The 53,160-nt window shown below is 62.0% G+C and carries 60 protein-coding genes and 1 pseudogene (1 of these 61 only partly in view); 19 read left to right on the forward strand and 42 right to left on the reverse strand.

What is annotated here, in order from left to right; genetic code table 11:
* Positions 1 to 145: 145 nt before the first annotated feature.
* Positions 146 to 541 (reverse strand): helix-turn-helix domain-containing protein, encoded by a 396-nt coding sequence (locus C5J26_RS11465; protein WP_105401888.1) that lies wholly within the window; start codon positions 539 to 541, stop codon positions 146 to 148.
* Positions 542 to 667: 126 nt separating this feature from the next.
* Between C5J26_RS11465 and C5J26_RS11470 the strand changes: the two genes are divergently transcribed.
* Complete coding sequence (locus C5J26_RS11470; RefSeq protein ID WP_105401889.1) at positions 668 to 1,426, forward strand: SDR family oxidoreductase; 759 nt, start codon at positions 668 to 670, stop codon at positions 1,424 to 1,426.
* A gap of 38 nt (positions 1,427 to 1,464) precedes the next feature.
* On the opposite strand, the gene C5J26_RS11475 is transcribed toward C5J26_RS11470, so the two are convergent.
* The 5 genes from C5J26_RS11475 to C5J26_RS11495 all read right to left on the reverse strand — a co-directional run bounded on the left by C5J26_RS11475 (position 1,465) and on the right by C5J26_RS11495 (position 5,060).
* Complete coding sequence (locus C5J26_RS11475) at positions 1,465 to 1,995, reverse strand: dihydrofolate reductase family protein (RefSeq protein WP_105401890.1); 531 nt, start codon at positions 1,993 to 1,995, stop codon at positions 1,465 to 1,467.
* A 26-nt stretch (positions 1,996 to 2,021) separates the two neighbouring features.
* On the reverse strand, positions 2,022 to 2,705 hold the full coding sequence (locus tag C5J26_RS11480; RefSeq protein ID WP_172745830.1) for an alpha/beta fold hydrolase: 684 nt from the start codon (positions 2,703 to 2,705) through the stop codon (positions 2,022 to 2,024).
* Positions 2,706 to 2,898: 193 nt separating this feature from the next.
* A complete protein-coding gene (locus tag C5J26_RS11485) occupies positions 2,899 to 3,711 on the reverse strand; it encodes a VOC family protein (RefSeq protein WP_105401892.1) in 813 nt (270 codons plus the stop codon).
* A gap of 75 nt (positions 3,712 to 3,786) precedes the next feature.
* A complete protein-coding gene (locus C5J26_RS11490; protein ID WP_371681912.1) occupies positions 3,787 to 4,266 on the reverse strand; it encodes a DUF1579 domain-containing protein in 480 nt (159 codons plus the stop codon).
* A 41-nt stretch (positions 4,267 to 4,307) separates the two neighbouring features.
* A complete protein-coding gene (locus C5J26_RS11495) occupies positions 4,308 to 5,060 on the reverse strand; it encodes a thioredoxin family protein (protein ID WP_206051174.1) in 753 nt (250 codons plus the stop codon).
* Positions 5,061 to 5,117: 57 nt separating this feature from the next.
* On the opposite strand from C5J26_RS11495, the gene C5J26_RS11500 reads away from it, so the two are divergent.
* Together C5J26_RS11500 and C5J26_RS11505 are read left to right on the forward strand one after the other, a co-directional pair.
* The gene (locus tag C5J26_RS11500; RefSeq protein WP_046664868.1) at positions 5,118 to 5,573 is read left to right on the forward strand and encodes a MarR family winged helix-turn-helix transcriptional regulator; all 456 of its coding nucleotides are present in this window, start codon (positions 5,118 to 5,120) and stop codon (positions 5,571 to 5,573) included.
* 71 nt (positions 5,574 to 5,644) lie between these two features.
* Complete coding sequence (locus C5J26_RS11505; RefSeq protein WP_046664447.1) at positions 5,645 to 6,019, forward strand: TfoX/Sxy family protein; 375 nt, start codon at positions 5,645 to 5,647, stop codon at positions 6,017 to 6,019.
* 12 nt (positions 6,020 to 6,031) lie between these two features.
* Here C5J26_RS11505 and C5J26_RS11510 read toward each other — a convergent pair whose 3' ends face one another.
* Positions 6,032 to 6,454, reverse strand: a complete 423-nt coding sequence (locus C5J26_RS11510) for an organic hydroperoxide resistance protein (RefSeq protein WP_046631314.1) — start codon at positions 6,452 to 6,454, stop codon at positions 6,032 to 6,034.
* 157 nt (positions 6,455 to 6,611) lie between these two features.
* Here C5J26_RS11510 and C5J26_RS11515 point away from each other — a divergent pair, with 157 nt between their 5' ends.
* Positions 6,612 to 7,097 carry a MarR family winged helix-turn-helix transcriptional regulator gene (locus C5J26_RS11515; RefSeq protein ID WP_206051175.1) on the forward strand — a complete coding sequence of 162 codons (486 nt, stop codon included), beginning with the start codon at positions 6,612 to 6,614 and terminating at the stop codon, positions 7,095 to 7,097.
* 59 nt (positions 7,098 to 7,156) lie between these two features.
* Here C5J26_RS11515 and C5J26_RS11520 read toward each other — a convergent pair whose 3' ends face one another.
* From C5J26_RS11520 to C5J26_RS11540, 5 genes are all read right to left on the reverse strand, one after another.
* The gene (locus C5J26_RS11520) at positions 7,157 to 7,564 is read right to left on the reverse strand and encodes a DUF6766 family protein (protein ID WP_105401895.1); all 408 of its coding nucleotides are present in this window, start codon (positions 7,562 to 7,564) and stop codon (positions 7,157 to 7,159) included.
* A gap of 62 nt (positions 7,565 to 7,626) precedes the next feature.
* Positions 7,627 to 8,511, reverse strand: a complete 885-nt coding sequence (locus tag C5J26_RS11525; protein ID WP_105401896.1) for an aminoglycoside phosphotransferase family protein — start codon at positions 8,509 to 8,511, stop codon at positions 7,627 to 7,629.
* Positions 8,512 to 8,572: 61 nt separating this feature from the next.
* The gene (locus C5J26_RS11530) at positions 8,573 to 9,274 is read right to left on the reverse strand and encodes a L,D-transpeptidase (RefSeq protein WP_105402179.1); all 702 of its coding nucleotides are present in this window, start codon (positions 9,272 to 9,274) and stop codon (positions 8,573 to 8,575) included.
* A gap of 224 nt (positions 9,275 to 9,498) precedes the next feature.
* Complete coding sequence (locus tag C5J26_RS11535) at positions 9,499 to 10,275, reverse strand: L,D-transpeptidase (protein ID WP_245437345.1); 777 nt, start codon at positions 10,273 to 10,275, stop codon at positions 9,499 to 9,501.
* A gap of 121 nt (positions 10,276 to 10,396) precedes the next feature.
* Positions 10,397 to 10,864: an Rrf2 family transcriptional regulator gene (locus tag C5J26_RS11540; RefSeq protein WP_105401898.1), complete on the reverse strand. Its 468-nt coding sequence runs from the start codon at positions 10,862 to 10,864 to the stop codon at positions 10,397 to 10,399.
* 151 nt (positions 10,865 to 11,015) lie between these two features.
* On the opposite strand from C5J26_RS11540, the gene C5J26_RS11545 reads away from it, so the two are divergent.
* On the forward strand, positions 11,016 to 11,897 hold the full coding sequence (locus C5J26_RS11545) for an NAD(P)/FAD-dependent oxidoreductase (RefSeq protein ID WP_105401899.1): 882 nt from the start codon (positions 11,016 to 11,018) through the stop codon (positions 11,895 to 11,897).
* Between the two features lie 32 nt (positions 11,898 to 11,929).
* Here the strand turns inward: C5J26_RS11545 and C5J26_RS11550 are convergent.
* The 6 genes and pseudogenes from C5J26_RS11550 to C5J26_RS11580 all read right to left on the reverse strand — a co-directional run bounded on the left by C5J26_RS11550 (position 11,930) and on the right by C5J26_RS11580 (position 18,141).
* Positions 11,930 to 12,348 (reverse strand): annotated as a pseudogene (locus C5J26_RS11550) (thiol-disulfide oxidoreductase DCC family protein).
* A 26-nt stretch (positions 12,349 to 12,374) separates the two neighbouring features.
* Positions 12,375 to 13,328, reverse strand: a complete 954-nt coding sequence (locus tag C5J26_RS11555; protein WP_371681913.1) for an alpha/beta hydrolase family protein — start codon at positions 13,326 to 13,328, stop codon at positions 12,375 to 12,377.
* 109 nt (positions 13,329 to 13,437) lie between these two features.
* Entirely contained in the window at positions 13,438 to 13,644 is a 207-nt protein-coding gene (locus C5J26_RS11560; protein WP_105401901.1) for a hypothetical protein, read from the reverse strand.
* A gap of 64 nt (positions 13,645 to 13,708) precedes the next feature.
* On the reverse strand, positions 13,709 to 15,334 hold the full coding sequence (locus C5J26_RS11565) for a cisplatin damage response ATP-dependent DNA ligase (RefSeq protein ID WP_105401902.1): 1,626 nt from the start codon (positions 15,332 to 15,334) through the stop codon (positions 13,709 to 13,711).
* A 226-nt stretch (positions 15,335 to 15,560) separates the two neighbouring features.
* Positions 15,561 to 16,571, reverse strand: coding sequence for a ligase-associated DNA damage response exonuclease (locus C5J26_RS11575; protein WP_105401903.1), 1,011 nt, complete (start codon positions 16,569 to 16,571; stop codon positions 15,561 to 15,563).
* Between the two features lie 37 nt (positions 16,572 to 16,608).
* On the reverse strand, positions 16,609 to 18,141 hold the full coding sequence (locus C5J26_RS11580; RefSeq protein ID WP_172745831.1) for an MDR family MFS transporter: 1,533 nt from the start codon (positions 18,139 to 18,141) through the stop codon (positions 16,609 to 16,611).
* A gap of 118 nt (positions 18,142 to 18,259) precedes the next feature.
* On the opposite strand from C5J26_RS11580, the gene C5J26_RS11585 reads away from it, so the two are divergent.
* From C5J26_RS11585 to C5J26_RS11595, 3 genes are read left to right on the forward strand one after another with little or no spacing between them, the layout of a single operon-like run.
* Positions 18,260 to 18,811 carry a MarR family winged helix-turn-helix transcriptional regulator gene (locus tag C5J26_RS11585; RefSeq protein ID WP_105402181.1) on the forward strand — a complete coding sequence of 184 codons (552 nt, stop codon included), beginning with the start codon at positions 18,260 to 18,262 and terminating at the stop codon, positions 18,809 to 18,811.
* A 56-nt stretch (positions 18,812 to 18,867) separates the two neighbouring features.
* Positions 18,868 to 19,113: a type II toxin-antitoxin system ParD family antitoxin gene (locus tag C5J26_RS11590; RefSeq protein WP_105401904.1), complete on the forward strand. Its 246-nt coding sequence runs from the start codon at positions 18,868 to 18,870 to the stop codon at positions 19,111 to 19,113.
* Positions 19,114 to 19,123: 10 nt separating this feature from the next.
* Positions 19,124 to 19,441: a type II toxin-antitoxin system RelE/ParE family toxin gene (locus C5J26_RS11595; RefSeq protein WP_105401905.1), complete on the forward strand. Its 318-nt coding sequence runs from the start codon at positions 19,124 to 19,126 to the stop codon at positions 19,439 to 19,441.
* On the opposite strand, the gene C5J26_RS11600 is transcribed toward C5J26_RS11595, so the two are convergent.
* Positions 19,438 to 20,952, reverse strand: coding sequence for a diguanylate cyclase domain-containing protein (locus C5J26_RS11600; RefSeq protein WP_105401906.1), 1,515 nt, complete (start codon positions 20,950 to 20,952; stop codon positions 19,438 to 19,440). The genes C5J26_RS11595 and C5J26_RS11600 overlap by 4 nt on opposite strands.
* A 227-nt stretch (positions 20,953 to 21,179) precedes the next feature.
* Between C5J26_RS11600 and C5J26_RS11605 the strand changes: the two genes are divergently transcribed.
* Positions 21,180 to 22,556, forward strand: a complete 1,377-nt coding sequence (locus tag C5J26_RS11605; RefSeq protein ID WP_105401907.1) for a TIGR03808 family TAT-translocated repetitive protein — start codon at positions 21,180 to 21,182, stop codon at positions 22,554 to 22,556.
* On the opposite strand, the gene C5J26_RS11610 is transcribed toward C5J26_RS11605, so the two are convergent.
* Both C5J26_RS11610 and C5J26_RS11615 read right to left on the reverse strand, forming a co-directional pair.
* Positions 22,553 to 22,864: a type II toxin-antitoxin system RelE/ParE family toxin gene (locus C5J26_RS11610; RefSeq protein WP_105401908.1), complete on the reverse strand. Its 312-nt coding sequence runs from the start codon at positions 22,862 to 22,864 to the stop codon at positions 22,553 to 22,555. The genes C5J26_RS11605 and C5J26_RS11610 overlap by 4 nt on opposite strands.
* On the reverse strand, positions 22,861 to 23,142 hold the full coding sequence (locus C5J26_RS11615; RefSeq protein ID WP_105401909.1) for a type II toxin-antitoxin system ParD family antitoxin: 282 nt from the start codon (positions 23,140 to 23,142) through the stop codon (positions 22,861 to 22,863). The genes C5J26_RS11610 and C5J26_RS11615 overlap by 4 nt, the downstream gene beginning before the upstream one ends.
* Positions 23,143 to 23,275: 133 nt before the next feature.
* Here C5J26_RS11615 and C5J26_RS11620 point away from each other — a divergent pair, with 133 nt between their 5' ends.
* Entirely contained in the window at positions 23,276 to 23,935 is a 660-nt protein-coding gene (locus C5J26_RS11620; protein ID WP_105401910.1) for a glutathione S-transferase family protein, read from the forward strand.
* Between the two features lie 4 nt (positions 23,936 to 23,939).
* Here C5J26_RS11620 and C5J26_RS11625 read toward each other — a convergent pair whose 3' ends face one another.
* Positions 23,940 to 24,836 (reverse strand): LysR substrate-binding domain-containing protein, encoded by an 897-nt coding sequence (locus C5J26_RS11625; protein ID WP_105401911.1) that lies wholly within the window; start codon positions 24,834 to 24,836, stop codon positions 23,940 to 23,942.
* Between the two features lie 103 nt (positions 24,837 to 24,939).
* Between C5J26_RS11625 and C5J26_RS11630 the strand changes: the two genes are divergently transcribed.
* Positions 24,940 to 25,140, forward strand: coding sequence for a hypothetical protein (locus C5J26_RS11630; RefSeq protein ID WP_105401912.1), 201 nt, complete (start codon positions 24,940 to 24,942; stop codon positions 25,138 to 25,140).
* A gap of 93 nt (positions 25,141 to 25,233) precedes the next feature.
* Here the strand turns inward: C5J26_RS11630 and C5J26_RS11635 are convergent, their stop codons facing one another.
* Both C5J26_RS11635 and C5J26_RS11640 read right to left on the reverse strand, forming a co-directional pair.
* A complete protein-coding gene (locus C5J26_RS11635) occupies positions 25,234 to 25,866 on the reverse strand; it encodes a glutathione S-transferase family protein (RefSeq protein WP_105401913.1) in 633 nt (210 codons plus the stop codon).
* A gap of 68 nt (positions 25,867 to 25,934) precedes the next feature.
* Entirely contained in the window at positions 25,935 to 26,291 is a 357-nt protein-coding gene (locus C5J26_RS11640; protein WP_038584622.1) for a hypothetical protein, read from the reverse strand.
* 127 nt (positions 26,292 to 26,418) lie between these two features.
* Between C5J26_RS11640 and C5J26_RS11645 the strand changes: the two genes are divergently transcribed.
* The gene (locus tag C5J26_RS11645) at positions 26,419 to 27,174 is read left to right on the forward strand and encodes a DeoR/GlpR family DNA-binding transcription regulator (protein WP_105401914.1); all 756 of its coding nucleotides are present in this window, start codon (positions 26,419 to 26,421) and stop codon (positions 27,172 to 27,174) included.
* 408 nt (positions 27,175 to 27,582) lie between these two features.
* On the opposite strand, the gene C5J26_RS11650 is transcribed toward C5J26_RS11645, so the two are convergent.
* Both C5J26_RS11650 and C5J26_RS11655 read right to left on the reverse strand, forming a co-directional pair.
* Positions 27,583 to 28,506: a LysR family transcriptional regulator gene (locus C5J26_RS11650; RefSeq protein WP_105401915.1), complete on the reverse strand. Its 924-nt coding sequence runs from the start codon at positions 28,504 to 28,506 to the stop codon at positions 27,583 to 27,585.
* Between the two features lie 117 nt (positions 28,507 to 28,623).
* Positions 28,624 to 29,631, reverse strand: a complete 1,008-nt coding sequence (locus C5J26_RS11655; protein ID WP_105401916.1) for an asparaginase — start codon at positions 29,629 to 29,631, stop codon at positions 28,624 to 28,626.
* Positions 29,632 to 29,725: 94 nt separating this feature from the next.
* Here C5J26_RS11655 and C5J26_RS11660 point away from each other — a divergent pair, with 94 nt between their 5' ends.
* Complete coding sequence (locus C5J26_RS11660; protein ID WP_105401917.1) at positions 29,726 to 30,463, forward strand: DUF3750 domain-containing protein; 738 nt, start codon at positions 29,726 to 29,728, stop codon at positions 30,461 to 30,463.
* A gap of 73 nt (positions 30,464 to 30,536) precedes the next feature.
* Here the strand turns inward: C5J26_RS11660 and C5J26_RS11665 are convergent, their stop codons facing one another.
* The 5 genes from C5J26_RS11665 to C5J26_RS11685 form a co-directional block, all read right to left on the reverse strand.
* Positions 30,537 to 30,683, reverse strand: a complete 147-nt coding sequence (locus C5J26_RS11665) for a DUF1127 domain-containing protein (protein ID WP_007751079.1) — start codon at positions 30,681 to 30,683, stop codon at positions 30,537 to 30,539.
* A 606-nt stretch (positions 30,684 to 31,289) separates the two neighbouring features.
* Positions 31,290 to 31,571, reverse strand: coding sequence for an XRE family transcriptional regulator (locus C5J26_RS11670; RefSeq protein ID WP_105401918.1), 282 nt, complete (start codon positions 31,569 to 31,571; stop codon positions 31,290 to 31,292).
* Between the two features lie 13 nt (positions 31,572 to 31,584).
* Positions 31,585 to 31,896 (reverse strand): type II toxin-antitoxin system RelE/ParE family toxin, encoded by a 312-nt coding sequence (locus C5J26_RS11675; RefSeq protein WP_105401919.1) that lies wholly within the window; start codon positions 31,894 to 31,896, stop codon positions 31,585 to 31,587.
* A 46-nt stretch (positions 31,897 to 31,942) separates the two neighbouring features.
* Positions 31,943 to 32,944 (reverse strand): NAD(P)H-quinone oxidoreductase, encoded by a 1,002-nt coding sequence (locus C5J26_RS11680; protein ID WP_105401920.1) that lies wholly within the window; start codon positions 32,942 to 32,944, stop codon positions 31,943 to 31,945.
* 99 nt (positions 32,945 to 33,043) lie between these two features.
* The gene (locus tag C5J26_RS11685) at positions 33,044 to 34,849 is read right to left on the reverse strand and encodes a bifunctional diguanylate cyclase/phosphodiesterase (protein WP_105401921.1); all 1,806 of its coding nucleotides are present in this window, start codon (positions 34,847 to 34,849) and stop codon (positions 33,044 to 33,046) included.
* Positions 34,850 to 35,343: 494 nt separating this feature from the next.
* Here C5J26_RS11685 and betC point away from each other — a divergent pair, with 494 nt between their 5' ends.
* Both betC and betB read left to right on the forward strand, forming a co-directional pair.
* Entirely contained in the window at positions 35,344 to 36,867 is a 1,524-nt protein-coding gene (betC, locus tag C5J26_RS11690) for a choline-sulfatase (protein WP_105401922.1), read from the forward strand.
* Position 36,868: 1 nt separating this feature from the next.
* Positions 36,869 to 38,332, forward strand: a complete 1,464-nt coding sequence (gene betB / locus C5J26_RS11695; RefSeq protein WP_105401923.1) for a betaine-aldehyde dehydrogenase — start codon at positions 36,869 to 36,871, stop codon at positions 38,330 to 38,332.
* 8 nt (positions 38,333 to 38,340) lie between these two features.
* On the opposite strand, the gene C5J26_RS11700 is transcribed toward betB, so the two are convergent.
* Both C5J26_RS11700 and C5J26_RS11705 read right to left on the reverse strand, forming a co-directional pair.
* Positions 38,341 to 38,694 carry a helix-turn-helix domain-containing protein gene (locus C5J26_RS11700; protein ID WP_105401924.1) on the reverse strand — a complete coding sequence of 118 codons (354 nt, stop codon included), beginning with the start codon at positions 38,692 to 38,694 and terminating at the stop codon, positions 38,341 to 38,343.
* Between the two features lie 3 nt (positions 38,695 to 38,697).
* Positions 38,698 to 38,961 carry a type II toxin-antitoxin system RelE/ParE family toxin gene (locus tag C5J26_RS11705; protein WP_245441155.1) on the reverse strand — a complete coding sequence of 88 codons (264 nt, stop codon included), beginning with the start codon at positions 38,959 to 38,961 and terminating at the stop codon, positions 38,698 to 38,700.
* 33 nt (positions 38,962 to 38,994) lie between these two features.
* Between C5J26_RS11705 and betA the strand changes: the two genes are divergently transcribed.
* Positions 38,995 to 40,644, forward strand: a complete 1,650-nt coding sequence (gene betA / locus C5J26_RS11710; RefSeq protein ID WP_105402183.1) for a choline dehydrogenase — start codon at positions 38,995 to 38,997, stop codon at positions 40,642 to 40,644.
* Positions 40,645 to 40,922: 278 nt separating this feature from the next.
* Here betA and C5J26_RS11715 read toward each other — a convergent pair whose 3' ends face one another.
* From C5J26_RS11715 to C5J26_RS11755, 9 genes are all read right to left on the reverse strand, one after another.
* Positions 40,923 to 41,393 (reverse strand): DUF6644 family protein, encoded by a 471-nt coding sequence (locus C5J26_RS11715; protein WP_105401925.1) that lies wholly within the window; start codon positions 41,391 to 41,393, stop codon positions 40,923 to 40,925.
* 7 nt (positions 41,394 to 41,400) lie between these two features.
* Positions 41,401 to 41,784: a DUF6152 family protein gene (locus C5J26_RS11720; RefSeq protein ID WP_105401926.1), complete on the reverse strand. Its 384-nt coding sequence runs from the start codon at positions 41,782 to 41,784 to the stop codon at positions 41,401 to 41,403.
* Positions 41,785 to 41,886: 102 nt separating this feature from the next.
* Entirely contained in the window at positions 41,887 to 43,248 is a 1,362-nt protein-coding gene (locus C5J26_RS11725) for an AcvB/VirJ family lysyl-phosphatidylglycerol hydrolase (RefSeq protein WP_105401927.1), read from the reverse strand.
* A complete protein-coding gene (locus C5J26_RS11730; protein ID WP_105401928.1) occupies positions 43,245 to 44,564 on the reverse strand; it encodes a phosphatidylglycerol lysyltransferase domain-containing protein in 1,320 nt (439 codons plus the stop codon). The genes C5J26_RS11725 and C5J26_RS11730 overlap by 4 nt, the downstream gene beginning before the upstream one ends.
* A 234-nt stretch (positions 44,565 to 44,798) precedes the next feature.
* Positions 44,799 to 45,836, reverse strand: a complete 1,038-nt coding sequence (locus tag C5J26_RS11735) for a sulfate/molybdate ABC transporter ATP-binding protein (protein ID WP_105401929.1) — start codon at positions 45,834 to 45,836, stop codon at positions 44,799 to 44,801.
* Positions 45,837 to 45,851: 15 nt separating this feature from the next.
* The gene (gene cysW / locus C5J26_RS11740) at positions 45,852 to 46,730 is read right to left on the reverse strand and encodes a sulfate ABC transporter permease subunit CysW (protein WP_105401930.1); all 879 of its coding nucleotides are present in this window, start codon (positions 46,728 to 46,730) and stop codon (positions 45,852 to 45,854) included.
* Positions 46,723 to 47,580, reverse strand: a complete 858-nt coding sequence (gene cysT, locus C5J26_RS11745) for a sulfate ABC transporter permease subunit CysT (RefSeq protein ID WP_105401931.1) — start codon at positions 47,578 to 47,580, stop codon at positions 46,723 to 46,725. Before cysT ends, cysW begins: the two co-directional genes overlap by 8 nt.
* Before the next feature lie 13 nt (positions 47,581 to 47,593).
* The gene (locus C5J26_RS11750) at positions 47,594 to 48,652 is read right to left on the reverse strand and encodes a sulfate ABC transporter substrate-binding protein (RefSeq protein WP_046631246.1); all 1,059 of its coding nucleotides are present in this window, start codon (positions 48,650 to 48,652) and stop codon (positions 47,594 to 47,596) included.
* Between the two features lie 462 nt (positions 48,653 to 49,114).
* Positions 49,115 to 49,570 (reverse strand): Rrf2 family transcriptional regulator, encoded by a 456-nt coding sequence (locus tag C5J26_RS11755; RefSeq protein WP_105401932.1) that lies wholly within the window; start codon positions 49,568 to 49,570, stop codon positions 49,115 to 49,117.
* A 359-nt stretch (positions 49,571 to 49,929) separates the two neighbouring features.
* Between C5J26_RS11755 and C5J26_RS11760 the strand changes: the two genes are divergently transcribed.
* The 3 genes in view from C5J26_RS11760 to cysN are tightly spaced (at most 42 nt apart) and all read left to right on the forward strand, a layout consistent with a single transcriptional unit that may run on beyond the window.
* Positions 49,930 to 50,700 carry a phosphoadenylyl-sulfate reductase gene (locus tag C5J26_RS11760; RefSeq protein WP_105401933.1) on the forward strand — a complete coding sequence of 257 codons (771 nt, stop codon included), beginning with the start codon at positions 49,930 to 49,932 and terminating at the stop codon, positions 50,698 to 50,700.
* A 42-nt stretch (positions 50,701 to 50,742) separates the two neighbouring features.
* Positions 50,743 to 51,696: a sulfate adenylyltransferase subunit CysD gene (cysD, locus tag C5J26_RS11765; protein WP_038540771.1), complete on the forward strand. Its 954-nt coding sequence runs from the start codon at positions 50,743 to 50,745 to the stop codon at positions 51,694 to 51,696.
* 1 nt (position 51,697) lies between these two features.
* Positions 51,698 to 53,160, forward strand: partial view of a sulfate adenylyltransferase subunit CysN gene (cysN, locus tag C5J26_RS11770; protein ID WP_105401934.1) — the 5' portion only. Its footprint extends 37 nt past the window's final position; the window shows 1,463 of its 1,500 coding nt (coding positions 1-1,463); it begins with the start codon at positions 51,698 to 51,700; its stop codon lies beyond the right edge, outside the window.

Here is a 53,160-nt window from a genome sequence, read left to right on the forward strand (position 1 = left end):
TCCCTAACCCTCCCCACAAGGGGGAGGGTTAGGGACGCCGCACCGTCTCACGTCCCACATGCGATCGTCCGGCCGTCAAAACGGGGAAGCGGTGGTGGCAGCCGGATAAGGAGATCCCTTCCCTCCCCTCCATAAGGAGAAAAACTCACGCTTTCCCGTTGCGCTCCTCGAAGGCTTTTCGCGCCGCGTCGATATCAGCGTGGTGGGTCGCTGCCCATTCCCAGACCGCGCAGAAGGCGGCGCTGAGGCTTCGGCCGAGTTCGGTGAGGTTGTATTCGACTTTCGGGGGGATGACCGGATAGACCTTGCGCGACACGAAACCGTCGCGTTCCATCTGCCGCAGCGTCTGGGTCAGCATTTTCTGGCTGATGCCGCCGGTCAGCTTGCCGATCTGGGTGAAGCGCAGCGTGCCGTGTTCTTCCAGTACCTCGAGGATCAGCATGGTCCACTTGTCGGCCACCTGGCCGATGATGCCGCGCACCAGTTCTTCCAATACCGGGTCGATCTCGTCGGGGATTTTACGACCTGAGGGAGACCGCATCGACGGGCGAATTCCTTGATCCACAGTCACTCTCCTTTTGGTGCGTATAAATCTTTTGGGTGCCTTCTTCCGATAAGAGATTGATAGCCGTATTTTCCGGCCACGCAAAACGGAAAGGCGACGACCATGAAAATGAACGGCAATACGATCCTCATCACCGGCGGCAATTCGGGCATCGGCCGGGCTCTCGCCGAGGCGTTCCATGCGCTCGGCAACCAGGTGATCATCACCGGCCGGCGCCAGGCAACACTCGACGCGGTGACCGCCGCCAATCCCGGCATGAAAGGCATGGTGCTCGATCTTGCCGATGCCGACGCAATCAAGTCATCCTCGGCCGAGCTCGCGGCCGCCTATCCGTCGCTGAACGCCGTCATCAACAATGCCGGCATCATGGTGCCGGAACATATCGGCGCCGGCTCGGATTACCTCGCGACCGCCGAAGAGACGATCACCGCCAACCTGCTCGGCCCGATCCGGCTGATCGCGGCGCTGCTGCCGCAGTTGAGCACCCGGAAAGATGCTGCGATCCTGACCGTATCCTCGGGCCTTGCCTTCGTGCCGATGGCGCTGACGCCGACCTATTCCGCCACCAAGGCCGCCATGCATTCTTATTCGATGGCAATCCGCGAGCAGCTCAAGGACGCGGGGCCGCAAGTGATCGAAATCGTGCCGCCCTATGTGCAGACATCGCTGATGGGCGAACGCCAGGCGAGCGACCCGAACGCCATGCCGCTTGCCGATTTCATCTCGGAGGTCATGGATATCCTGACGCGGCAGCCGGACGTCAGGGAAGTGGTCGTCGAACGCTGCAAGCCGCTGCGTCATGCGGTCGAGAACGGCAATTTCGACGCGATGTTCAACGGCATCAATTCGATGAGCCACTGATATCGACGCGTCAACGCTCGGTCTGGCGAGGAATGGATTTAAGCAGGCACGTATGTCAGCCTGATCACCTCCTCGCCAACGCGATCGGTGGCAACAAGGCGGAGCGGTGGCCGCGGGCCGGCGAAGAACGGCTTGCCGCGGCCAAGTACGACGGGGTGGAGGTAGAGCCGGTACTCGTCGATAAGACCAAGGTCGGTCAGGCTTCCCGCGAGGTCCGGTCCGGACACCGAAATCTCCCCAGCGAGCCGAGCCTTCAGGTCACGGATCGCCGCCTCGACGTCACCTTCGACGAGGGTGGTGTTGGGGCCGACGGACTTCAACGAGCGCGACACGACCCACTTCGGCAGGCGCCGCCAGGCCGCGGCGAACTCGTGGCGCTCGGCATCCCACTCGGAGCGGTCTTCGTCCCAATAGCGCATGGTCTCGTACATGCGGCGACCATACACACTGCCCGTCAGATCACGTACGTGCTCTATCCAGTGACGAAAGAGCACGGGGCCTGTCTCCATTTTTTCGTGGTCGACATAACCGTCGAGGGACAGGTTCATTCCAAAGATGAGCTTCGCCATGTCGCAAAATCTCCACTGCAGGGTATTCAGGCCGCCTCGATCAGCAGTGCCGTCAGTTCGTCCGGCATGTCGATCGGGATGTCATGGCCGCAGGCAAGCTCCCGCACGGTCCAGCCGGGGGCGCCGCGGTATTTCTCCGACATCTGGCCGAACGGCCCGTCCCAGCCGGTCGCGACGATGAAGGTCTTTTTCGGGACGCGCTCGTAGGCGCCGGTGACTTTCAGCTTCTGCCGCAACGTGCCGGAAGGCTGAGGCGTCGCCTTGGGTGCGGCCCATAGCTCGTCCTCTTCGCGCATATGACCGCCTGGTCCTTCCGGCACAGGGATCATCGGCGCGGAATAGTCTCCCTCCGGATCGTAGTCCGTGAAACTCATGCCGTCCTCGGGAATGAAGGCCTCGACATAAACGATCGAGCGGATGCGCTCGGGTATGCGCTCGACAACGCCGGTGGCAACGATGCCGCCATAGGAATGGCCGACCAGCACGAGATCCGTCAGGTCCTTGTAGACCGCCTCGTTGACGATGTCGTCGATATGGGTATCGAGGTCGACGGACGGGCCTGCCAGGTGCTTGCGTTCGCAAAGCCCGGTCAGCGTCGGCGCATAAGCGCGGTGGCCTCCGGCATGCAGGCGGTTCAGCACCCTCTCCCAGGACCAGCCGCCGGTCCAGGCTCCGTGAACGATCAGGAATGTCAGTTTTCGATCCGCCATGGGTCTTCCTCTCAAACCAGTTGCGATTTGCAATTGGCTGAAGCTTACCAATCCAATTTCATTTTGCAACTGGTTTTTATCGAGACATAAAAAGGGAAGGCCCTCACCCTTTGGCGACATGCGGGCATCTCTTTCAACGCCTCGCATGCCCTTCAGGATGAGGGCCAACACCCGCCAAAACAGACTGTGCCGCTTACTTCTTCGCGGAAGTCAGCGCGAAGAATGCTCCCTGCGGATCGAGCGCCTGGACGATCCAGGAGCCGCCGGGGACTTCCATCGGGCCGTGGACGACCTTGCCGCCGCCTGCCGTCAACCGGGCGATGGCGGCGTCGATCGAGTCGACGATGAAATAGTAGAACCAGCAGGCCATCGGCACTTCCGCCGGCTTGGTCATCATGCCGCCGATCTGACGGCCGTTATGGGAGAAGATGTGGTAGACGCCCATCGGCCCCATGTCGAAGTCCTGGTCGAGCGTCCAGCCGAACATCTTGCCGTAGAAGTCCATGGCTTCCTTGCCGTTGCCGGCATAAAGTTCCCGCCAGCCGACATTGCCGACGGCGTCCGCGGCGAGTTCCTGCGGCGGATTCTCCATCGGCAACGGCGTCATGATGCAGATGACAGCACCATGCGGATCGGCAACCACCGCGAAGCGGCCGATGCCCGGAATGTCCTCCGGCTCGCGCTGCACGCGTCCGCCATTGGCGACATAGTCCTTGGCCATCTGGTCGACGTCGTCGACTGCGACATAACCCGTCCAGTTCGGCGGGATCTTGCCTTCGAGTTCCGGCGGAAAGTTCATCATACCGCCGATGCCGGGGCAATTGTCGCCCTCGCCCATCTCGAACAGGTAATAGGCGGGCATGTCGGGCATGCTCATTTCCTTGACTTTCCAGCCGACCACCGACGAATAGAATTTTCCACCGGCATCGGTATCGGGCGTCATCAGCTCGACCCAGATGAATTTGCCATGGGTCTCCGATCTGGTCCCAGTAACAGTCTGCAACATGGTCGTCTCCTCTCCGAATGACTGCGCCGTTCGACGCGTTGGCCGTTCGACGCGTTGATTGAGCACCCGTAAGGCTCAGCGCTTGCGGGCGTAATGTGCTTCCATGAACTGCTGCCAGGTGCCGTCCGGCTGTTTGGCGCTGGAATTGAATGTCCGGTGATCGTCGTCGGTGAAGATGATCTGCTCGCGGTAATCGCCGGTCTTGCCGGGATTGGCGAAATCCGGGCCGGTCGTGTAGAGATTAAGCGTCGATCCGTCGTCCGACACCTCCCCCTCGTAGACCCAAAGATGGTTCATCATCGTGCCGAGCCAGGTGCCGACATATTTGCCCTTGGCCGGATCGTAGCCGAGGGTGAGCATGGTGGTGGCGGGCCCACCGCCTCCCGGCATCTCGCCGCTGCCTTCGGCAACGAACCAGATGCCGTTCAGCGACCGGCAGACCTCGACCCATTTTTCGTCATGGCCCATGCTGGTGGACGTCACCTCCCAGAGGCCGACCATCCTTTCCAGAAAGCCGTGTTCGGCCTGGGGTTTGGGCATTTCCATCGCGCTCATCTTTTCCTCCTCCTCTTTTCGAAGCTCCAGAATGAACCCGTTCAATGGCAGCAGGATGAAGCCGTCTCTTGTGGTTTCTGTTCGTATTCGTCGTGACGCTTGACGAAGTTCATCGTCGAGTCCTCGTTGCGACCAAGCGGCGCCCGGTCGAGGATCATCAGCGTGCCGATCAGCTCTTCGCCGCCTCGGGCATAGCTGGAATAGGTATGAAAGACCTCGCCCGCCTCGTTCCTGTAGAAGGCTGAAAGGCCCGGCAGTTCATCATGCGCCTCGGACGGCGGCACTTCACGGAAGTTATAATACACCTTCTCCTTGGCAAGGTCTTCCTTGGAAAAGGAGACGTGATAGTCGAAATTGAAATCGCTGCCGAAGGACGAGACCCAGGGAAACTTCCAGCCCATGCGCTTCTTGTAGGCCTCGATCTTGTCGAGCGGCGCGCGGGCGACTGCGATGAAGGTGACGTCGTGGTTGTTGAGATGCGGCAGCGTGCCGTCGATATGGTCCGACAGGAAAGAGCAGCCGGGGCAGCCGGCATCCCATTCCGGACCGAGCATGAAGTGGTAGACGATCAACTGGCTGCGGCCCTCGAAAAGATCGGCGAGAGACTTTCTGCCCTTCGGCGTGTCGAACACATAATCTTTGTCGACCTTGACCCAGGGCATGGCCAGGCGCTCGGCGCGCACCTTGTCGCGCAGCTTCGTCTCTTCCTTCTCGAGCGCCAGAAGTCTGCGGCTGGCTTCCAGCCATTCCTCGCGGCTGACGACAGGATTTTTCGGGGACATGGTGACATCCATGACAGGTCTCCTCCTACACTTGACAGAATAAGTTGATATCAACATACTCTTTGCATGCTGTCAAACACCCCGACCATAGAAGTGATTCCCTTTTCGACGACGCTGCTGGTACGCGACACGTGCCTCTGCCTGCATGTACAGCGGGCGGCGCGGGCGCTGGCCCGACGTTTCGACAATGCGATGAAGCCGATCGGGCTCACCAACGGGCAGTTTTCGCTGATGATGTCGCTGAACCGGCCGCAGCCGGCGCCGATGGGCCAGGTCGCCAGCCTGCTCGCGATGGACCGCACGACGCTGACGGCGGCACTGAAAGTGCTGGAACGGCGCGGTCTGGTCGAAACCACCGTCGATCCGAAGGACCGGCGCGGCCGGCTCCTGCGCCTGACGGACGACGGAATGACGATGCTTTCCGCCGCTCTGCCGATCTGGATAAGGGTGCATGCGGAGGTCGATGCCGAGCTTGGTGAGGGCGGCCCGGAAGAACTGCGGGCGACGCTGGGCGTGATCAGGTAAGGCGGCGGCTTGACCGGAGATGGGTGCCGGAGAGATAACGAAAAACCGCCGACCTCGAATTCCGAGAACCCATGTCCCTTTCGACCTCACGCCAGATGGCTCTAGACATTGCGGATCGGCTGACGTCGGTCGAGCCTGCCACGGTGACCCGCTATTTTGCCGGCGCCGCGATACGCGTCGGCGGCGCACAGATCGGCTTCGTGATGAAGAATTCGCTGTATTTTCGCGTGGACGATGAAAGCAGGCCGCAGTTCGAAGCGCTGGACTCGCGCCCCTTTTCCTACAAGACATCCGCCCGGAATGTCCTTGTCGCGAGCTACTACGAGGTGCCTGCCGATGTGCTCGACGATGACGACCGGCTCAACGATTGGGCAACGGCCGCCTATCGCGCGGCACGGTCGTCGCCGGACAGCAAACAAAAGAAAGCGGCCGGAGCCGCTTCCTGAAAGAGGCCTGCCTCAGGCGACCGTGACCGGCACTTCGGTCGAGGTGCGCATCGCGTGGCTATAGGGGCAGACGATGTGGGCCTTGGCGGCGAGGTCTTCGGCCACCGACCGTTCGACGCCCGGGATGCTGACCAGAAGCGATACTTCGATGCCGAAACCGCCGCCGTCTTCGCGCGGGCCGATGCCGACAGTCGCCGTCACCTTGGCGTCGTCCGGGATCTTTACCTTTTCCTTGCCGGCTACGAATTTCAGCGCACCGAGGAAGCAGGCGGAATAACCGGTGGCAAAGAGCTGTTCCGGATTGGTGCCGCGGGCACCGTCGCCGCCGAGCTCCTTCGGAACCGTCAGCGTGACGTCGAGGACGCCGTCTTCCGAGGCGCCATGGCCGGCGCGGCCGCCGGTGGCGGAAGCCTTGGTGGTGTAGAGAATGGGCATGGGTCTAACTCCCTTGGTTCTAGTCCTGGGTGATAAATATTGTCCGCAATTCAATTGCGCACAATCTAATTACGCGCATTGCATTTTCCCGTCAAGCCTGCGAAAATGCGTTTGCTCGAAAAAGATAGAGCACAGGCACGTGAAGACAGGACCGTCCATGCAGAAAAAACCGCGCGACCCGGATAATTTCGGGATCGAGCTCGACGCGCAGCTGTGCTTTGCGATCTACGGCGCGGCGCATGCCTTCACGCGCACCTACAAGCCGCTGCTCGAGCCGCTCGGCCTCACCTATCCGCAATACCTGGTGATGATCGCGCTGTGGGAGGAGGACGACCAGCCGGTGAAGGCGATCGGCGACCGGCTGGGGCTCGATTCCGGCACGCTCTCCCCTCTCCTCAAGCGGCTGGAGCAATCCGGCCTCGTCGCCCGCAAGCGCGACCGCGATGACGAGCGGCAGGTGAGGATCTCGCTGACGAAAAAGGGAGCGGAGCTGAAAACCCAGGCGGCGGGCGTCGCCGGTGCGATCGGCAAGGCCGTCGGCTGCAGCTTCGAAGAGGCGGTGGCGCTGCGCGACGAACTGATCGCGCTGAAGCAGAGGCTGACCAATACGGGAAGCGAGAAAGACCCACTGCCCTCTGTTTGACAGACCTTCCACGACCGGCCGAGGCCGGTCTTCAGCAGATCGCAACGAAGCCGTCGGGCTCACGGCTTGTGGGCTTCGGGTTCGTCCGTATGGCGGCCCGAATATTGCTCGTCCAGGTCCCGGATCACGCCGTCGCCATCGACCGGATCCACCTTGCGGAGGATGACGTCGATCTTCGCCTCCAGCCGGTCGGACCCTTCCTTCGATTGCGGCGAGCCCAAAAACAGGAAGAAGGCCAGGCCCCCGACCTGCCAGAGCAGCTGCAGGAATTCCGACTGCCAGTTTTCAAAAGTGTCGCGCAACATTTCCGTCAGATAGGGGGAAAATTCGACCGGCTGTCCGTGTTCGGCCTGTTCCTGCACGAAGGCAAACCAGCCGAACAGCCAATGCCCGACAAGACTGAAAACGAAAAATGCCAAGGTTATCCAGGCGTAGCTATACGCCCGCCATAGTGAATGCTGCTGCATGGCTTCCTCCAGAACGCCCCGCGCAAAGTAACGACAAAGTTCCGAGGTGGTTCCCGCAGAGATCAGGTTCGACTTAGGTGATCTGAGACGATCCGGTCGATCCAGCGGCGGTGCTGTTCCTTGACCAGCGGGTTCGTTCCGGGTTCGCCGGCAACCGTGATCAGCGCTTTCCAAAGACACCAGCCGCGCGCCCTTTCCCAGGTCTCCGCGTCGAGCCCCACCCGGTTGCGGAAAGCGCGGGCAGCCGGTTCGTCGAACAGAGTCCAGGCGATGACGAGGTCGCAGGCCGGGTCGCCGGTGCCGGAACTGCCGAAATCGATCACCGCGGCAAGCCGTCCGCCGCGCACCAGGAGATTGCCCTCGGCGACGTCGCCATGCACCCAGACCGGCCTGTTCTTCCAGGTCGAGGCGAGCGCCCGTTCCCATATTTCGGTGATCAGCGGCACATCGATTTCGCCCGAGAGAATGTCGATCGAGCGGCGCGTCTCCGCGTCATAGACTTCCAACGATCCGCCGCGGAAAAAGTTATGGGTGCCGGCCGGCGGGCCGTCGGATGCGTCGATCTTCCAGAGCGCCAAGAGGAAAACCGCGACGTCCTCTGCAAAAACGGTGAGGTCGGCGATCGTCTGGAGGCTGGATCGGTCACCCGCTATCCAGGCATAGACCGACCAGGGCCAGGGATAACCTCCGCCCGGTTTTCCGAGCCCGAGGGGCACGGGAATGGGAAGTGGCAATCGGGGGCCAAGCGCCGGCAGGTAGCGATGCTCCTTCTCCACCTGCGCGACGTAACGCTCGGCGCTGGGCAGGCGCACCAGCATGCTGTCGCCGAGGTGGAAGGTGCGGTTGTCCCAGCCGCCGTTCGCGACCGGCCGCACGTCCAAGCCCGCCCATTCCGGGAATTGTTCGGCGATCAGCCCCCTGACGAGAGGGACATCGATTTCAACCATGTAAATCTCCCGGCACGGCGGATCAGGCCGGGTTGATAGCAGCCCTCTGTGACAGAAAGGCCTACTGCCACACCACGATGCGCGCTTTTTCCGGCACGCGGTCGTAGAGGTCGATGATATCCTGGTTCATCAGCCGCACGCAGCCCGACGACGCGGCGGTGCCGATCGAATTCCATTCCGGCGAACCGTGCAGGCGGTAGAGCGTGTCCTTGCCGTTCTGGAAGATGTAGAGCGCACGGGCGCCGAGGGGGTTCAGAAGGCCGGGCGGCATGCCGCCGTTCTTTGCCGAATACTTGGTCAGTTCCGGCTGGCGCGCGACCATCTCGTCCGGCGGTGTCCATTTCGGCCATCTCTGCCGCCACTGGATGACGCCCTCGCCCTGCCAGGCAAAACCCTCGCGGCCGATGCCGACGCCGTAGCGCATGGCAGTGCCGCCCGGCTCGATGAGGTAGAGGAAGCGGGAGGCCGTGTCGACCACCACCGTGCCCGGGCGTTCGCCGGTCGGATCGACGACCTGCTGGCGATAATAGCGCGGGTTGACCTGGCGATAGGGGATTGCCGGGATGACGAAACCGCCGTCGACCACGGTGCCGTACATGACATCCAGTTCCGACGAGGGGCCTTCAATAGGCTCCGGACGAAAGGCAACCGTCGTCGCCAGCGGGCGCGGCACGGACGAGGCGCAGCCGGCAAGCGTGGAGGCGGCGCCCGCGCCGAGGAGAGACAAAAAACTCCGGCGGGAAAAGGAAGGGTTCAGGATCATCTGAGGCAGGACCGCTCGATAGTAAAACGCAGGGAACAGCAAAATCGCTCTTTAACGGCAGGGCGGTCGAAAGGTTCCGACTCGCTCCTTGAGCTGGAGGATAGGTCTGCGGTCCTTAATCAACTATTCACGAGACCTACACGGCAGTTCAATCCCCTGAGATGACGAATAAAAAAGAGCGGCAACGCCGCTCTTTCCGTTCGTTGAAGAGAATGTTTCCGTGGTCAGATGACCACGATCGCCGTGCCCGAAGGAACGCGGTCGAAGAGGTCGATGACATCCTGGTTGAGCATGCGCACGCAGCCGGACGAGGTCTGCTTGCCGACGGACTGCCAGTCCGGCGTGCCGTGCACGCGGTAGAGCGTGTCCTGGCCATCCTTGAAGATATAGAGCGCGCGGGCCCCGAGCGGATTGTTGAGGCCCGGATTGGCACCTCCCTCGGCGGCCGAAAATTTACGCAGGTCCGGCTGGCGGGCGACCATCTCGTCCGGCGGCGTCCAGCGCGGCCATTCCGCCTTGCGCTGGATCACGCCGCGGCCCTGCCACGAGAAACCGGCCTTGCCGAGGCCGACGCCGTAGCGGATCGCCTTGCCGCCCGGCTGCACGAGATAGAGGTAACGTTCCCTGGTATCGACGACGATCGTGCCCGGCGCTTCGTTGGTGCGGTAATCGACGTCCTGGCGCAGATATCGGGCATCGATGCGCGAATAGGGGATGGCCGGAAGCGTGTGGCCGTCGTCGCGGATGACCCCGTACATGGCCCGGTGGACCGGATTGGAAACCGGCAGTCCATAGGTCTGGTGGAAAGTCGACGGATAGAGCTGGCGCTTGTGCGGAATGGCGCCCGGCATCGGAGGCGGCTGGTTCGACGGCGGATCGGCATAGGGCGCGACGTTGAAGACCGGCGCCGTCTGCTGCACGAAGACGTCCGGGTTCATGCGACTGGTATCGGTGACCAAGGGAATCTGGCAGCCACTGAGCGCCACGGACGCGGCAAGCATGACGGAAAGGCCAAGGGGTCGGAGGAAAGGTCGAAAGGAGAATGGCATGGGAACCCGCTTCCAGCAGATGAAGTCCCGCCGACAATGGCAGATGCGGCTGGCGCGAAGCTGGTGGAACCGTTCACGCGTGCCAGCCAGCACCGGCATGGGCCACCAATGCAGGACGGCGTGCCATGCGGGCATCGAAATCGCGGGCGATATCTGCCAGCGTCACCTTGCCGAAGCGGCTGAGAAGCAGCTTTTCTGCCTCCTCGAAAGCTTCGGAAAGGGCTGCATTGACCGCCTGCTCCACCAGGCATGCCGGCTGGTCGCAGGCAGGGCCGACCGCAAAGACCGCAGGTTCGCCGACCGCTTCGTAGATATCGAGCAACGTCATTTCCGACAGCGGGCGACCCAGTCTCCAGCCGCCGCCGTGGCCCTTCTCCGAGCTCACATAGCCCTTCTCCCGAAGCCCCGCCATGGTGCGGCGGACCACGACCGGATTGGTGTTGAGCATCGCGGCAATGGTTTCCGACGTGGCCGCGCCTTCGTGGCGATCCATATGGATCAGCACATGCAGCATGCGGGACAGGCGGCTGTCATGTCTCATCGCGGCGCTCCCTACGCGTTTTCGGCCGTGCATTCCTAACACGTGCATTCCTAACACGCGCATTCATTCGCAACAACATAAGTTACGAACCTATTGACCGCGCGCCATCATGTAACTTATGTTGTTTCAAGACTCATGAGGAGGATTTCGCATGGATTACGAAGCGATCGTCATCGGCGGCAGCTATGCCGGCCTCTCCGCCGCCCTGCAGCTCGCCCGCGCCCGGCGGCGCGTCCTCGTCATCGACGACGGCCGCCGCAGAAACCGTTTTGCCGAGACTTCTCATGGGTTCCTCACCCGCGACGGGGAACGGCCCGAGATCATCGCCGGCGAGGCCCGCTCCCAGCTGATGGCCTATCCGACCGTCGAATGGCTCGACGCACGGGCCGACGATGCCCGGAAAAGCGACGCCGGTTTCTCGGTGACATCAGGGGGCAGAGAGCTTGCGGCGAAACGGCTGGTGCTCGCCGTGGGCGTCAAGGATCACCTGCCCGAGATCCCCGGGCTGATCGACCGGTGGGGCAAAAGCGTCTTTCATTGCCCCTATTGCCACGGTTACGAATTGAACCGCGGACAGGTCGGCGTGATCGGCGTCTCCGCCATGTCGATGCATCACGCGCTGATGCTGCCCGACTGGGGACCGACCACCCTGTTGCTCAACGATGCGTTCCGGCCTGACGAGGAACAAGCCGGCCAGCTGGCGGCGCGCGGCGTCACCATCGAGGAAACCCCGATCTCATCGATCGGCGGCCATGCCGAAATCCTGCTGCAGGATGGCCGGGCCTTGAGTTTCGCCGGACTTTTCGTGCTGTCGCGAACGGAACTGGCAAGTCCCATCGCCGAACAGCTCGGCTGCGCCCTGGAGGACGGCCCGGTGGGCAAATTCATCCGCACCGACATGACCCAGCAGACCAGCATTCCCGGCGTTTTCGCCTGCGGCGATGCAGCCCGCGCGGCGGGCTCGGTGGCGATCTCCGTCGGTGACGGCGCCATGGCGGGCGCGGGGACACACCGGTCGCTGATGTTCGGGTAATTCCTATGACATCCTCTTCACGGGATGCGGCTTCACAGGATGCGGCGGGCCTGTTCCGGTGACGGAAGCCAGCAGGCCTCTCGCCGTCCGAAGATGCGATAGCGATTTCTGGCGATTAGGCGATAAAGCGGATCGCGAATGAACCGCGGCACCAGCCTGATGACCGACAGCGCCTTCCAAGGCCATCCGAGCCCGTCATAGATTGCCAGGACCGCGTCGCTGTCGCGCAGGACGCTCTGCCCATCCACGACGATCATGGTTTCGGGGTTTTCGGGATCGATCCCGCACCGACGGTACAGCGCTGCGCCGACCTCGCCCTGCATCGACGCCAGGCGGAACCTTGCGGCGCGATCATGCCGAAGCACGAACTGGTGTTGGCCGAACACAGGACGCACATCGCATCGAAGACGATGATCGGCCCGCCCAAATCCATTCCGTTGCTACCGCTCATACATGCGCTCCGGCGAAGGCTCGGCCTTAACCCGTGACCTGGTTGAAGAAGCGGATGCTTTCGGCGACCGCGCCCGGCACAACGCCGTTGTGGTTGCCGGGCAGGAGCTTGGCCTCGATCTCAACGCCGGCTGATTTCGCCCGGTCCACCAGCAGCCGGTGATCGGCGTCGAAGGGCCGCTCCTCGGTGCCGCGCAGCAGGAGCGTCGGGCATTTGAGGCTGTGTCCGAAGCAGACCGAAGAGCGCATGATGAATTCCTTCTGGTCGCTCTCGTCGAAACGCACTTCCCGCTCGAACCGGCCGAAATAACGCCAGGAATTGACGCCCGCCGAGATCGGCGCTGAGGCGCGGAACTTTCGCGTCATCGAGGCGAGCAGCGCCAGCGTGCCGCCATTCGAATGGCCGGCGAGGAAGAAGCGGTTCTTGTCGATTCCCGGCAGTTGCTCCAGATAGGCGGCTGCCGCCAGCGCGTCCGAAGTCTCGTCGTAGAAGCCCGAATAATTGCCGGCCTGGCCGTTTTCGCCGCGGAACGAGGGCAGCATGACGACGTAACCCGCTTCCCAATAGGCCTTCATCAGTTCCCAATGGCCGTCGCCGGTGGCGTTGCCGCCATGCAGGAAAAGGACCGCGGGTTTCAGTTTCGCGGAAGGCTCGTAGGTCGAGATCCAGGCGATCAGCTCGATCGAGCCGTCCGGTCCGCCGCGATACATTACCTTTTTCGAACCGGCGGGCGTGCCGAGCGGGGGCGACTGTTCGGGGGACGGGCCCTTGCGGATGAGGTTGGTGTGGAAATGCCGGCGGGCATCGCCGTAATCCTCCTTTTCGAGCGGAGGGACTTGGGGAACAGGAAACTCCGCGCGGGCCGCGGTCGGCAGCATGGCTGCAACCGAGAGGCCGGCGGCACCGGCCAGCAGGGCACGGCGGGTCAGACCGCCGTCTTCCATGAGATTTCGGGAAGGAAGAATGCGGTGATCTGTCATATGTGATGAGCCTGAAGAGCGTTTCGCCGGGCCGATATCAGCATTTGCAGGAAACGCTGTCCATTCACTCATTCGCGAACTTCATAGGAAAACCCGAGGCTTGGATTGCCTACAGCTTCTTCGCGCGCATCGCATCCTTCTCCTTGCGCCACTGAACGACCGCCTGAAGAAACGGTCCGGCAGTCACGCCAAGAACAGCGCCGCCGACCACCCATCCGAGAGCGGCGCCGCCCAGAAGTCCCTGGCCGACATAAGCGGCCGCGACGCAGCCAATGAGCGCGACAATACCCTTGATGATAAAGCTCGATTTCGTCATGTCGTTATCCCCCAGGAACCAAGATCTGCAATATCGCGGTTTAGATAGGCGAATTTCGCTACATTCAACCCTCGCGTGCCTCCACCATTGCCGTCAGGGTCGCCAGCCGGTCGGCGTCGCGCGGCAGCTTGTCCTGGCGCAGGCGGGCGATCCGCGGAAAGCGCATGGCGACGCCCGACTTGTGGCGGGTCGAGCGGTTGATGCCCTCGAAGGCGACTTCCAGCACGAAACCGAAATCCGGTTCCGCACGCACCGCCCGGACCGGCCCGAAACGGTCGACCGTGTTGTCGCGCACGAACTTGTCGAGCACTTCGAGCTCCGCATCGGTAAAGCCGAAATAGGCTTTTCCGACTGGCACCAGTTCCTCGCCATCAGGCGTTTCGGCCCAGACGCCGAAGGTGAAGTCGGAATAATAGCTCGACCGCTTGCCGTGGCCGCGCTGGGCATAAAGCATCACCGCGTCGATATTGTAGGGGTCCCGTTTCCACTTGAACCACGGCCCCTTGAGGCGGCCGGCCTGGTATGGGCTGTCCTTGCGCTTGATCATCACCCCTTCGATGACCGGATCGGGTGGTGCGACGCGGATGCGGTCGAGCTCGTCCCAGGTGGTGAAGGGCACGAGATCGGAGAGGTCGAAACGGTCAAGCGGCGCCCGCTGGATGATGTCGCCGAGGCGTTTGCGGCGTTCGCGAAAACTCTCGGCGCGGATATCGAGGTCTCTTTCGAACAGCAGGTCGTAGGCGCGCACGAAGGCGGGGTAGTCGTCGAGCATCTTGGCCGTCACCGTCTTTCGGTTCAGCCGCTGCTGCAGGTCGGAGAAGGTGCGGGTCGGATTGTTGGAGCGGGCGGTGCCGCCGACCAGAAGTTCGCCGTCGATGACGCCTTCGAAATTGATCGATCCGACGACATCCGGAAAGGCGCCGGTGATGTCGTCGCCAGAGCGGGAATAGAGCTTCTTGGTGCCGCCGTAGCTCGACATCTGCACGCGGATGCCATCCCATTTCCACTCGGCGGCGTAATCGGCGGGGTCCAGCTTTTCGAGATCGCCGGTCTCCACCGGATTGGCCAGCATGACCGAGTGGAAGATTGCCGGCGTGGCGAGGACCGGCTTTTCCGCCCTGCCCTCCAGCCAGGCGAAGAGCGGTTCATAGGGCGGCGTCAATCCATGCCAGAGCGTCTCGATTTCGGTGACGTCCTTTCCACTCATGTCCGACAGCGCCTGCTTGGCGAGACGGGCGGAGACGCCGATGCGGAGCGCGCCGGTGACGAGCTTCAGGAAGGCGAAACGGCTCGACGTATCGAGCTTGTCGAGCAGATCGCGCACGGCGGAGCGCACCTCGGTGCGGCCGAGCGAATTCATTCTGGTGACGACCTCGCCGAGCCGTGGCTGGTGCTCGTCATCGATTTCGTCCTTGCGGGTGCCGTCCCACACCAGCGAAATGGTCTCGGCGAGATCGCCGACATAATCGTAGGAATACTGGAACAAGACGGAATCCATGCGTTCCAGCACGAGGTCGCGCAGCATGGCCGGCTTGACGCTTTTCAGATCGAGCCCGCCGGCGAGAGCGGCCAGGCCGTAACCGCGGTCGGGATCGGGCGTATCGCGAAAGTAGTCGGCGAGAAGGGTGAGCTTGCCGTTTCGGGATGGGGTGAGGACGAGGCGGTCCAGGAGGGTGGCGAAGGGTTTCACTTTTGCCACCTCGTCAAGGGCGTGCCGTGTGGCTTACCCCCCTCTGCCTTGCCAGGCATCTCCCCCACAAGGGGAGAGATCGAATCGCGGCAATGTTTAGCCACCAGCAAACGTCGAAGACCAGGCGACGCAGGCGCGTCTTGCCGATCTCCCCCCTTGAGGGGGAGATGGCCGGCAGGCCAGAGGGGGGTGACGCCGATTCGGCGAGCGGAAAAGACCGTCCCCATCAATCCCCCTCATCCTCGTAACCCACCAGATGCAGCGGCCGGGCGGGGATGTTCTTCAGCTCGCACCAGCGCACCAGCGCCTCCTCGCGGCCATGCGTCACCCAGACTTCGGATGGGCCGATCTCCTCGATGGTCGACAGCAGTTCCGGCCAGTCGCAGTGATCGGAGATGACCAGCGGCAGTTCGACGCCCCCTTGTTTGGCGCGCTGGCGCACCATCATCCAGCCCGAAGCAAAGGCGATCAGCGGTTCGTTGAAGCGGCGCGCCCAGCGATCCTGGAAAGCCGAGGGCGGGCCGACGATGACGGCGCCCTTGAAGGCGTCGGGGCTGCTCTTCTCGATGGTCGCGGGTCTTATGTCGCCGAGATCGATGCCCTGGCCGACATAATAATCGCAGAGTTTCGCCAAGGCGCCATGGATGAAGATCGGCTCATGATACCCGCAATCGCGGATCAGCCGGATCACCCGCTGCGCCTTGCCGAGCGCATAGGCGCCGACGAGATGACTGCGTTCGGGGAACTGTTTCAGCGAGGTCAGCAGCTTGTCGATTTCGTCTTTCGGGTCCGGGTGGTGGAAGACCGGCAGGCCAAAAGTCGCCTCGGTGATGAAGACGTCGCAGGCGACCGGCACGAAGGAGGCGCAGGTGGGATCGTCGCCCCGTTTGTAGTCGCCCGAAACCACGATCCGCAGACCGTCCTTTTCGATGGCGATCTGGGCAGAACCGAGCACGTGGCCGGCGGGATGAAAACTCACCCGCACACCATCGACGTCGATCTCCTCGCCGAAGGCGGCTGCCTGTTCCTCGCCACAAAAATCCTCACCGTAGCGCAGCCGCATGATGTCGAGCGTCTGGCGGGTCGCCAGAACCTTGGCATGGCCGGCGCGGGCATGGTCGGAATGGCCGTGGGTGATCAGCGCCCGCTCGACGGGACGGACCGGATCGACATGGAAACGGCCGATGGGGCAGAACAGCCCGGCCGGGGTGGGATGAAGCAGCGCCTCTGGTTTCATGCCCTTGAAGATAGGGCAAAAACGCCGCCGCGCCAGATCACTCCGAGGCGGCGGCCGGCTTGTTTTCAGCCACGAGCGCTGATGGCAAACGGACCGGTTTCAGCATCAGGGCGGCGATGAGGCCGATGAAGGCCATGGCGCTGCCGGCCAGGAACACGGGCGTGAAGGCCTCGGTGTAGAGCGTGTGGACCGCGATCCGCGACGGCTCGGGCAAGGCAAGCATCATCAGCGGCGTCAGCGAGCCGATATCCTCGACGCCCGGAATGCTGGTGCCGACGCCTCGGATGCCGGCGGCGACGATCGCGCCATAGACCGAGATGGCGATCGAGGCGCCGGCCATGCGCATCAGCGTCACAGCACCGGTTGCCGCGCCGACGTCCTCGCGGGGGGCTGAATTCTGTACGCCGATGATCGGCGCCTGCTGGCCGAAGCCGATCGCCAGGCCCTGCATCAGCATGAAGCCGAGGATGACGTAGATCGGGGTTCCGACCGGTAGCTGCGAGAAGATGAACAGGGCAACGATATTCAGCGACAGACCGATCAGCGTGAACGGCTTGTAGCGGCCGGTGATCGAGATCAGCCGGCCGGTCGAGATCGAGCCGATGACGATGCCGAGGGTCGTGGCGACAAAGCAGAAGCTCGCAGTCGTCGGCGACAGGCCGGTGGTCGTCTGCAGGAAGAGCGCAAAATAGTTCGCCATGCCGATCGCCACCGCACCGGTGCAGAAGGAGACGATCAGGAACAACGAAAAGGTCGAATCGCGGAAGAGTTTCAGCGGCACGATCGGCTCGGGCACCTTCCCCTCGACGATGACCCAGAGGATGGCGCAGAGGGTGCCGACCGCCACGACGACCATCGACTGCCAGGCGACCAGTGAACCGAACAGCGTGACGCTGTCAGCCCAGACGACGATGCTCGCAACGGTTCCCGCCAGGAGGACGGCGCCGAGATAATCGATCTTCGGTTTGCGGATCGGGCGGCGATAGGGAAGCAGAAGCGAAATGCCGGTGACCGCGACGATGCCGACTGGGAGGTTGATCAGGAAGATGGACCGCCAGCCGAACAGTTCGCTCATCGTGCCGCCGAGCAGCGGGCCGAGGCTGCCGGAGGCCATGATCACCAGGCTCGAATAGCTCTGGTATTTCGCCCGCTCGCGCGGCTCGAACAGGTCGGCATTGATGGAGAAGATCGATACCATGATGCCGCCGCCGCCAAAGCCCTGCAGCACGCGCGAGGCGATCAGAGAATCCATCGACCAGGCAAGCCCGCAGGTCAGCGAACCGACGGTGAAGATGACGATCGCCGCCAGCATCACGTATTTGCGGCCGAACAGGTCGCCGAGCTTGCCGTAGATCGGCATTGAGGTGCTGCTGGCGAGAAGATAGGCCGAGCCGACCCAGCCGAAGCGCTCCAGTTCGCCGAACTCGCCGATAATCGTCGGCAGCGCCGTCGAGACGATCTGGTTGTCCAGCGTCGCCATGAACAGCGCCGTCAGCAAAAAGCAGAAGATCACCAACCGCTGGCGGTGGTTGGCGACAAGCGGCACATGGGCCGGGCGGGTCATATCCATGGGTCAATCCAAAGTGTCCTAAATTTATGTGCCTTCAGCATATAATTGTCAACGGCACTTTGATGCGCACCGCAAAGAACAGTTGGAAAGCCTCATGGGCTTTGATATGTTTCACGCCATGACGACGAAGAGCCTTTTAAAAGAGAAACCCGCTGCCGCCTCGCCTTCCCCCGAGGATGTGGCCCGCGTGAGCGAGACGCTCGGGCGGATGCGGATCCTGATCGGCCGGCGGATCATCGGCCGCACGGCGATCGCCAATATCGCGCCGGGGCTGGAAATCTCGCATCTCGACGTGCTCGACGTGATGCGCCGGATCGAGGGCGAGGTGACGGTCGGTGCTATCGCCGAGGCGATGCGCATCGACCCTTCGCGCGGTAGCCGGCTGGTCGCCGATCTCGTCACCCGCGGCATCCTGCGCCGCGATGCCTCTCAGGCCGACGGCCGCCGTTCGCTGGTGGTGCGCACCGAGTTCGGCGACAGCCTGCTGGCCGAGATCCGCGCCGTCAAACGCACCCTGCTGGCACGCGTCCTGGAGGACTGGCCGGAAGACGAACTCAACGTCTTTTCGGTGCTGTTCGAAAAGTTCGTGTCGGGTTTTGAGGAGATCTACGTGGCACCGGAAAAGCCGCCGGAGGGCGAGCTTTCAGAGGCGCCTCAGGCGAGGCCGTAGATTGCGCATAAAATTTTACTCCAGTATAATTTTAACTAGAAACTGGAGACAGGCGCGTGAACGTTTCGATCGATCCCCGCTGGGAAAAATTCATCGAGGAAGCCGTACAGGACGGGCGCTACAGCTCGGCCAGCGATGTGGTGCGCGAAGGCCTGCGACTGGTGCAGGAGCGCGAGCCGAAGCTTTCGGCGCTGAGGGAGACGCTGCAGCGGTCTTTCGAAAGAGGAGGAGATGTCAGCGAGGAAGAGCTCGACGCTTCGCTGGAAGCGGCCGCCGAAGAATTGCGCAAAGAGGGCTATTGATTAGGCCCGGTTGCGATATCTCGACAGCGCCCAAGACGACTTAATCAATATCTTCAAACACATCGCCCGCGAGAGCGGCAGCATCTCAACCGCAGAACGCTTTGTGAAGTCATTGCGCCAGAGATGCCGGCATCTGGCAAGTCTTCCGGGAGAGATGGGGCGTACTCGATCGGAACTTGGTCCAAACCTACGTAGCTCCGTCTACCGCGGATACATCATCTATTTCCGCTATCAAACTGGAACGCTTGAGGTTGGCAACATCCTCGAAGGCCATCGGGACGCGGCGCGGCATTTCGGCGCGGACATAGCCTCGGAGGACGAGGACTAGATCCCCTCGCCTCCCGACACACGCAGACGGTCGCGGCCCAGATCCTTGGCTTCGTACATGGCGCGGTCGGCGCGGGCGAGCAGTTCTTCCGGCGTATCGCCGTCCTGCGGGAAGAAGGCGACGCCCATGCTGCAGGTGGCGGTGACGCTCTTGCCGTCGATGACGATCGGTTTCGAGATCGCCGTCCGCAATTCCTGAAGCCGGCGGACCAGGCCGAGCTCGTCCTGACTGACATTGCTGAAGACGATCGCGAACTCGTCGCCGCCCAGACGAACCAGAAGATCGGTGACGCGGACGCAGTTGACCATGCGCCACGACAGCGTTTTCAACACCTCGTCGCCGGCCGCGTGCCCCAGCGTATCGTTGATCTGCTTGAAATTGTCGAGGTCGAGATAGGCGACCGTTACCTTGCGTTTCTCGCGGCGGGCCTCATGCAGGGCACGGCTGAATTGCGCCCAGAACAGCGTGCGGTTCGGAAGGCTGGTCAGCGGATCGTGATGGGCCATGTGCTGGATGCGCTCTTCCGCGCGGGCGCGTTCGATGGCGATGCCGGCGATGTCGGTCGCCATCGCCGTCAGCTCGAGTTCGAGCTCGGTCGGTTCGCGCGGCGCATCCGAATACAGAGCGAACGTGCCCAGCACCAGCCCGTCAGCGCTCATGATCGGCGTCGACCAACAGGAGCGGAAACCGAACCTCAGCGCCAGTTCGCGATAATTGTCCCAGAGCGGATCGGCCAGCACATCCTTGACGAAGACCGGTTCGCGCCGCCAGGCGGCCGTGCCGCAGGAGCCGACCTTCGGGCCGATCTCGATGCCATCGATCAGCTTCACATAATCGGGCGGAAGGCGGGTCGCCGCGCCGTGGCGCAGCCGGTCCGTACCCTCTTCGAGAAGCAGGACCGAGGCGATGACGTCGTCCAGTTCCTCTTCGACCGTTTTGACGATCGCATCCAGAACCGCCGACAAAGGCTGGCCCCGGGCGACCATTTCGAGAAGGCGCGCATGGCCATGCCGGCGGTCGTCCTGGCGTTTGCGCTCGGTAATGTCGCGTGAAATCCCGACCAGGCCGACGATCTGGCCGTGAACATCGCGCAGCGGCATTTTCGAGGTGGTGAGCCAGAGCATGCGGCCGTCGCCGAGCTTGACGCGTTCCTCGCGGCCGTCGATCGCCACGCCGGTCGACATGATCTCCTGTTCGACGAGAAACAGTTCGCGTGCGGTTTCATGATCGAGAATATCGAAATCCGTCTTGCCGATCAGGTCGTTGCCTTTATGCAGCTTGCTGCTGCGCCCGGCTGCAGCATTGGCAAAGACGAAGCGGCCGCGACGGTCCTTTACGTAGATGAAGTCCGGGAGCTGATCGAGAAGGGTGCGGGTTTCAAGTTCGCGGGTGGCCAGTGCGATGTCGAGGTCTATCTCGCTGTCAGCGGAAACGCGCAGGAGGCGGCTGCAGAGTTCGTCCAGCGGATCGACAAAAGTCAAGGGCATGCTATGCGACATGGGTCCCGCCATCCGAGTGCCTCCTTTTCATTTTCCAAAGAAAATACGCGGGAACTCGCGCCAAGTGCCGTATAGCATGGCGGAGAATTCCTTATCGTTGCTTAAGATCATTGTGAAATTGCCATGATTGAAGCTTCAAAAGAAGCCTTTTTACTCAATCGATCGGAACCTTTGAGCATAGTAACAATATAAAGGACCGGCATGGAAAATGCTTTATTGACGCAGGGGAGACGCGCTGGATGATTTCGAGACGCACGGCATTGACGATGATCGCGGGTGCGGCGGCGGGAGCCGTGCCTCGCCCCCTCCTCGCCGCCCCCCGGGGCTTTTCGGCGATCGACCTGCGCGGCTCGATCGATGCCGGCGCACACGGTGTTACCCCGGACGGAGGCGACAAGCAGAACCGCAAACTCGCGGAGATCATCGCCAAGGCGGCGCGTCAGAACATGCCGGTCTTCCTGCCACCCGGAAACTACCCGGTGTCCAATCTCGATCTGCCCGAGGGCACCCGCATGACCGGCGTGGCCGGGGCTTCCCGGCTCGTCTATTCCGGTGGCGGGCGGATGCTGACGGCCGACGGGGGGCGCCGCATCGAGCTTTCCAACATCGCCATCGACGGGGCGAACCACGGGCTCGACGACCAGAGCCCGGCGCTCGTCACCATGCGCGGCATCAGTGAGATCGTCATCGACAACTGCGAAATCATCGGCGCGCGCAGGACCGCAGTGCAACTCGAACGCTGTGGCGGGCGGATCGAGCGGAGCCGCATTTCCGGAGCCGCCGAATACGGTCTCTATGCGGTCGAGAGCACCGGGCTTTCGGTCACCGGCAATACGGTCTCCGATTGCGGCAATGGCGGCATCCTCATCCATCGCTGGACCAAGGGCGCCGACGGCACGATCGTTTCCGGCAACCGCATCTTCCGGATCGGCGCCACAAACGGCGGCACCGGCCAGTACGGAAACGCCATCAACCTGTTCCGGGCCGGCAACGTGATGGTGACCGGCAACCAGATTTCGCATTCGGCCTTTTCGGCGATCCGCGCCAACAGCGCCTCAAACGCGCAGATCGCCAACAATACGTGCCTGGCCTCCGGCGAAACGGCGATCTATGCGGAATTCGCCTTCGAGGGCGCGCTGGTCTCGGGCAATATCGTCGACGGCGCAGCGAACGGCATTTCGGTCGTCAATTTCAACGAGGGTGGCCGGCTTGCGACCGTCGCCAACAATATCGTCCGCAACCTTACCCCCACCGGTCCCTATGTGCTCGACGGAGCGATCTTCGGCGTCGGCATCAGCGTCGAGGCGGATACCGCGGTGACCGGCAATGTCATCGAGAACGTGCCGCTCTGGGGCATGGCGCTCGGTTTCGGACCGTACCTGCGCAACGTGCTCGCCAGCAACAACATCGTCCGGCAGGCAAAGGTCGGCTGCGCGGTGACGGTGGTCGAAGGCGCCGGCGGAGCGCTGATTTCCGGCAACCTGTTCGAGGCGGTGAAGGACGGCGCGGTGATCGGCCACCGGTGGAAGACGCCTTCCACGACCGAACTGGCTCGCGGGGACGGTCAGGCCCAGGGGTTCAAGCATCTGACGATCGCGAACAACCGGATTGTTTAGTCGAGATCGCTGGAAGCGTCGCCGAAGTCGATATTGCGGCCGCGATGGAAGATGCGGGCGATAACGACGACATCGCCTTTAACCTGAAACGCGATGGTCGCTTTGCGCCGGTATCCGACGAGGCGCAGGCCCGGCCTTTTGTCGGAGAAAACGCCGCGTTCGGGAAAGGTTTCAAAGGAGTAACAGTAGTCGATTAACCGATCGACGTATCGCTTGGCAACTTTCTCCCCCGCGGCCGGTACCAGATACTCCAAGAGCTCCGCGACGTCCTCTTCGGCACCATCCGAGAACAAGACCGTATACTTCATGCCTCTGGATCGACCAGTTTGTCGACGCGGGCATGCAGCCTTCTACGTGCTTCCTCAAGCGGCATGACCTTGGAGGGATCCGCTTCGATCTCATCCAGCGTCGGAACCACCTCCTCCACCAGCCACTTCTCGATTGCCGCATCGCGGGCGAGCAGCGTGCGCAAGCCGTCGCGGATGACTTCGCTTTCGGTGGCATATTCGCCGGAAGCGACCTTGGCCTTGACCATCTGCGCCATTTCGAGCGGCAGCGTGATGCTGAGTGACTGAGTGGTGCGCATGATCGGCTCCTTTCCAAGAAATTGGACACGATTAAATCCTATCGAAAACTTTCATGGTCGTCCAACGCGGATTGGTCTTCCGTTTTGGGCGGCCTGCCCGTAGCTTGCGCTCGCATTTCCTGGAGGGACTTTAATGCTGAAAATATATGGTGTTTACCGTTCGCGCGCCACGCGGCCGCTGTGGCTCATCGAGGAACTGGGTATTCCTTTCGAACTCATTCCGATCATCCAGGGCTACCGCCTGCCCGAACCGATGGCACCGGGCGCACCGGTCAACACGCTGTCGCCGGAATTCCTGAGCATCAACCCGATGGGCTCGATCCCGTCGATGGACGATGACGGTTTCGTGCTGCACGAGTCGCTGGCGATCACGCTCTATCTCGCCCGCAAATACGGCGGCGAACTCGGTCCGAAGGATATTGCCGAGGAGGGCCAGATGGTCCAGTGGTCGCTGTTCGGCGCGACCAGCGTCGAGACGCCGGCCCTGAAGATCTCCGCCACGATCGCCGGCGGAAGGGCGGAGACGGAAGAAGGCAAGGCCGATATCGAGGTTGCGGCCCGCACCCTGAAGCGGCCCTTCGACGTGCTCGAAAAGCACCTTTCCAGGAACAGCCACATGGTCGGCGGCCGTTTCACCGTGGCGGATATCAATGTCGGAGAAGTCGTGCGTTATGCGCAAGGATATGCGCCGCTGTTCGACAGCCGCCCGGCCTTGAAGGCCTGGATCGAGGCGGCCCAGGCCCGCCCCGGCTTCAAGGCAATGTGGGACAAGCGGACCGCCGAACCGGCGTAACGCTTTACTTCCGGCTTTCCGTGAGCGGCGGCAGCTCCGTCTTAAGCCAGTTCCGGAAAGCCCTCACCTTCGCCGGCGCTCGAGCGCCGGCGCGGGTCACGAGATAATGCCCCATCCCGGTGCGTGCCCGGATCGAAAACGGTTCGACCAACCGCCCCTGTTCCAGCGCATAGGTCGCCAGCGTATGCCATGCGAGCATCACGCCCTGGCCCGCAATCGTCGCATCGAGGCAGAGCGAGGCGTCGTTGAACACATGCCGCGTCGCCATGCCGGCGCCGGACAGGCCCGCTTCGTTCAGCCAGATCTCCCAGGAAAACATCGAGGGGCCGTCGATGATCGCCGGCAATTTCAGGATATCCTTCGGCTCCTTCAGCTTTTCGGCAAGCGCCGGCGAGCAGACCGGAAACACCGTCTGCTCGATCAGCAGCTCGGCATCGACGCCCGGCCAGATGCCCGGCCCGACGCGGATGCCGAGATCGATATCGTCGACACCAAGATCGGCGAGCCTGGTGGTCGCGTCGATGCGCAGGCGGATTTCCGGGTGCAGGCTCGAGAACCGATCGAGCCGGTGAACGAGGAACCGGGCTGCAAACACGGGCGCGACGGAGATGGTCAGCAGCGCATCGTCCTGCCGCCTGCCGATCGCCACCGCTTCGGAAAGAGCATGGAAACCTTCGCTCAATCGCGCCAGCATGGGCCGCGCCGAATCGACCGGCATCATGCCCTTCGGCAGGCGCTGAAAGACCGGCTGGCCGAGCTGGGCTTCGGCCTTGATGACGTGCTGGCTGACGGCGCCGACCGAGACGCCGAGTTCGTCGGCAGCCGCCTGCAGCGACCCCAGGCGCCCGACTGCCTCCAGCGCCCGCAAGCCGTTGAGATGCACGAGGTTGAGATTGCTCATATAGCTTTTCTATAGCCACGCTCTCAAGAACTCAATTGAAAAACCGAGCGGTAAAGCCGATGTTACGTCTGCAAAATGGTCACATATTTGCGAGGTAACGGTCATGGCACCGCTGAAGATTTTCTTGAACTTGAAAGCCTGGTTGGAAACGACCGAAACATTAACGGACCTGCAGTCGAACGACCCGTTCCGTCATCCCGATATCCGCGCGATGGACCTGCGGCAACTCGCCGACCTGCCCTTCCCGCGCCCACTTCAAGCCGATACGAACTGCAATAAGGCGCCGCTGGCGAAATGCGCCTGACGCTCCGATGATCCGCTTCCCGGGCAAGGGGCGGATCATGAGGCTGAGGTGAACCCGTATTCGAGCGGAAAATCTTGATGCCGTCTTCCGGCGTCAGACCGCGGTCGCGGCAGCCTGTTCGGCCAGGGCGCGCTGAACGGCGGGACGCTGTTTCATCCGCTCGTAGTGCGCGTTGACCTTCGGAAAATCCGCACGATCAAGCTTCATGTTGGCGAGCCAGTCGGCCATCAGGTAGAGATAGGCGTCGGCGACCGAATAGGTTTCGCCGAGCACGTAGGGGCCTTCGAGCAACGAGTCCTCGATCACCTGAAAACAATCGTGAAAGACTTTTGGCGCCTTGGCGGCCATGTCGTCGAAGGAGGACTGGTTGTCCGCCCAGCGGTAACCGCGGCGCCAATGGGCGTAGGCGACATGCACCGTCGAGGCGATATAGGCGTTGAACGCCTGCATCTTGCCGAACAGGAACGGGTCGTCGAGCGGCGCCAGCTTCGCCTCGGGTGCGGTCTGGGCGATGAAGGCGAGGATCGCGACGGACTCGGTGATGATCCCCCGGTCCGTTGCGAGTGCCGGGACGCGGCCCTTCGGATTGATCTTCAGGTAGGTTTCCGACTGCTGTTCCTTGTCGGCGAATTTCACCCATTTGATCTCGTAGGGAAGACCGGATTCGGCAAGCGCGATATGACTGGTCAGCGAACAGGCATTGGGCGAAAAGAACAGCGTATACATGAAAATCCTCCTTTGGACCGCGTGTGTTCTAGCACGGTTTTTTCAGGCCAGAAGTCTCAAACCGCCGGTCAACTGACACCGGGCACATCTTCCAGCCGATGCCAGACCGGAATGCCGCGTTCGTTGGCGATCCGGACGTCGTTATCGGCGCCCTTGGAGGCACCCGGCAGGCGCAGGACGCCTTCGCAGAGCTGCAGCAGACGTCCCGCCACCGGGTGAAAGATCTCTTCGTACAGGTTGTCGCCCACATGTTTTCCGCCGGCCGCATGCCAGACCGGCAGCGCCACCCATTCGCCGATCATCGGCACATGACCGGCCTTGAACAGCGCATGCGACGGCGCTTCGAGCCGTTTCAGGTTCTCGGCCATCTTCTCAGGGTCGTCTCCGGTGCCGGAGCGGTAGGGGCCAGCGATCAAAATCAACATCTTCGTTTCTCCAAACTTGTCCGCATTCATCGCGGAATTGCACGAACACGCCGGAAATGCTTTACAATGTCCGCTATTTCAGGCATATTTGCGCTTATTCATGCAATTTCGTGCAGAGTCAAGAGCCATGCTGACAACCCAACGCAAGAGCCTCATCCTCGACATGCTGCGCCGAGAGGGGCAGGTCGTCGCCAAACGGGCGGCGGAAGAGTTCTCGCTTTCGGAGGACACGATTCGGCGGGACCTTCGGGAGATGGCGGCGGAAGGGCTGCTGCGGCGGGTGCATGGCGGGGCGATGCCGATCTCTCCCGACCTGCCGGATTTGTCCGCCCGGCGGGCGGTATCGTCAGATGTGAAACAGCGGCTCGGCAGGGCGGCGGCCGACATGGTGAAGCCGGGCCAGACGATCTTTCTGGATGGCGGCACATCGACGGCCGAGATCGCCCGCGCCCTGCCCCGCGACTTTGCCTTCACGGTCGTCACTCACAGCCCGACGATCGCGGCGGAACTCGAACACCATCCGATGGTGGAGGTGATACTGATCGGCGGGCGGCTCTACAAACATTCGATGGTCGCGACGGGTGCAGCGGCAATGGCGCAGATCGCGCTGATGCGGCCGGACATCTTTTTCCTCGGCGTCACCGCCGCCCATCCAGTGCGCGGGCTCTCCACCGGCGATTTCGAGGAGGCAGCGATCAAACGCCATATCGCGGCATGCTCGGCGGAGACGATTACGCTCGTTACGGAGGAGAAGCTGGATGCGGTCTCGCCGCATGTGATCATGCCGGTTTCGGCATTGTCGGGCATGATCGTGCAGGAGGGGATCGACGAGGAGCGGCTGGCGTCCTACAGGGCTTTGGGGATCGCCTTGCTGGAAGCCTGAGGCCTGTCGTCGAGAGGCGGCCCAGGCGGATTTCTCAACAAGGGGCGGCAGACCACGCGAAAACAATCGACAAAAACACGGCGGATTGCGGCGTTCCGCAATTGCCGGGCGAGCCGTCCGTGATGCCTTATCACATCGGATGTCACGATAGGCTGGGGGGCCTCCTGCCGCTTCGGAAACAGGCGTGCGTATATCATTTCGCGTCCGCCTTCCTTTGCCGGGCGCCGTCATGAACGAGATATTTGACGCCGGAGAGCAATCGCGAGTGGAAGACAGTGACGATCATAGGGCGGGCTCCTCTAAACACCGGGAACCGACACGCGGGGTCGCGTCGTGGGCTACCCGGTCCGTTCCGGAAGAGGATGAGCGCCGCTCAACTATAAATCAAATGCATTGTTTCTATAATGATTATGCCTCGGACGAGGAGCCCTCGAGCCTCTTGGTCAAGGCGCTCGCCAGTCGATCGACCGCCGGGTCGAAGCGTCTCGGCATAGCGCTGCGGACCAGGGTGACGGTTGCGGGGATGACGAAATCCACCACGGACAGGATCTGCCGGCCTTCGCGATGCGGGCTGTGCTCGAACAGACGGCGCGGGACGAGCGCAAGACCTCCCGCCTTGGACAGAAGCGACAGCTGAAGATCCTCTCCGAAAATCTCGGCAGCGATTCGCATAGAAAGCTGCTGGCGATCGAAAGATCGTTCCAACGCTGCGCGACATCCACATCCCGACGGATTGAGAAACCAGTCTTCTTCGGCCAAATCCCGCAAGCGCCACGGACTGCCGTCCCGTTTTGTGGGGAGCCGCGACGCAGAAACCACGACGACCTGTTCCGCTCCGAGCGCAACACGCTGCAGCCCGGCCGGGACCGTGTGGGCGTCGGTCAACAATCCGACGGCGCAATCGATGGCGCCACTCCGCACTTCCTCGATGAGGCCGATGCTCCAATTCGAACTGATCTGGAGCCGGAGGCGGGGAAAATCCTGCCGAAGCGTTTCCAGCGGCGTGCTGAGAACTATCTCTCCCAAGCCGTGGGCCACCCCGATCTTCAGTTCGCCAGTTGGATCGGCGGCGCTCGTCGTGCAGGCTTCCAGTTCCGTCACGGCAGCAAGCACGCGCCTGCAATGTTCGAGCACATGGCTGCCAAGCGCCGTCAGTATGGCGGGCTTGACCGTGCGATTGAAAAGAAGGCCTTCTCCCACGGCAATTTCGAAGCTTTGGATGCGCCGCGTCATGGCAGGCTGGGTGAGATTGAGGCGTGCTGCCGCGCGACTCACGGAGCCCGTTTCCGCCACTGCCACGAAGGCCTCGATATCCTGAAGGTTCATGCCCATGTTTTATAAACACCGGCGGATCATGCACAAGTGGAAAAGCCCGAGCGCGGCAGAGAAGATCCATCCTTCCGCCCGATGCGAGAGGGCGCTGTAGGTCCTACCCTGCCAGTGTCGATCTCACGCAAACAGCGCGTCCGTCACCCTGACATCACCGACATGGATGCCGTTCCAGTTCTTCATCGGCCTGTTGGCCATCGCCATCAGCTTGGCGTGCACCTCGCCGCCCTTTTCGAAATAACGGGCGATGAGGGCGAAGATCATGGCTTCGGCGGCGCGGGTGGTGCCGTCCTCGCATTTCACCGCCATGGCGATGCCCTGGTCAGGCAGCGCGGCGACGAAGACGCCTTCGGCGCCGGTCTTGGCAAAGATCTTGCCGGGGGCGACTTCCATCAGCCTGGTGCAGGCGCGGTTGGTGCCGGCGACGTAAAAGGGCTCGGCCATGCAGGCATCCATCAGCCGGCGCGAGGCTTTGGCACGTTCGGCCGACAGCGTGTTGCCCGTCGCCATCTTTGCAAACCCGTGGGCGAGGCCCTTCAACGGCACCGCATAGGTGGGGATCGAGCAGCCGTCGGTGCCGCAATTCTGGTGGCCGATGATGGCGCCGGTCAGGGTTTCCATCGTGCCGCGGATTTCGGCCTGCAGCGGATGGTCGTAATCGACATAGCCTTTCAGATTCATCCCCGTGTGGACGCAGGTGCAGACGAAGCCGGAATGTTTGCCGGAGCAGTTGTTGTGAAGTGCCGTCGGCGCCTCGATGGTGCGGGCCTGATGGATCAGCACCGCCTGTTCCGAGGACCAGTGGGCGCCGCATTCAAGCGCACTCTCGTCGCGGCCGGCCTTGCCCAGCATCGAGGCGGCCATCGCCACATGCGCGTCCTCGCCGGAATGGGAGGCGCAGGCAAAGGCGAGTTCTTTGTTACCGAAGCCATAGGCGTCCGCCGCACCGCTTTCGATGAGCGGCAGCGCCTGCATCGCCTTGCTGGCGGAACGGGGGAAAACATGCGCGTCCGCCTCGCCGAACGAGAACAGCACCTTGCCGTCGCCATCCACCACGGCGCCGAGGCCGCGGTGACGGCTTTCGACCAGGTTGCCTCTAGTAACTTCGACGGTAACGGGGTTTTGCATGGTCTGTCCTGAAAATGCCGGTTTCAATGTGCCTATCGTCTGGCGATATCACAGGCTCTTAAACGAGTCCGAGGGGATTTTCATGGGGGACCGTATGAAATCGGTTAAGCGGTTGTTTCTGGTCATCTTCATCGTCTACCTGGTTCCGACCTTCGCATCGGCCGGGTTATGGGCGATGAAGGAGCGACCGCCGGGTTGGCGCGAGGCCCGGTGGTCCTCGGCGGGCATCCTGCCGAAGCCCGAGACAAGCAACGAAGCAGCGATCTACGTCTTCTCGGCGATGACGGGAGGCATGAAGGGTGCTGTGGCCAGCCATGCGTGGATCGTCTTCAAGGAAAAGGGCGCGAAAACCTACACGCGCTTCGACAAGGTGGGCTGGGGTAATCCGATCCGCCGCAACGGCTATTCGCCTGACGCCTACTGGTATTCCAACACGCCGCAGTTGGTGACCTCGGTGACCGGCTCCAGGGCGGAACTGCTGATCCCCAAGATCGAGGGCGCGATCGCCGCCTACCCCTATGCCGAGCCGGGCGGCTACACGATCTGGCCGGGACCGAACTCCAACACCTTCGTCGCCCATGTGCTGCGCAGCGTGCCGGAACTCGACGCCGTGCTGCCGCCCCACGCAGTCGGGCGCGACTATCTGCCGGACGGCGAATTCATTCATGTGGACGATGACTGGCGCGACATACACCTGACCGTGCGCGGCCTCATCGGCCTGTCTGCCGGTCTGCGCAGCGGGTTCGAGATACACTTCCTCGGCCTGGTCGCAGGCCTCGATATCGCCAGCCCCGGCATCAAGGTGCCGGCGCTCGGACGGATCGGGATTTAAGATGGCAGCTATGCATGAAATGCAAAACGCCCGCGGATGCGGGCGTTCGACATAACTTCATGTCAAATGGCGATCAGAAGCCGACGGCCTGACGCGCAACCCGGCGGATGTCGCCCTGGGCGATGCCGAGATCGTTGAGTTCGCGCGGTGTCATACGGCCCAGTTCGGCAACCGTCTGACGATACTTGCGCCAATTGTTGAGAGTGCGTGCGACGTTCATGATGGTTCCCCTTTCCTGGGATTTTCGAAGCTTGAGCGCCAGTCCTTGGCGCTCTCGTTTGCTTCGATGACGCTTATATAAGCTCATCAAACGTGCACTGAAAGCGCCCACTTGGCAGGCCACCTATGCGATGGGCGCATAGGTATTCGCAAATTAGAAATAATGAAAAATGAAGAACCGCCGGCCGTCATTAAAGCGGCTTTGAATGAAGGGCCCTAAAATGGAAAAGGGCCGCTCGAGGCGACCCTTCCATGAGTTTGGTCCGGTTCAACGAACCCGGGGCGCTTCGTGAGCTCCCCGAAGGAAGATGATGTTCAGGCCGAGGGTTGCCCCGTCAAGACCGCCACCTTTCCATTGCCCGTTACACAGACCGAAATCTCACTAGACATTGGACCACCTTCCTTTCACTACGTTGATGATGATTAAAAGGTAGGGGCCAAAGCCTGAGTCTGCAAGCCACGTTATATAAACGATCGCGAATTTAATTGAGTTGCGGAAGCGACCATCCGCCCCTAGAATTCGCCAGCTTCGATCGAGGCAGATTCTCCCCTTCGGCTCAACGTCACCACGATCCTGCCGATTTCCGCCAGCTTGTAGGATCGGAGATCAGGCTGCGTCCGCGATATCCAGCCGCACGGAAAGCCCAACTTTCCCAGCCAATTCAACCAGTGCGTCCAGACTGAAATTTGCGATCCTGCCCCGCAGCAAGTCGTTCAGGCGCGGCTGGGTGATGCCCAGGCGAGCCGCGGCATCCTTCTGGGTCACATTCCAGTTCCGGACCTTCTGCTCGATCGCAATCAGCAGGGTCGAACGCATGGACAAATTGGCCGCTTCCGCCGGGGTGTCTTCCAGCGCGTCCCAGACATTTGAAAAGCTCTGACGTTCCATAGGTCCAATCCAATCAGATCTGCCGCAGACGCGCGGTGGCGATATCCAGATTCCGCTTTGCCGTCTGCTGCGTCTTCTTCTGAAATGCATGCAGGACGTAGACGGCGTCCTCTATTTTGGTCACGTAGATGATGCGAAAAGCGCCCGCCTCGTCGCGGATGCGGATTTCCCGCACACCCGCTCCGATCGTCGTCATGGGCTTCCAGTCGCTCGGCTCAAGGCCGAGTTGAATTTTATGCAACTGGACGCCCGCCTCCTTACGGGCGACCTCCGGAAAGTCCCGCAGGCGATCCAACGCATCTCCAAGAAATTCCAGTCGCTTCATATCGGTCCACGATTTATATCAAAACAAGTATATCTCTGCAAGGCGACTATGCAAGCCTCACCACGATCTTGCCGATATGGCTGCTGGTTTCCATCAGCTTGTGGGCCTCGACGACGTCTGCGAACGGCAGGACGGAGTGGATGACCGGAGCGACCGTTCCGTCCTCCAGGAGCGGCCAGACCTGGGCCAGAAGATCGTCGCGGATGGCGCGTTTTTCGTCCGCGGTGCGCGGGCGCATGGTCGAGCCGGTGACCGTCAGGCGCTTGACCATGATCGGTGACAAGTTGACCTTTTCGGCGATGTTGCCGCCGAGGAAGGCGATGATCGACAGGCAGCCGTCCTTGGCGAGAACCGAGAGGTTCTTTTCGAGATAGGCAGCACCGATCATGTCGAGCACGACGTCGACGCCCTTGCCGCCGGTGATGTCCTTGATGACCCCGGCAAAGTCCTCGGTCTTGTAGTCGATGCCTCTCACGGCACCGAGCTTTTCGCAGGCCTCGCATTTTTCCCTGGAGCCGGCGGTCGCGTAGACCGTCGCGCCGAACGCCTTGGCGAGCTGAATGGCGGTCGTGCCGATGCCGCTGGTGCCGCCGTGGATCAGCACGCTCTCGCCTTCGGTCAGGCCCGCCATCTGGAACAGATTGGCCCAGACCGTGAAGAAGGTCTCCGGCAGCGCCGCGGCCTTCACTGCGTCAAAACCCTTCGGCCATGGCAGAGCCTGTCCGGCCGGCACGGCACAATATTCCGCGTAACCGCCGCCGTTTGCGAGCCCGCAGACCTTGTCGCCGAGCTTGAATTCACTGACGCCCTCGCCCAGCGCTACGACTTCGCCGGATATTTCCAGACCGAGGATCGGGCTTGCGTCCTTCGGCGGCGGATAGGCACCCTTGCGCTGCTGCACGTCCGGACGATTGATGCCGGCCGCCTCCACCTTGACCAGGATTTCGCCCGACCGCACCGCCGGCAGCGGCCCCCTGGCAATGGTCATCACCTCCGGCTCTCCGAAGGACGGCAGATCGACGAAACGCATTTCGGTGGGAAGCGGCATGGCGGGACTCCTCTCAGTGCGGCCACCGACGGGATCGGTGATAGCCTCTGACTTAGGATAGTCGCATTGCGATAGGAAGGCGGCGTTCCGCCGCCTAGGTCATTTTGTCTCGCCGAAACTTGCGAAAACGAGACCACCATCGCTTTCCTTGGCTTCCGCCTTGACGGCGGCGATCTCCGAACCGATGCGGCCGACATCGTCGAGCAGCAGGCCCTGGGGCAGTTCGAGCACGCCGATCGAGCAGCGCAGCAGCGGGAAATCCCGCTCAGTGCCGGAGCGGTCGTGGCCGCGGATCTTGCCGGCGGCGCGTTCTTCCGGGGAATAGAGTTCGACGACATCGTCATGGAAATCGGAGAGCAGGCGTTCGAGGATTTCATTGAGTTCGTCGCGGGTCCAGCCGCGCACGCCAATGAAGAAATCGTCGCCACCGACATGGCCGAGGAAATCGCCGTCGGAGAAGAAATAACGCTTCACCAGGGCGGCGAACAGCGAGATCGCATGGTCGCCCATCTGGAAGCCGTAATGATCGTTGAACGGCTTGAAGTTGTCGAAGTCGCAATAACAGAAGAAGCGGGTCTCGTCGTCGTCGCGGCCGGTTTCCTGCATGAAGTCGCGGATGGCGCGGTTGCCCGGCAGGCCGGTCAGCGGGTTCTGGTCCTGGGCGATCTTGAGCTGCTTTTCGTTAATGACCTTGATCAGCGAGGCGGCCGAGACGACACCCGCATAGCGCATGTTTTCGGTGAGGATGACGCAGGCGCTGTTTTCCATGTTGGCAAACAGGGTCATCAGCTCCTCGGCTTCCGCATCCAGCCCGACGATCGGGGCACGGTCGACGAAATGCGAGATCGAGCGCTCATAGACCTTGTTCTTCAGGAGATCGCGGCCGAAGGGCTGATAGATATATTCCTTGAGATGGTATTCGTTGATGACGCCGCGCGGCTCGCCGTTTGCATTCAGCACCGGGAAGAATGCCTGGCGCGGATTGCGACGAAACAGGTCGAAGACGCTGTCGATGCTCTGGTTCTCATAGACGGTCGGCAGGTGTTCGATCTGCTTGCGGATGAGGATTTCGTCGAGCGACTGGCTGGAGCGACGGGAACGGCCGATATCGGCGAGATAGGGGAAGGAGGGCTGCAGTTCGGACACGAATGTGGTCGGTCGGGCAATGAACCAGCCCTGGACGAGATCGACGCCATATTCGCGGCAGACGAGGAATTCCGCCTCCGTCTCGATGCCCTCGGCGATGACGCGGATGCCGAGCACGTGGGCGATGCTGACGATGTTCTTGACGAGGTGGCGCTTGCGCGGGTTCTTATCGATGCCGGCGACGAAATGGCGGTCGATCTTCAGATAATCGACCGGATAGTCGCAGAGCAGTTTCATTTCGCCATGGCCGACGCCGAAATCGTCGATCGCCAGCTTGAAGCCTTCCTTCCGCATCTGGGTGACCAGATCTGCAAATTCCGGCACACTGGTATTGTCGAAACGCTCGGAGAATTCGAAGCAGACGGAAGACGGAGCAATATTCGCCTTGCGCAGATGCTGCACGACCTTTTCGAGGAAATGTTTGCCGTGACGGATCAGCCGGACATCGAGATTGAGAAACAGGGTCTGGGACGAGAAATCCGGCAGGCTGGCGAATTTCGCCAATGCCCGGGTTGCCATCATCTGTTCGAGCGCCAGAAGCTGGTTGGTCTCCTGGGCCTCATCGAGCAGTTCGAGCGGTGACGAGAACCCTATCCGTTCCTGGCCGCGCAGCAGCGATTCATAACCGAAGACCGAACCGGTGCCGACCTCGACAATCGGCTGAAAGGCATTTTCCAAAACCAATTTGGCCAGAGTGACAAGCTGATCGCTCGCATACCGACGGAAAACGCCCGGTTCCAAGATGGCCGCAGACGACATTACTCATTACTCCACTGCGCAATGGCCTAAAACATGCCTCAACACGAACGTCAGGTTCCCAGCAATTGGTCAAAAATACCTTTCCCGAACATGAAGGTTGGATGAAAGTTTTGTGACGATGAAAAGCATTTTTATACAAGATTTTAGAGACTTAGCGGCAACCTCTGCGTGCCTCAAGACTTGACCGCAAGCGCGACGGCGATCAGGGCCCAGCCCTGCATCGTGAGGTCGATCGCGAGGCCAGAACACGACGTGGTCCCAGCCCTTCACCTGGAAGGCGTGGACGAGATAGGCGATGCCTCCGACCGAACGTCATGACCGATCCCTTTTGCCAGAACCTCACCCGAACCTATGGAATAGGATGTGGAGCAGGCGTGATCCGGGTCAACGGCGCGCTTTTGGAACAGGAAGGTTCGCAATCGCTTCTTGATTGCCAAGACGATCAAAAATAACTCACTGTGGAGACTATGCCGCCCGCGAGGAAGATGCCTGCCATGACCAAACCCAATATCCTCATCGTCATGGTCGACCAGTTGAACGGGACGCTGTTTCCCGATGGGCCGGCTTCGTTCCTGCATGCGCCGAACCTCAAGGCGCTTGCCGCGCGGGGTGCCCGGTTTGTCAACAACTACACGTCATCGCCGCTCTGCGCGCCGGCGCGTGCCTCGTTCATGGCGGGCCAGCTGCCGAGCCGGACGCAGGTCTACGACAATGCCGCCGAATATGTTTCGTCGATCCCGACCTTCGCCCATCACCTGCGCCGCGCCGGGTATTACACGGCGCTTTCGGGAAAGATGCATTTCGTCGGGCCGGACCAGTTGCATGGGTTCGAGGACCGGCTGACGACCGATATCTATCCCGCCGATTTCGGCTGGACGCCGGATTACCGCAAGCCGGGCGAGCGTATCGACTGGTGGTACCACAATCTCGGTTCGGTGACCGGCGCGGGCGTGGCCGAGATCACCAACCAGATGGAATATGACGACGAGGTCGCCTTTCTCGCGAACCAGAAGCTCTATCACCTCGCCCGCGAGCGGGACGATGCCGAGCGGCGCCCCTGGGCGCTTACCGTCTCCTTCACCCATCCGCATGACCCCTATGTGGCGCGGAAGAAGTTCTGGGATCTTTACGAGGATTGCGAGCACCTGCTGCCGGAAGTCGGGCCGATCCCGCTCGAAGACCAGGACCCGCATTCGAAGCGGATCATCTTTTCCTGCGACTACAAGAATTTCGACGTAACGGAAGAAAATGTCCGCCGGTCGCGAAGAGCCTATTTCGCCAACATCTCCTATATCGACGAGAAGGTCGGCGAGCTGGTCGATACGCTGACGCGGACACGGATGCTCGACGACACGCTGATCCTGTTCTGCTCCGACCATGGCGACATGCTGGGCGAGCGCGGGCTGTGGTTCAAGATGAACTTCTTCGAGGGCTCGGCCCGCGTGCCGCTGATGATCGCCGGTCCCGGCGTGCCCGCTGCCCTGCATCTGGCGCCGGTTTCCAACCTCGACGTAACGCCGACGCTCTGCGACCTCGCCGGCATTTCGATGGACGAGATCAAGCCCTGGACGGATGGCGAGAGCCTGAAGCCGATGATGGAGGGTGTTCCGCGCACGAGCCCGGTGCTGATGGAATATGCCGCGGAAGGTTCCTATGCGCCGCTCGTCGCCATCCGCGAGGGCAAGTGGAAATATGTCCATTGCCTGCTCGATCCGGACCAGCTGTTCGACCTAGAAAACGATCCCCAGGAGCTCAACAACCTTGCCGACGATCCGGAATTTGCCGAAGTGGTTGCTCAGTTCCAGCGCCAGCGCGAAGAGCGGTGGGACATGGGTGCCTTCGACGCGGCGGTGCGTGAAAGCCAGGCGCGGCGCTGGGTGGTCTACGAAGCGTTGCGCAACGGCGCCTATTACCCCTGGGACCACCAGCCCTTGCAGAAAGCATCGGAGCGCTACATGCGCAATCACATGAACCTCGACAATCTCGAAGAGTCCAAACGCTACCCGCGCGGAGAATGAGATGAAAGCCCAGCCGATCGCCAGCCATTTCATCGACGGCGAATATGTCGAGGACACCGACGGCACCGTCATCGAAAGCCTCTATCCGGCGACCGGAGAGGTGATCGCGCGGCTGCATGCGGCCACGCCCGCGATCGTCGAGAGGGCGATTGCAGCCGCCAAGCGCGCTCAGCCTGAATGGGCGGCCATGAGCCCGACCGCCCGCGGCCGCATCCTCAAGCGCGCCGCCGACATCATGCGGGAGCGCAACCGCGAGCTTTCCGAACTGGAGACGCTCGATACGGGCAAGCCGATCCAGGAAACCATCGTCGCCGACCCGACATCGGGCGCCGACAGCTTCGAATTCTTCGGGGGTATCGCAGCGGCAGGACTCAACGGCAGCTACATCCCGCTGGGGCAGGACTTTGCCTATACGAAACGTGTGCCGCTCGGCGTCTGCGTCGGCATCGGCGCCTGGAACTACCCGCAGCAGATCGCCTGCTGGAAGGGTGCGCCGGCGCTGATCTGCGGCAATGCCATGGTGTTCAAGCCATCCGAAAACACGCCGCTCGGGGCGCTGAAGATTGCCGAAATTCTCATTGAGGCCGGGCTGCCGAAGGGTCTCTACAACGTCATCCAGGGCGACCGGACGACCGGGCCGCTGCTGGTCAACCATCCGGATGTCGCCAAGGTGTCGCTGACCGGCTCGGTGCCGACCGGCCGCAAGGTGGCGGCAGCGGCTGCCGGCAGCCTGAAGCATGTGACGATGGAGCTCGGCGGCAAGTCGCCGCTGATCGTCTTCGACGATGCCGATATCGACAGCGCGGTCGGCGGGGCGATGCTCGGCAATTTCTATTCGACCGGCCAGGTCTGCTCCAACGGCACCCGCGTCTTCGTGCAAAGGAGCATCAAAGAGACCTTCCTCTCCCGCCTCAAAGCACGCACGGAAAACATGGTGATCGGCGATCCGATGGACGAGGCGACCCAGATCGGACCGATGGTCTCCTTCGATCAGCGCCAGAAGGTGATGAGCTATATCGAAAAGGGCAAGGCCGAGGGTGCCACGCTCGTCACCGGCGGCGGCATCCCGAACCACGTCACCGGCGAAGGTTATTACGTGCAGCCGACCGTTTTCGCCGACGTCACCGACGAGATGGCGATCGCCCGCGAGGAGATTTTCGGCCCCGTCATGTGCGTGCTCGATTTCGACGACGAGGCCGAGGTGATCGCCCGCGCCAACGGCACGGAATTCGGCCTTTCGGGCGGGGTGTTCACGTCCGATCTCACGCGCGGCCATCGGGTGGCGGATCAGTTGGAGGCCGGGACGCTGTGGATCAATACCTATAATCTCTGCCCGGTGGAAATCCCCTTCGGCGGTTCGAAACAATCCGGCTTCGGGCGGGAGAACTCGCTGGCGGCGCTGGAGCATTATTCCGAGCTGAAGACGGTTTATGTGGGCATGGGCAAGGTCGAGGCGCCGTATTGAGGATGGCGTCAGTCCAGCACGAGATCGTCGAGATCGACTTTCAGGATGGCGGCGATGCGCTTCAGCACATCGACCGAGCCTGTCTTCTTACCGGTCTCGATCTCGGACAGGTAGGGCTGAGAGATCCCGACTGCTTCCGCGAGCTCCGAGACCGTCATCTTGCGGTAGTTGCGGAAAGTACGGATGCGGCTTTCGGTTTCAAGCAGTTCGTACACCAACTCGGCCGGCCAGGTTTCCTCACCGGCGGCGATGCGCGCCAGGATTTCATTGGCCTTGATGGTGTCCATCATATCCTCGAAGTCGTCTTCGGGAACCAAGACATAAGACTTGCCGTCAATGACGGTCTTGTCAAAAACACCCATTGTTCACTCCTTGTAGATGCCACCTCTAGGCCCGACATCAATAACAACGACGAGGTTCGTCTCCTCATCGATGATGATCCTGTCATTGCCGACGCGGATGCGAACGAGCGCGCTGCCCTCCAGCCTTTTGAAATCGACCCTTTCACCACGGGCGAATGCATCGACCTTCGCCCTGATGGCAGCCTGACGTTTGGGCTGCATCCGGCTCAGGCTTTTCTGCGCGACCTTAGAATAGAGTACAGCCTTTATTAGATCAATATAGCTCATAGCTATACGTACATCAATCGAGAGTTGCAAATGATGCAGGCAGATTTCGTCATCATCGGTTCCGGGTCCGCAGGCTCCGCCATGGCCTATCGCCTGTCGGAGGATGGCAAGAATTCGGTGATCGTCATCGAGGCGGGAGGATCCGATTTCGGGCCGTTCATCCAGATGCCTGGCGCGCTTGCCTGGCCAATGAGCATGAAGCGCTACAACTGGGGTTATCTGTCCGAACCGGAGCCGAACCTCAACAATCGCCGCATCACCGCGCCGCGCGGGAAGGTGATCGGCGGGTCGTCGTCGATCAACGGGCTTGTCTATGTCCGGGGGCACGCGGAAGACTATAACCGCTGGGAGGAGCTGGGAGCGACCGGCTGGGCCTATGCGGACGTGCTGCCCTATTTCAAGCGCATGGAGCATAGCCATGGCGGCGAAGAAGGCTGGCGCGGCACGGATGGGCCATTGCATGTAAAACGTGGGCCGGTGACCAATCCGCTCTTCCACGCCTTCATCCAGGCGGGTTCCCAGGCCGGTTTCGAGATGACGCAGGACTATAACGGCTCGAAACAGGAAGGTTTCGGGCTGATGGAGCAGACGATCCATAACGGCCGGCGCTGGTCGGCCGCCAACGCCTATCTGCGGCCGGCGCTGAAGCGCAAGAATGTCGAACTGATCTATGGGCTGGCGCAGAAAATCGTCATCGAGAACGGCCGCGCCGTCGGCGTTGAAATTTTTCGCCGCGGCGTCAACGAGACGATCAGGGCCAACCGCGAGGTGATCGTCTCGGCCTCCTCCTTCAACTCCCCGAAACTGCTGATGCTCTCCGGCATCGGGCAGGCGGACCATCTCAAGGAGATGGGCATCGAAGTCACGGCCGACCGGCCGGGTGTCGGCGCCAACCTGCAGGACCATATGGAATTCTATTTCCAGCAGGTTTCGACCAAGCCGGTATCGCTCTATTCCTGGCTGCCCTGGTTCTGGCAGGGCGTGGTCGGCGCGCAATGGCTGCTGTCGAAGGGTGGCCTCGGCGCCTCCAACCAGTTCGAGGCCTGCGCCTTCCTGCGCTCGAGCGCCGGTCTCACGCAGCCGGATATTCAATATCATTTCCTGCCGGTGGCGATTTCCTATGACGGCCGCGCGGCGGCGAAAAGCCACGGCTTCCAGGTGCATGTCGGCTACAACCTGTCAAAATCACGCGGGAGCGTGACGCTGCGTTCGCCCGATCCGAAGGTGGATCCGGTGATCCGCTTCAACTACATGAGCCATCCCGAAGACTGGGAGAAGTTCCGCCATTGCGTGCGGCTGACCCGCGAGATCTTTTCCCAGAAGGCATTCGACCAGTATCGCGGGCCGGAAATCCAGCCGGGCGAACAGGTCGAGACGGATGACCAGATCGACGCATTCCTGCGCGAGCATCTGGAAAGCGCCTATCACCCCTGCGGCACCTGCCGGATGGGCCGCGCCGACGATCCTTTGGCCGTGGTCGACCCGGAATGCCGGGTGATCGGGGTCGAGGCCTTAAGGGTCGCGGATTCGTCGATCTTCCCGCATGTGACGTACGGCAACCTCAACGGCCCCTCGATCATGACCGGAGAGAAGGCAGCCGATCATATCCTCGGCAAGACGCCCCTGCCCCGCAGCAATCAGGAGCCCTGGGTCAATCCGCGGGCGATGGTGAGCGATCGGTAGTCAAACCGTCGACTTCATTCCATGAACCGAATGCCTCCTCCAACCGCTTTTGTGTCGCAGCTCTTTCCGCGGTTCTGGCATCTAGTTTGGATCTCAATTCGGCAAGGACTTCATCCGTGCTGTAGTAGATACCGGTGCATAGCGCGTCCTCATAAGAGGCAAGCCCTCGCAAAATGAACTCACGTTGTTCCCGAGCACGTTCGGGAGGATTACGGTCCATCAACAATCCCCGATTGATACTGAGATATTGTAGCAACTTTTAAATCGGATCAAGACGTCTACAAAAACCCGATCCATCTGCCGGCAATCACCGCGCTGATCCAGATCACGATCGAGAGGACAGCGGAAAACCGAAGTGCCGTCGTCGGCGCGTTGCCGGCGAGCACCGTCCGCCATCCGGAATTGAAATGAACAACGGCAATGTTCAAAAGACCCAGCGCCACCAAGCAGAGCTTCACGAGGAAAGCCGGGTTGCGGACATATTCCAGCGGCCGCACCGAGAAAAGGCAGAGGCCGGTGACTATGGCAATCAGGACGCCGGCGCCGGCGAGGCGTGACAGGTAGGGCGCGATGGCGGCAAGCGGGACGACCGGGGCCAGGCCCAACAGCCGGAGGTCCAGCGCCAGGATGGCGCCGAACAGCATGCCGATGCCGAGGATATGCGCGGCGTTGACCAGAAGATAGAGCGTCGAAGACGTGATCAGCGCCCGCGCCAGCGGCGTTTCGACAAGCGACGCGAGGAATTCCATGCCCGCCTCAGTTGGTCTTGATGCGTTCCGGATAGATGTCGAAGGTTTTGCCGGAGACGACGATCCGGACCGCCTTAATGCGTTTTTCGGTGCGGTCTTCGGAGCGGTTGCCGGTGGCGGTGATCTGGTCGCCGATTTTGGCCTGTCCTTCGACGAAGCCGGAGCGCTGGGTCTGATTGGGATTACCGAGTTCGACGCGCCAGACGCCGTCTTCGGCTCTGATCTCGAGTGTCGGATGGGGCGGCGAGAACGAAATCGACTGGATCGTACCCTTGAGGTCTATCTGGTCGGCTTCCGCCCAGGACCAGCCGTGATGGGCAACGGCAGTGCCGGCGAGCGATGCGGCAATCATGGTACCGGCTAGAATGCGGGCGATCGAAAGGCGGGGCATGACGGCTCTCCTCTGTTCCGGATCATATGCCGGAGATGTAGGATGCCTTACCGAATAACCAGAGGTTTCACCGTTTCTTGAACGTCAGCCCGCTATCGACGCTCAGTTGGTCGCCATCAGCGCCACGGCCCTGTCGACGATCAGGCGGTTGAGGGCGCGGTAATCGCCGTCGAAATGGTGGCCGCCTTCGCGGGCGAGAACCTGGGTGCCGCGGATCTCCCGGACTGCCGGGCAGGCGCTGTCATCTTCTTTGAGGCCGTAGATGCACTGGATCTTGGACGGCTCGACCTCGCGAAGATCGTCGACCGGATCGCCGTATTTGCCATGGCCTGCAAACCCCAACCAGCCGCTCACGTTGATCTCGAAATCCGCCTGGTGCGACAGCGCCAGAAGCGAGATGAGCGAGATCGCCTGCTTGTCGGCATCCGGCAGCAGCCGGTAGGTGGCCGGCAGGATATCCGCACCGAAGGAATATCCGATCAGCAGGACGTTATCGACGTTCCAGCGTTTGCGGTAGGAACTGATGATACGGGAAAGGTCGGCGGCGGTCTGTTCCGGGGTTCGCTCGCTCCAGAAATAGCGCAATGCATCGACGCCGACGACCGGGATGCCCTCTTCCTTCAGATAGGCGCCGAGCTGCTGGTCGATATCGCGCCAGCCGCCGTCGCCGGAATAGATGATCGCCATGGTGTTGTGCTTTGGCGTCGCATGGATCGGCACGATCGGCAGATTGAGCGGCGACGCGGACTGGGCGAGCCGCCGGACGGTGGCCGATGTATTCTCCAGCAGGGCCACATCCGCGCCGCCAGCCGCTTCCCGGTACTCGATCGCGGGATGGGTGTTTTTCAGATTTTCCGTGTGGATGCGGCCCGCCGCGTCGGCCTCGGGGGTGAAGACGATCCGGACGGGATTGGGGAGGTCGCCTTCGGTCAGGCCGTAGACCGTGCCGCCGGTGACCGGCGTCTTCGGCGCCGGGGTGCAGAGGATGGTCGATAGCGGGATGGCGGTCTGCGGGTCGATGGCGAGTGTCTCGGCGATCGTCGAATCCGGCGTCTGGGCGGCGATGGCTAGCGCCAGCGTAGCGCCGTCGCCAATGCCTGCCACGACCGGCGGATGATAGGTGGCGATATCGGCCGAGCGGTGCAGCTGGCGCGTTACGTCTTCGATGTCGGAAACCAGATAAAGGCAGTCGCTCCGCTCTTCCTCGAGCGCCGCGTAATAATCGCGAATATCCACGCCGACCACCAGGGCACCGTCCCTGACCAGCGCCTCGGACGTCCGCTCCTCGCGGTCCGACCACCCCTCGCCGCCCGAAAGCAGCACCACGACGCCAGTCGCCTTGGCTTCGGGAAAAGAAATCCGGTCGATCGGCAGGCTTTTGGCCTTCAGGGCCGGGTCGGAGACGATATTGACGATGGCAGCGACGAAGGTGATGCCTGCAACAATGATCGGCAGAACCTTCATCTGCGAAGGATGCCCTTCAGCCCGCCGCCGATCAGCATGGTAACGTCGACCAGCGAAACGATTGGCAGGCCACGGCCGGAGACAGCGATGTAACGCGGCTGCCATTCCGGATCGAACTTGTCCTTGAACAACCTCACGCCGCGGAAATTGTAGAAACGCTCGCCATTCTGGAAGATGCGCTCGCCCACATGGTTCCAGAGCGGCGCCTTGCTATGGGTCGAAAGGCCCGCGAGCGGCGCCATGCCGAGGTTGAGGGTGCGAAAGCCTGCAGCCCTCAAATGCTCCATGATCCGCACGAACAGCAAGACCATCATGCCCTGATGGGCATTTGGCAGGTGGCGCATCAGGTCGATGCAGGCGTCCCCGGCGGAGCCGGTCGAAAGGACGTTGGCGAATGCAACAATCTTGCCCTCGATGCGGATGACGCCAACCGGGCCGGTCGCCACGTATTGAGGCTGGAAGGTTCCGAGCGAAAAGCCTTTTTCCGTGGCATTCTGGGCCGTCAGCCAGGCACGGGAGACGGACCGGAGTTCATCGAGAACGGCAGGCACGTCATCTGCCTCGATCATCGAAAACTCGAGACCATCGCGAACCGCGCGGTTGACGGCGCGCCGAAGCCTGATCCGAGTGCCACCCTTGAGGTCGAAGTTCGTCAGGTCAACCACCGCCTGTTCGCCGAGCTTGTAAGGCTTCAACCCGGATTCGACGGTGAGCGGCAGGAAGTCCGGGGAGACCTGATAGAATACAGCGCGGCAGCCCGACTTGCGGGCATGTTCCATGAATTTCAGCGTCAGGCCGGACCAGGCGCTGCCGGGGCCGATAGGATCGAACAGCGCCACCCAGGAACGGCCCTGCTGGGCGTACATGATGAACGCGTTGCCGCAATCAGAAAATAGCAGCTTCTTGTCGCCGAGGCGTACGAGACCGGCGCTCGCATTCGGCTGGGTGGCAAGAATTTCGACGGCGCGGTTCATTTCGTCGCTCGCCGGCGGCTTGCGGCAGCGCCGCGGGCGCCGCAGCCGGTTCGTGGCAAGCGTGCCGATCAGAAGCGTCAGCGCCAGACCGGTCGGCGCTTGGATATTGGTGTTCGACAGAAGCAGGCTCCAGCCGAGCCTCACCAGATTTTCCTCGAGGAAAACACTCACGCCAAGTGCGATCACGAACAGAACGAAACCGAAAGACAGGAGAATGCTCGTATCGGGAGTCAGGCGATCGATCAGCACCCTCCCCATGGAGATGGCCGATTGTGCCGACTGTTTTGCGGGCGAGCCGGTGACCGGCTCGGAGGGTTCTTCGAGGTGGGCAATGTCTGCCATAGGTTATCCGTCGCGGAAATAAGCGTTAGGCCTGCATTTCGTCAGAGCTTGCGCCCAAAAGGTTCTTACCTGTTCTGTGCTAATCAACAATTGACACATATCAATTTTGAAAAACTTTCCGTGATTAAGGTAAAAACGCCACGCAACAACGGCGCGTGCACTGCGATTTCAGTGGCACCGTATATGCCGCAGCGTGTAACGGGCGGCTAACGTCATCTTGAGGCTGCGGAACCGCTATTTGCGGAAAACCTTCCAGCGTGTCGGACGGAAGCGAGTTTCGCTGCCGAGCTCGATCGGCGCATGCAGCGGCACCTCCACCTCGACGTGATACGGGGCGTGGCCGTCATTGGCGATGTCGATCTCGGCGATGCGGGTGCCGGCGAGGCGACGGCAGGCGGTGACCTTGCCGAACAACGCATCCGGCGCGTCGACGAGCGTCACGTCTTCCGGCCGGAAGAACAATTCCCCTGCCCCGTCGCCCGCCTCAGCAATGCCAATCGGCTGGCCCTGGAAGAGCATGGTGCCGTCTCTTACGTCGACCGGGAGCTGCGACGACTCGCCGATGAAGGAGAAGACGAAGGGTGAACCCGGCCGGTCGTAGACGTCGTCGGCCGAGCCGACCTGCTCGATCTTGCCCTGGCTCATGACGACGACGCGGTCGGCGAGTTCCAGCGCCTCTTCCTGGTCATGGGTGACGAAGACGGTGGTGTGGCCGGTGCGGTCGTGGAATTCCCGCAGCCAGCGGCGCAATTCCTTGCGCACCTTGGCGTCGAGCGCGCCAAACGGCTCGTCGAGCAGCAGGATGCGCGGCTCGATCGCCATGGCGCGGGCAAGTGCGACGCGCTGGCGCTGGCCGCCGGAAAGCTGGTTCGGATAACGCTTCTCAAGCCCGCCGAGCTGGACCATCTCCAGGAGTTCGGAGACGCGGCGACGGATTTCCGTCTTCGGTGGGCGGCTGGCGGTCGGCCGGACCTTGAGGCCGAAGCCGATATTCTCGGCGACCGTCATATGCCGGAACAGCGCATAGTGCTGGAAGACGAACCCGACATTGCGCTCCTGCACCGAATGATGCGAGGCGTCCTGATCACCGAAGAAGATCTTTCCCGATGTCGGGAAATCGAGGCCGGCGATGAGGCGCAAGAGCGTCGTCTTGCCGGAGCCCGAGGGACCGAGCAGCGCGATCAGCTCGCCGGACGCGATCTTCAGCGACACGTCGTTCAGCGCCGGGAAACGCTCGAATTCCTTGCGGATATTGTTGATGGTGACTTCCATCTGGTCTTTGACCTTTCAATGCCTGCCGCCGGCAGCGCCGGCTCCGAACCGAAGTTCGAGAAGAGTTTTCAATGCAAGGGTGACGAGCGCCAGCAAGGCCAGCAGCGAGGCCACCGCGAAGGCCGCGACGAAGTTATACTCATTATAGAGTATCTCCACATGCAGCGGCATGGTGTTGGTGAGGCCGCGGATATGGCCCGAGACGACCGAGACGGCGCCGAACTCCCCCATGGCGCGGGCGTTGCAGAGGAGCACGCCGTAAAGCAGGCCCCACTTGATGTTCGGCAGCGTCACATACCAGAAGGTCTGCCAGCCGGATGCGCCGAGCGACAGCGCCGCTTCCTCGTCGCCGGTGCCCTGGTCCTCCATCAGCGGGATCAGCTCGCGCGCGACGAAGGGAAAGGTGACGAAGACCGTGGCGAGCACGATGCCCGGCACGGCAAACAGGATGGTGATGCCTTGGCTTTTGAGGATCGGGCCAAGCAGGCTGTTGGAGCCGAAGAGCAGCACGTAGACCAGGCCGGAGATGACCGGCGAGATCGAGAACGGCAGGTCGATCAGGGTGATCAGGAAGGACTTACCCTTGAACTCGAACTTGGCGATCGCCCAGGAGGCGCAGAGCCCGAAGACGAGGTTGAGCGGAACGGAAATCGCCGCCACCAGAAGCGTCAGGCGGATCGCTGCCGCCGCGTCGGGTTCGATCAGCGCCTCGTAATATTCCGACCAGCCCTTGCGAAAAGCTTCCACAAAGACGGAAACCAGCGGCAGGAGCAGGAAGAAGGCGAGGAAAACCAGCGCCAACCCGATCAGCAGGATCTTTGCGAGCGGGCGCTCGTCGGCCGGATTGCGGAAGGCCGGCGGTTTGCCGAGCGCGGAGCGGGAGACTTCAGACATTGCCGTATCTCCTTCGGTTCCAGGCCTGGATGAGGTTGATGATGAAGAGCATCACGAAGGAGATGATCAGCATGATGGTGGCGATCGCCGTCGCGCCCGCATAGTTGAACTCCTCCAGCCGGATGACGATGAGGAGCGGCGCGATCTCCGAGACGTAGGGAATATTGCCGGCAATGAAGATGACCGAGCCGTATTCGCCGACGCCTCTGGCGAAGGCGAGCGCAAAACCGGTCAGGGTCGCCGGCGTCAGCCCCGGCAGGATCACCCTCGAAATCGTCTGGAAGCGATTGGCGCCGAGCGTGGCTGCGGCTTCCTCCACCTCACGATCCAGTTCCTCCATGACCGGCTGCACGGTGCGTACCACGAAGGGAAGGCCGATGAAGACCAGCGCGACGACGATGCCGAGCGGCGTGAACGCGATGCGGAACGGCATGAACAGCGAGCCGACCCAGCCGTTCGGCGCATAGAGCGCTGCAAGCGCGATACCGGCGACCGCCGTCGGCAACGCGAACGGCAGGTCGACGATCGCATCGATCAGCCGGCGACCGGGGAAATTGTAACGGGTCAGCACCCAGGCGACGACGGTGCCGAAGACTACATTGACCAGCGCGGCCACAAAGGCCGTGCCGAAGGATATATAAAGTGCGTCCTGCGTGCGCTGGTCGGTCAGAACGGCGAAAAACCCGCTCCAGCCAAGCCCGGCGGTACGCCAAAGCAGGCCGGCAACGGGGATCAGGATAATTATCGACAGGTAGGCGAGCGAAAAGCCGAGCGTCAACCCAAAACCTGGGATGATGCTCGGCCGTTTCAGTCGCCACTTTGCCGGTGAGGCAGTGGCGTTATGGATCATTTAATATTCCGACTTACTTACCGGGCTTGTAGATCTGGTCGAAAATGCCGCCGTCACCGAAATGTTCGGGCTGCGCCTTCTTCCAACCGCCGAAGATCGGATCGTCGATTGTGACGAGCTTGATGTTCGGCAGGGCCTTCAACAAATCCGGCTTTACCACATCGGGCTTCGAAGGACGATAGAAGTGCTTCGCCGCGATATTCTGGCCTTCATCGGAGTAGAGATACTGCAGATAGGCCTCCGCCTGCTTGCGGGTACCCTTGGAATCGACGGTGGCGTCGACGACCGCGACCGGCGGCTCGGCGAGGATCGAAATCGGCGGAACGACGATCTCGAAGGCATCCTTGCCGAACTCGGCGCCGGCGAGATAGGCCTCGTTTTCCCAGGCGAGCAGCACGTCGCCGATCTGGCGCTGGGCGAAGGTGACCGTCGAGCCGCGGGCGCCGGTATCGAGGACCGGAGCGCGCTTGTAGAGCTCGCCGACATAGGCCTTGATCTTGGCCTGATCGCCCTTGTACTCCTCGTTCGCCCAGGCCCAGGCGGCAAGGTAGTTCCAGCGGGCACCGCCCGAGGTCTTGGGGTTCGGCGTGACGATCGCAACGTCGCCCTTCACCAGGTCGCCCCAGTTCTTGATCCCCTTCGGATTGCCCTTGCGGACGAGGAAGACGATCGTCGACGTGTAGGGCGATGCGTGGTTCGGCAGCCGATCACGCCAGCCGGCCTTGATCTTGCCGGACTTCTCGATCGCGTTGATGTCGCTTTCGAGTGCCAGCGTCACGACATCGGCCTCCAGACCGTCGATGACGGAGCGGGCCTGCGCGCCGGAACCGCCATGCGACTGGCGGATCGTCACGTCGTCGCCGCCTTGCGCCTTCCAGTATTTCGCGAAGGCGACGTTGAAATCCTTGTAGAGCTCGCGGGTGGGATCGTAGGAGACGTTGAGAAGCTGACTTTGGGCAAAAGCCGGCGCGACGATCCCGACCGAAATGCCGGTCGTCAGGGACAGACCAAGTGCGACGGCGCCCAAACGGGCACCTAGTCGCCGGCCCAATCCCGGGGCAAAATTGAACATGAGGTTCCCTCCTGTGGTTCTGCCAAAACTCTATCGGTTAGGTCGTCTTAGTCAATCGAGGCTGGGAAGAAGGCAAAACTGTTTCCCTTTGGCGGCCCGCGACGACAAAGAAACCATTAACCCTCACTACATGGACAGAACGCCCGCGTTGGCAAACGGGCGGTTTGCAAAATCACAATCCCGCCATAATCGGGGCTTTGGGGGTGCGGGAGGAGAATTTTGCGGGCGATTTGCGAGAAATCTGCTGAGGTGCTGGCGGATAAGGGTTGGCCATCGAGGCTGGCACCCTCTTCTCCCCAGCGGGGAGAAGGTGGCCCGAAGGGTCGGATGAGGGGGTAGCCAACACCAGGGAGCTTTGCGGGCGTGGCCCCCTCATCGCCTCGCTTTGCTCGGCACTTCTCCCCGCTGGGGAGAAGAAGGGCGCAAGCGGCACTGCCGAATACCTTCCTGAGGTAAGAGGCCTCAGGCCGTCAGCAGTTCCCTGACCGGCGGCTTGGCGTCGCCGGCGCCTTCGACGGCATCGGCGATCGTGGTGTTGAAGAGCACGTCGCGGGTCGCGTCGGCGACGCGGGCGAAGACATGGCGAATTTCGCAGAGATGTTCGCCGTCGCAATCCTCGCATTTGCGGTAGGCGGTCTGCGAGAGGCAAGGCAGCGGCGCGATCGGGCCGTCGACCAGGCGCAGAACTTCGCCGAAGGTGATGGCGTCGGCCGGCTTGAGGAGAAGATAGCCGCCCTGCTTGCCGCGGCGGGAAACGACGATACCGGAGCGTTTGAGGTCGAGCAGGATCTGTTCCAGAAATTTCTTCGGAATGCTCTGCTGGAGGGCAATCTCGGAAATCAGCATCGGCTCTGAGGGATCGGCCTGGGCCAGGGCGGCCAGCGCCCGCAGAGCATATTTCGCTTTCTGGGATATCATCACGCAACCATCGACAATAGCGCCGCCGCAAGGAAATAGTCCTCACGGCGCCGCTCACTTCAGCTTCGTTCGGGGCATCCACGGGGGCGCCGGAAGGGCGCTCAGGGGCTGCATATCCGCCAGGGGAAACAGCGCCCCGGAGACATGTTCCCGCAATATCTCAAATCACGAGAAAATACAAACCAATGCAGGGGTTTCCGGGATAAAATTGGTCACTTTTGGTTAAGGCGGCAGGTTTTCTGTGTGAGCGCTGCTTTGGAGAGATATTTGCTCCGCATCACCATGGGAAGAAACGGGTTTTCCTGTCCTTGACGGCGCGGAATCCGGATAATCCAGCAATTGCTCACGGAAGAAGACCCATGACACTGCACGATGCCGCCGGCCAGGACCGTTCGGGACTGGCCGCTACCCTCGACGCAAAGCTCGAAAGCCTGGACCTTGCCGGGCGCCTGGCGCTTGCCGCCGAACTCGGCCACGCCGTGTTCACCACATCGCTCGGTATCGAGGACCAGGTGATCACCGCGGCGATCGGCACGCACCGCCTGCCGGTCGAGGTCTCGACGCTCGAAACCGGGCGGCTGTTCAAGGAAACCGTCGACCTGATCGGCGAGACCGAGGAGCGCTACGGCATCGAGATCCGCCGCTTTCGGCCGGAGCAGGACGACGTCGACGAATATGCCGCGAAATACGGGCTCAACGGCTTCTACGACAGCGTCGAAGCCCGCCACGCCTGCTGTCATGTGCGCAAGCTGAAGCCTCTCGCCAAGGCGTTGGCTGGCGCCGACGTCTGGGTCACCGGCCTTCGCCGCGGCCAGTCCGGCAATCGCGCCACGACCCCGTTTGCCGAATACGACGCCGAGCGCAACCTGATCAAGATCAACCCCTTGGCCGACTGGGACATCGAGACGATCAATGCCCATGTGGCTTCCGAAGCCATCCCGGTCAACCCGCTGCACAAGCGCGGTTATCCGTCGATTGGCTGCGAGCCCTGTACCCGCGCCATCAAGCCCGGCGAGCCCGAGCGCGCCGGCCGCTGGTGGTGGGAAAACGACGAAAAGCGCGAATGCGGCCTGCATGTGCCGGAAAACGCCGCTCAACCGATCGCAGAGCCTGGCCCCCAAGCGAACTGAAGCTCTTTCTTGTTTGTTTCTAGAGACTACCCGGAGACCGAAATGCCTTTGTCAGTACAGGAAACGGAAGTGAAGAACCCGCCCGTTTCCAGACCGCCGCTCGATCCGCATCTGAAGGCCCTCGAAAACGAAGCGATCCACATCTTTCGCGAAGTGGCGGCGGAATTCGAAAAACCCGTCATGCTCTATTCGATCGGCAAGGACTCGTCCGTCCTGCTGCATCTCGCGCGCAAGGCCTTTTATCCCGGCCGCGTCCCCTTCCCGCTGCTGCACGTGGATACGACGTGGAAGTTCAAGGAGATGATCGAGTTCCGCGACCAGATCGCCGAGAAATACGATCTCGACCTCGTGGTCCACACCAATCCGCGCGGCGCCGAGGAAGGCATTACGCCGTTCAGCCACGGTTCGGCGCTCTATACCGACATCATGAAGACCGAGGCGCTCCGCCAGGCGCTCGATGCCGGCGGCTACGACGCGGCCTTCGGCGGCGCTCGGCGCGACGAGGAAGCCTCCCGGGCCAAGGAACGCATCTATTCGTTCCGCACCCCGGACCACAAATGGGATCCGCGCAACCAGCGTCCGGAACTGTGGAACGTCTATAACGGCATGGTCCGGAAAGGGGAAAGCGTGCGCGCCTTCCCGCTCTCCAACTGGACCGAGGTCGACATCTGGCGCTACATCCAGGCGGAAGACATTCCGCTCGTGCCGCTCTATTACGCCGCCGAACGTCCCTATGTGGAGCGCGACGGGATGATGATCCTTGCCGAGGATCCGCGGCTTGAACTGCTGCCCGGCGAAACCGTGCAGCAGGGCATGATCCGTTTCCGCACGCTCGGCTGCTTTCCGCTGACCGGCGCCATCCGCTCGACCGCGTCCAACCTCGAAGAGGTGATCGCCGAGCTCGAAATCGCTACCGTTTCCGAACGCCAGGGCCGCGCGATCGACCGCGACCAGTCCGGCTCGATGGAAAAGAAGAAGCGCGAAGGATATTTCTGAGATGACCGCTCCCGCCCAAAACGCCTCGGCGACCATCCTGCCCTTCGCAGAACCCCTGAAGGCGGTGCGCGACACGCGCCCGCTGCGCCTCATCACCTGCGGCTCCGTCGATGACGGCAAATCGACGCTGATCGGCCGGCTGCTCTGGGACACCAAGGCGGTCAAGGAAGACCAGGCCGCGACGCTCGCCCGCGACTCGGGCGGCCAGAACGACCTTGGCCTGCCGGACTTCGCCCTGCTGCTCGACGGCCTGCAGGCCGAACGCGAACAGGGCATCACGATCGACGTCGCCTATCGTTATTTCTCGACCGACAGGCGCTCGTTCATCGTTGCCGACACGCCCGGCCACGAGCAATATACCCGCAACATGGCGACCGGCGCTTCGACCGCCGATCTCGCCATCCTGCTTGCCGACGCCCGCGCCGGGCTTCTCGAACAGACCCGCCGGCACGCGACGATCGCCGCCCTGATGGGCATCCGCCAGTTCGTCCTGGCCGTCAACAAGATCGACCTCGTCCACTATGACAAGGCAATCTTCGACAGGATTTCGCACGAATTCCGCGAATTCGCCCTGTCGCTCGGCGTACGCCAGATCACCGCCATCCCGATGTCGGCGCTCAAGGGCGAAAACGTCGTTTATCCGGCCGATGCCTCGATGCCCTGGTATGACGGCCCGACCCTGGTCGAGACGCTGGAGCTGGCGACGGTGCGCTCCACCCAGGCCGGCGGTTTCCGCCTGCCGGTGCAGCGCGTCGTGCGTCCCGGCGAGAGTTTTCGCGGATATCAGGGGACTGTCGCGGGCGGCTCGGTGAAGCCGGGCGACTCCGTCGTCATCCTGCCTTCCGGCACGGTCGCCAATGTCAGCCGGATCGTCACCTTCGACCTGGTGCGCAATGCGGCGGTCGCAGGCGATGCCATCACGCTGGTCCTCGACCGGCAGGTGGACGTGGCGCGCGGCGACGTAATCGTTTCGCTCGACGGCCAGCCGATGACCGGCCACCATTTCGACGCCCAGCTCGTCTCGCTGCAGCCGGGCGGCATCGAGCCCGGGAAACGCTACTGGCTGAAGAGCGGCTCGCGCCGCCAGCGCGTCGCGGTCGAACCGATCAGCCAGCTCGAGCTTGCGACCGGCAAGTGGCAGCCGCATGCCTCGACGCTCGCCATGAATGCGATCGGCAAGGTGCGCCTCTCCTTCGAGGAACTGGCGGTCTTCGACGCTTACGAGCAGAACCGCTCGACCGGCGCCTTCATCCTGATCGATCCGGATACGCTGAACACGGTGGCGGGCGGCATGATCACCGCCAAGCGCGCCGAAATCGGCGGCATACATCGTGGCCAAGGGGGCGAAGGCCAGCGCGTCGTACTGTCGCTGCCGGCCGATCTTGCCGAGCAGCTGATGGCAAGCGAACTCTTCGCCAACCGCCGCGACGAGACCGAGGTCAAGCGGATGACCGCCAAACAGGC

The organism is Neorhizobium sp. T7_12, from assembly GCF_002968535.1.
Taxonomy (GTDB): domain Bacteria; phylum Pseudomonadota; class Alphaproteobacteria; order Rhizobiales; family Rhizobiaceae; genus Neorhizobium; species Neorhizobium tomejilense.

Bases quoted from the DNA above. Each gene is read 5' to 3' on its own strand.
- C5J26_RS11465 (WP_105401888.1), bottom strand. From the start codon at position 541: ATGCGGTCTCCCTCAGGTCGTAAAATCCCCGACGAGATCGACCCGGTA.
- C5J26_RS11470 (WP_105401889.1), top strand. From the start codon at position 668: ATGAAAATGAACGGCAATACGATCCTCATCACCGGCGGCAATTCGGGC.
- C5J26_RS11475 (WP_105401890.1), bottom strand. From the start codon at position 1,995: ATGGCGAAGCTCATCTTTGGAATGAACCTGTCCCTCGACGGTTATGTC.
- C5J26_RS11480 (WP_172745830.1), bottom strand. From the start codon at position 2,705: ATGGCGGATCGAAAACTGACATTCCTGATCGTTCACGGAGCCTGGACC.
- C5J26_RS11485 (WP_105401892.1), bottom strand. From the start codon at position 3,711: ATGTTGCAGACTGTTACTGGGACCAGATCGGAGACCCATGGCAAATTC.
- C5J26_RS11490 (WP_371681912.1), bottom strand. From the start codon at position 4,266: ATGAGCGCGATGGAAATGCCCAAACCCCAGGCCGAACACGGCTTTCTG.
- C5J26_RS11495 (WP_206051174.1), bottom strand. From the start codon at position 5,060: ATGGATGTCACCATGTCCCCGAAAAATCCTGTCGTCAGCCGCGAGGAA.
- C5J26_RS11505 (WP_046664447.1), top strand. From the start codon at position 5,645: ATGTCCCTTTCGACCTCACGCCAGATGGCTCTAGACATTGCGGATCGG.
- C5J26_RS11510 (WP_046631314.1), bottom strand. From the start codon at position 6,454: ATGCCCATTCTCTACACCACCAAGGCTTCCGCCACCGGCGGCCGCGCC.
- C5J26_RS11515 (WP_206051175.1), top strand. From the start codon at position 6,612: ATGCAGAAAAAACCGCGCGACCCGGATAATTTCGGGATCGAGCTCGAC.
- C5J26_RS11520 (WP_105401895.1), bottom strand. From the start codon at position 7,564: ATGCAGCAGCATTCACTATGGCGGGCGTATAGCTACGCCTGGATAACC.
- C5J26_RS11525 (WP_105401896.1), bottom strand. From the start codon at position 8,511: ATGGTTGAAATCGATGTCCCTCTCGTCAGGGGGCTGATCGCCGAACAA.
- C5J26_RS11530 (WP_105402179.1), bottom strand. From the start codon at position 9,274: ATGATCCTGAACCCTTCCTTTTCCCGCCGGAGTTTTTTGTCTCTCCTC.
- C5J26_RS11535 (WP_245437345.1), bottom strand. From the start codon at position 10,275: ATGCTTGCCGCGTCCGTGGCGCTCAGTGGCTGCCAGATTCCCTTGGTC.
- C5J26_RS11540 (WP_105401898.1), bottom strand. From the start codon at position 10,864: ATGAGACATGACAGCCGCCTGTCCCGCATGCTGCATGTGCTGATCCAT.
- C5J26_RS11545 (WP_105401899.1), top strand. From the start codon at position 11,016: ATGGATTACGAAGCGATCGTCATCGGCGGCAGCTATGCCGGCCTCTCC.
- C5J26_RS11555 (WP_371681913.1), bottom strand. From the start codon at position 13,328: ATGACAGATCACCGCATTCTTCCTTCCCGAAATCTCATGGAAGACGGC.
- C5J26_RS11560 (WP_105401901.1), bottom strand. From the start codon at position 13,644: ATGACGAAATCGAGCTTTATCATCAAGGGTATTGTCGCGCTCATTGGC.
- C5J26_RS11575 (WP_105401903.1), bottom strand. From the start codon at position 16,571: ATGAAACCAGAGGCGCTGCTTCATCCCACCCCGGCCGGGCTGTTCTGC.
- C5J26_RS11580 (WP_172745831.1), bottom strand. From the start codon at position 18,141: ATGGATATGACCCGCCCGGCCCATGTGCCGCTTGTCGCCAACCACCGC.
- C5J26_RS11585 (WP_105402181.1), top strand. From the start codon at position 18,260: ATGACGACGAAGAGCCTTTTAAAAGAGAAACCCGCTGCCGCCTCGCCT.
- C5J26_RS11600 (WP_105401906.1), bottom strand. From the start codon at position 20,952: ATGGCGGGACCCATGTCGCATAGCATGCCCTTGACTTTTGTCGATCCG.
- C5J26_RS11605 (WP_105401907.1), top strand. From the start codon at position 21,180: ATGATTTCGAGACGCACGGCATTGACGATGATCGCGGGTGCGGCGGCG.
- C5J26_RS11610 (WP_105401908.1), bottom strand. From the start codon at position 22,864: ATGAAGTATACGGTCTTGTTCTCGGATGGTGCCGAAGAGGACGTCGCG.
- C5J26_RS11615 (WP_105401909.1), bottom strand. From the start codon at position 23,142: ATGCGCACCACTCAGTCACTCAGCATCACGCTGCCGCTCGAAATGGCG.
- C5J26_RS11620 (WP_105401910.1), top strand. From the start codon at position 23,276: ATGCTGAAAATATATGGTGTTTACCGTTCGCGCGCCACGCGGCCGCTG.
- C5J26_RS11625 (WP_105401911.1), bottom strand. From the start codon at position 24,836: ATGAGCAATCTCAACCTCGTGCATCTCAACGGCTTGCGGGCGCTGGAG.
- C5J26_RS11630 (WP_105401912.1), top strand. From the start codon at position 24,940: ATGGCACCGCTGAAGATTTTCTTGAACTTGAAAGCCTGGTTGGAAACG.
- C5J26_RS11635 (WP_105401913.1), bottom strand. From the start codon at position 25,866: ATGTATACGCTGTTCTTTTCGCCCAATGCCTGTTCGCTGACCAGTCAT.
- C5J26_RS11640 (WP_038584622.1), bottom strand. From the start codon at position 26,291: ATGTTGATTTTGATCGCTGGCCCCTACCGCTCCGGCACCGGAGACGAC.
- C5J26_RS11645 (WP_105401914.1), top strand. From the start codon at position 26,419: ATGCTGACAACCCAACGCAAGAGCCTCATCCTCGACATGCTGCGCCGA.
- C5J26_RS11650 (WP_105401915.1), bottom strand. From the start codon at position 28,506: ATGGGCATGAACCTTCAGGATATCGAGGCCTTCGTGGCAGTGGCGGAA.
- C5J26_RS11655 (WP_105401916.1), bottom strand. From the start codon at position 29,631: ATGCAAAACCCCGTTACCGTCGAAGTTACTAGAGGCAACCTGGTCGAA.
- C5J26_RS11660 (WP_105401917.1), top strand. From the start codon at position 29,726: ATGAAATCGGTTAAGCGGTTGTTTCTGGTCATCTTCATCGTCTACCTG.
- C5J26_RS11665 (WP_007751079.1), bottom strand. From the start codon at position 30,683: ATGAACGTCGCACGCACTCTCAACAATTGGCGCAAGTATCGTCAGACG.
- C5J26_RS11670 (WP_105401918.1), bottom strand. From the start codon at position 31,571: ATGGAACGTCAGAGCTTTTCAAATGTCTGGGACGCGCTGGAAGACACC.
- C5J26_RS11675 (WP_105401919.1), bottom strand. From the start codon at position 31,896: ATGAAGCGACTGGAATTTCTTGGAGATGCGTTGGATCGCCTGCGGGAC.
- C5J26_RS11680 (WP_105401920.1), bottom strand. From the start codon at position 32,944: ATGCCGCTTCCCACCGAAATGCGTTTCGTCGATCTGCCGTCCTTCGGA.
- C5J26_RS11685 (WP_105401921.1), bottom strand. From the start codon at position 34,849: ATGTCGTCTGCGGCCATCTTGGAACCGGGCGTTTTCCGTCGGTATGCG.
- betC (WP_105401922.1), top strand. From the start codon at position 35,344: ATGACCAAACCCAATATCCTCATCGTCATGGTCGACCAGTTGAACGGG.
- betB (WP_105401923.1), top strand. From the start codon at position 36,869: ATGAAAGCCCAGCCGATCGCCAGCCATTTCATCGACGGCGAATATGTC.
- C5J26_RS11700 (WP_105401924.1), bottom strand. From the start codon at position 38,694: ATGGGTGTTTTTGACAAGACCGTCATTGACGGCAAGTCTTATGTCTTG.
- C5J26_RS11705 (WP_245441155.1), bottom strand. From the start codon at position 38,961: ATGAGCTATATTGATCTAATAAAGGCTGTACTCTATTCTAAGGTCGCG.
- betA (WP_105402183.1), top strand. From the start codon at position 38,995: ATGCAGGCAGATTTCGTCATCATCGGTTCCGGGTCCGCAGGCTCCGCC.
- C5J26_RS11715 (WP_105401925.1), bottom strand. From the start codon at position 41,393: ATGGAATTCCTCGCGTCGCTTGTCGAAACGCCGCTGGCGCGGGCGCTG.
- C5J26_RS11720 (WP_105401926.1), bottom strand. From the start codon at position 41,784: ATGCCCCGCCTTTCGATCGCCCGCATTCTAGCCGGTACCATGATTGCC.
- C5J26_RS11725 (WP_105401927.1), bottom strand. From the start codon at position 43,248: ATGAAGGTTCTGCCGATCATTGTTGCAGGCATCACCTTCGTCGCTGCC.
- C5J26_RS11730 (WP_105401928.1), bottom strand. From the start codon at position 44,564: ATGGCAGACATTGCCCACCTCGAAGAACCCTCCGAGCCGGTCACCGGC.
- C5J26_RS11735 (WP_105401929.1), bottom strand. From the start codon at position 45,836: ATGGAAGTCACCATCAACAATATCCGCAAGGAATTCGAGCGTTTCCCG.
- cysW (WP_105401930.1), bottom strand. From the start codon at position 46,730: ATGTCTGAAGTCTCCCGCTCCGCGCTCGGCAAACCGCCGGCCTTCCGC.
- cysT (WP_105401931.1), bottom strand. From the start codon at position 47,580: ATGATCCATAACGCCACTGCCTCACCGGCAAAGTGGCGACTGAAACGG.
- C5J26_RS11750 (WP_046631246.1), bottom strand. From the start codon at position 48,652: ATGTTCAATTTTGCCCCGGGATTGGGCCGGCGACTAGGTGCCCGTTTG.
- C5J26_RS11755 (WP_105401932.1), bottom strand. From the start codon at position 49,570: ATGATATCCCAGAAAGCGAAATATGCTCTGCGGGCGCTGGCCGCCCTG.
- C5J26_RS11760 (WP_105401933.1), top strand. From the start codon at position 49,930: ATGACACTGCACGATGCCGCCGGCCAGGACCGTTCGGGACTGGCCGCT.
- cysD (WP_038540771.1), top strand. From the start codon at position 50,743: ATGCCTTTGTCAGTACAGGAAACGGAAGTGAAGAACCCGCCCGTTTCC.